The organism is Xenorhabdus mauleonii, assembly GCF_900113945.1.
GTDB classification, from domain to species: Bacteria; Pseudomonadota; Gammaproteobacteria; order Enterobacterales; family Enterobacteriaceae; genus Xenorhabdus; species Xenorhabdus mauleonii.
The window spans coordinates 115,344-173,014 of sequence record NZ_FORG01000007.1 but is presented as its reverse complement, the minus strand read 5'-3'; the positions used below and the strand labels follow the sequence as shown (position 1 = coordinate 173,014).

Below are 57,671 nucleotides of genomic sequence, written 5' to 3'. Positions count from 1 at the left end.
TCCAGAATGGCTTTCAGCTCAGCTTCGTCCATCAGATCATAACCCGCAGGCAAGTTACCGGAACGTACCCACTCGGTTAAAGTCAGCTCAATCGGATCGGTGAATGCGACAGGAACGACGGGTAATGATCCCAACGTTTTCCTTAGCAGAGCCAAATTATCTTCAGCCCGTTTTGCACTGGCGGCATCGACAATGATCAGACTATTGACGGTATCGATCCAGATATAAGTTTGACTGAAACGGCTAAATGCCCTTGGCAACAGAGTATGTATCACTTCATCTTTCAGTGAATCTTTTTCTGTTTTTTTCAGTTTGCGATGTTGTTCACCTTCCAGACGGGCTATTTTGGCCTGTAATTCTTGCTTAATTACAGGTGAAGGCAGCATTTTTTCTTCTTTGCGCGCACAGATCAGAATTTGGTTGCCTGACGCATGGGTCAGCGCGTCGCTGTGAGAACCCATCGGAGAAACCCAGCCAGTTTTCATCATATCTTGACTGCCACACGGGGTGAATGCCAATGGGCTTAATTGTTTTTCCAGTTCATCCGCAGAAAGAGATATTTCTCGGTTTAAACGGTAAATCATTAAATTTTTGAACCATAACATGCAGTTACCCCATATTGTTGCGCACGGTGACAAAGGTCATATTAAAACATAAGGACGCATGATAACGAATGATGTGACGAAGCCCTAGAACTTAATCCGTTTCATCTATCTCCTTCATCTTTCAAGTTACCTTGCCGCCGCGATGCAACTTGAAATTCATTGGGTATAATAACTTTGCCATTTTCATAAAATAAAAAATTATTCTCCTGACTGTAAAAAAACAAAATAAAAAAGGTAAGTTATGCGCATAGGTGTTGATCTCGGCGGAACTAAGATTGAAGTGATTGCATTGGGCGATCTGGGTGAAGAGTTATTTCGTAAACGGATAGATACTCCCCGTAATGACTATCAGCAGACATTGGCTGCCATTGTTGGGTTGATTACCGATGCAGAGCTGGCAACAGGGCAACAAGGCACGGTGGGTATCGGAATACCCGGCGCGATTTCACCTTTTAATGGAAAAGTGAAAAATGCGAATTCTGTTTGGATAAATGGCCAAGTATTGGATAAAGATATTGCGGCGTTACTGGGGCGCGAAGTCCGGATCGCCAATGATGCCAATTGCCTGGCTGTGTCTGAAGCTACCGATGGCGCCGGTGCCGGGCGGCCGATGGTATTTGCTGTCATTATTGGGACTGGTTGTGGTTCCGGCATTGCCTTTAATGGCAGGGTTCATTCAGGAGGAAATGGGTTGGCTGGGGAATTTGGGCATAACCCGTTGCCGTGGATGGATGAAGAAGACAGGCAATATCAGGCTGAAGTCCCTTGTTATTGCGGTAAACCGGGATGCACGGAAATCTTTGTCTCAGGAACCGGCTTCATGACAGATTATTTCCGTTTAAGCGGGGAGCGTAAAAAAGGTCATGAAATTGTGGAGGCCTTGAATCAAGGAGAGGAATTCGCAGAATTGGCTATGCGCCGCTATGAAAGACGTCTGGCAAGGGCTTTGGCACAGGTAATTAATCTACTCGATCCGGATGTGATTGTTCTGGGCGGTGGGATGAGTAATGTTGATCGTCTTTACCACACATTGCCGGATTTAGTTAATGAATGGGTTTTTGGCGGTGAGTGTGCCACTCCTATCAGAAAAGCTGTACATGGTGATTCCAGCGGTGTGCGTGGCGCTGCGTGGTTGTGGCCACAGCAATAAACAAGAATCATTTTTATCCGATAAATTTCAAGTTGTGTGCAATATACGCTTCGTCTTTCAAACTGCCTCTTTGTTGGCTGGTTCGCTCACCCCGGTCACATAGTTAGCTATGCTCCCGGGGATGCTCTCTCTTGCCGCCGCGATGCAATTTGAAATCCATTGCGTATAGATATCCATTGGATTTCAAAACATAGCCAATGAAGCGGCCATTTGGAAGGCGATAGGTATAGAACCGTTGACGCGGTGCGTTAAGTCATCAGTAAGGTCACAACTTGAAATATGAATAATCATGATAAAAACCGGCCGCTATAACTTGTTATAACTGCAGATAATTTGGGCAGAATTTCCATTTCTCTCTATCAACAATCGATTTTCATATTTATGAATTATTGACTTAAGTTAAATTTACAATTTTATCCTTTAATTTCACATTCATGTTACGCGTAATAATAGAAACAATAAATTAACTCATTCGTGATATTTATATTGAGTTTATTTTCCCCAATCAAGAGTGATGTTTATTTATTAATGATTAAAATATCGCAGCTAACTTTAAATTTATTTATTTTTCAGGTGAAAAAAAGAGATTCCATTAAATAAATAAAAGAAGGAGGTGAAATAAATATTCTCAATGAATGTATTTTTAATCGTGCAATAAATAATATATTTTGCGTTTTTCGCTAAATGTGTATGTAACCTAAAAACCACTCGGAACGAGTTTTTGTGATATTTATCACGTAGTATTGTAATGAATCGTCTACTTATTTCTGTTAATGTGCATTTCTTCACGAAAAATAAAGTTATTTTAGGTTATTATTAGTAAATGCAATGAACTAAATGCAGAAGAATAGAGGAATTTAGCCTAATTCTTCCGGCATCCCCTTGGTCTAAAAATAAAACAGAATATTGTCACACCTCATTTTGATTTTTACACCTTATTGGTGTTGATAAAACTCTCAACGGGAAGCGGTAATAGAAAAAAGATAATTTTAAATAGCATTCTAAATTTGTCATTTTTGTGAACGATTTTCTTTTGGCAAAAATCGTGATGGGTATTTATTGCCCTCAATATATTGCAGCGAATTCTGTGATAGAGAGATTTTTTTGCCTGAAAGAAAATCAAATTTTTAAATTTAATATTTGATGGTGCATTTATTATGGTGAAAAATATGAAGCCGTTGGCTGTTTTAATTGGATTATTGGTCATGTCCGGCACTGCAAATGCAGTAACCGTGTACAACGATAATGGCGCCAAGGTGGATCTGACGGGGCAATTTCGTATGAAAACAACCGTCACCAGTGAAGATAAGGATATCCGAATTAAAGATGACGGCAGCCGTATTGGCGTCGGCGCGAGTTATAAATTGACCCCGGACATGAAAGTTTTCGGCAAAATGGAGTGGGGATCTGATACACAAAAGTCCAATAGCGAAAATGACAGAACGAACTTTGAAATGTATAACCGTGTCGGTTATATCGGCGCTTCTTATGATGGCATTGGTGAAATGCGGGTAGGCCGCACTTATATTCCCATCGATTGGGTGAAAAAATCCAGCTACGGCTATGGCAACACCGGCGTCTTTTATTTCGGTGATGTACTGAACCGCTCGACAGGCTATGACGGCAAAGGAGTGGGTAAAAATAACTTTTTGACCCGCTTGCCACAAACCATCTTTGTACAAACCCATAGTTATAACGGTTTCCACCTTGCTGCAACTTACAGCGGCAAATCCGGTGATGATAAAGAACGCACTCATGGTGACATCCGTCACGCATACTCAATCGTTGGTTTCTATAAATCTGACTTTGGCCTGTCTGCCAGTGCCGGTTATTCGCAGGCAACAGGGGAGAGCAGAAAACAGCTCAAAACAGAAACGGTACGCGAAGACAGCAAAGAAAAGAGCGTCCGAGATGCAGGGCTGAATTCACCACAAGATAGCTTGCTGGCTGTTGGGGTGGAATATTACTTCCCGGGCCGTGAATTCTCCGTTGGTGTGGATTATGGCATGGCACGCTCTAATAATTCGAGTTTAGCGTACAACGAAGAGAGTGGTGAGAAGCTGCAAAGCAAATCTGTCAAAGGTGACTGGAAAGCCAATTTATACGGTTTAGGCATGAAATGGCATTGGGATCAGAAAGGAAGTGGCATGTATGCGGGATATTACCTGCGTGACGGTGATGCCAATACATTCAACTATAGAAAACAAACTTATACGGTTGGTTTAGATAAACGTTTTGCAGTTTCCAAGTACAATACACTGCTCCTGTTTGTTGAAACGGCATATGATGATGCCCGCAGTGACAACCCAGCGTACAAAGACAAAAAACAGTCCATTCTGGGAACAGGAGCACGTTTGACTTTTTAAGCAAAATATAAATACCCACTGGATTTCAAGCTGCCGCCAATCAGGCGGTAACTTGGAAAACGAAAAGTATAAGGCGTAAAAGGGGATAGCATGATGAAGAATGTATTGAAAGTATCGACATTGGCGATGTTGGTGGCATTCAATGTGAATGCGGCGACAGTTGATTTGCGGGTAATGGAGACATCAGATATTCACAGCAATCTGATTGATTTTGATTACTTTAAAGATAAATCCACTGAACAGTTTGGCTTGGTTCGTACTGCTAATTTGATTAAGGCAGCGAAGGACGAAGCAACCAACGCAATTCTGGTTGATAATGGCGACCTGATCCAAGGCAGTCCGCTGGCGGATTATATGGCAGCGAAGGGGCTGAAAAAAGGGGATGTTCACCCAGCCCACCAATTGATGAATACGATGGGTTACACGGTAGGTAACTTTGGCAACCATGAATTCAACTTTGGGCTGGAATACCTGAAAAAAGCCATTGCAGGAGCTAAATTCCCTTATATCAATGCCAATATCATGGATGCCAAAACGGGCAAGAACTACTTCACACCTTATATTATCGTTGATACCCCAGTAAAAGATCGGGATGGTAAAGAACACACCATCAAGATTGGCTATATCGGTTTTGTTCCGCCACAAATCAGCATCTGGGACAAAGCAAATCTGGATGGCAAAGTGGTCGTTAATGACATTACCGAAACCGCCAAAAAATTCGTTCCTCAGATGAAAAAAGAGGGCGCAGACCTGATTATTGCCATTCCGCATTCTGGTTTTTCCCAAGAGCCTTATAAGGCGATGGCAGAAAACTCCGTTTACTATCTGAGCGAAGTCCCGGGCATTAATGCCATCATGTTTGGTCATGCGCATGGGGTATTCCCAAGCAAAGAGTATGCTGATGTAAAAGGCGTTGATGTTGCCAATGGTACAGTCAATGGCGTTCCTGCCGTGATGCCGGGGCAATGGGGCGATCATCTGGGCGTGGTTGATATGGTCATCAACAACGACAGCGGTACATGGAAAGTCGAATCAGCCAAGGCAGAAGCCCGTCCTATTTACGATAAAGCCCATAAAAAGGCCTTGGTTGAGCGTGACAGCAAGCTGGCGAACATTATCGAAAAAGATCATCAGGGAACCCGCGATTTCGTCGGCAAATTTATCGGTAAAGCCTCTGCCAACATGTACAGCTATCTGGCGTTGATCCAAAGTGATCCAACCGTCCAAATCGTCAATGATGCGCAGGCCGATTACACCAAACGCTTTATTCAGGGTGATCCAAATCTGGAAGGGATCCCGGTTCTGGCTGCGGCAGCGCCTTTCAAAGCGGGTGGGCGCAAAAACGCACCAGCTGATTTTGTGGAAGTCGAAAAAGGCGATCTGACTTTCCGTAACGCGGCGGATCTGTATCTCTACCCGAACACGCTGGTTGTCGTGAAAGCTACAGGGGCTGATGTTGTTGAATGGCTGGAATGTTCTGCGGGCATGTTTAACCAGATCGATCCCAACTCCACTAAACCACAGGAGTTGCTGAACTGGGATGGTTTCCGCACCTATAATTTCGACACTATCAGCGGGGTTAACTATAAGGTAGATCTTACCCAGCCGGCAAAATATGACACCGATTGCCAGCTTGTCCATAAAGATGCCAACCGCATCAAAGACGTGGCCTATCAGGGCAAACCGATTGATCCAAAAGCCACTTTCTTGATCGCGACTAATAACTACCGTGGTTACGGCGGGAAATTCGCAGGAACGGGTGAAGATCACATCGCATTCGCTTCACCGGATGAAAACCGCACCATTCTGGCTTCTTATATTTCCAGAGTGACTAAAGAAAAAGGCGTCGTATCAACTCAGGCTGCAAACAATTGGTCATTCCTGCCAATCAAGACAGACAAAAAGCTGGATATTCGTTTCGAAACTTCGCCATCAGAAAAAGCGGCGAAATTTATTAAAGAACACGCTCAATATCCTGTGAAGTACTTGAAGAATGATGACATCGGTTTTGCTATCTATCAGGTAGACCTGGCAGAGAAAAAATAAACCTTAATCCTCCGTATTAATTTAATGCCTGTCCTTATGGGGCAGGCAACTGATTGAACTGATAATGGATTTATTTTATGCATTTCTTAAAACTCAGGCATTTCCTAAAATTATTACTTTTTGTTCCGGCATTCATGGCGGTGGGATGCGCTTCTCCCCCGGAAACCAACGTCACTTCGCGGGAACATGCCAAGTTGGTGCAAAGCGGTTCTTGTGATGTGCCGGAGCATCCGGCTGCGAATTACGATTACGATGCTAAAACGGATCTTTTCGGCCAGAATGACAAGGCATCGACCGATTACTTCAAGCTGGCAATCAACTATTCACCTGCATTTTGCGCCCACAAAAAGAAAGAGATAAAACGCCTTGAGGATGAGGGGCACGGAGAACAAGCCCAACGCGAACATGACAAATTCGCCTTCCAATGTTTTTCCGACAATAAATTTAGTTGGATCTTGCATGGACTGTGGGCGGAAACCTGTGATGGAAAATCCATGCAAGAGTGCCGCGACTGGTCAGAAATTCGTAAACACCCTCGCTTGTGCAAAGGCGACTTGCCTGCGTTAAATTACCAGATCATCAAACCTTACCTGTGCACGTCTCCCGGCATAGATTTACTGCAAGCAGAGTGGGAAAAACACGGTGCTTGTGCCTTCAATACTGCCGAAAATTTTTTCAGCAAACAGCAGGAACTTTTCAGCCGGTTAGTGTTGCCGGAAGACAGGCCATCGAATAAGAAGCTGCTTCAATTCCTCAAAAAGCATAACCCTGCATTGAAAGATAAACATATTCAGATTAGCCGTGACGAATTCTATATCTGCTATAGCAAGAATTTTGAAGTTATTGATTGTCCGAAACCCGAGCACTGAGAGATAACAAAATGAATTATAAAAATAACGTTCTGAGTAAATATAAAGTCATTTCGATTGCGATTGGCGCAGCATTATTGGCAGGATGTGCCACCAAACCTGCATCTGATTCGACAACTGCATTTGATCCAGCAAATGTGGTGGAAGTCCGTGTGCTGGGATTGAATGATTTTCATGGCGCGTTGAAGGCTCCCGGCCCTAACCAGCCGGGCGGCATTGAATACATGTCGACTCTGATTAAGGAGTTGAAACAAGAGAACCCAAACAACATCGTTGTGGCCGCAGGGGATCTCATCGGTGCCAGCCCGCTGCTTTCTTCCATGTTCCATGATGAGCCAAGTATTGAAGCATTGTCTCTGGCTGGATTGGATGCATCATCTGTTGGTAATCATGAGTTTGATAAAGGCAAAGATGAGCTATTGCGTAAGCAAAATGGCGGCTGTCATCCGGTGACGGGCTGTCAGGGGCCAAAACCGTTCAAGGGGGCTGACTTCCAATATCTGTCCGCCAACGTCACGGTGAATCAAACGGGTAAAACACTTTTCCCTGAATATGTCATCAAAGAGTTTGATGGGGTTCCGGTTGCTTTTATCGGATTGACGTTGGAAGGCACTCCCGCCATTGTTACGCCTCAAGGCACTGCCGGGCTGACTTTCTCCAACGAAGTTAAAACCATCAATGCATTGGTGCCGGAATTGCAGAAAAAGGGCGTAAAAGCGATAGGCGTTTTGATCCACGAAGGCGCGGCACAAAAACGTGATGGCGGAAAAATTGACGTCAACGCCTGTAATGACGTGACGGGCAAGGTATTGGATGTCGTCAATCATCTCGATAAAGAAGTGGATTTTGTTATCAGCGGTCATACCCATCAGGCTTATAACTGCGTGATTAATGGCAAATCCGTGACTTCCGCCCAATCTAATGGCGCGTTGCTGACTCAGTTGGATCTCAAACTGGATAAAACGACAAAAGATGTGGTGGGCTTCAAAGCCAAAAATATCTGGGTTGATAACCGTAAATACGCCAAAGATCCTAAAATCACTGAATTGCTCTCATCCTACGAAAAAATCGCGACTCCGCTGGCAAATCGCGTGATCGGCAAACTGGAAAGCAATCTGACCAAAGAAACCAATGCAGGTGGAGAATCCGCACTGGGTAAAGTGATCGCAGATGCTCATTTATATGCAACAACAGCTAAAGCAGATGGCGAAGCCCAGATTGCGTTTGTCAACAGCGGTGGGATCCGTGCGCCGATGGATGCAGGAAATGTTACCTATAACGCGATTTACACGGTTCAGCCCTTTTCCAACATAATGGTTACCAAAACCTTGACCGGAGAACAGATCAAACAGTTGCTGGAACAGCAATGGGATCGTACTCGTCCGCAAGTCTTGCAGGTGTCGCACAGCTTCCAGTATTCATGGGACAGTACCAAACCTGCGGGTAACCGCGTTATTGCCGGTTCAATGAAAATCAACGGGAAGCCTGTAGAGATGAGCGCGAAATATCGCGTGGCGGCCAATGAATATCTGGCAACAGGAGGCAGTAACTTCTCGGTATTTAAAGAGGGAACGGATCCGGTATATAGCGTGCCGGATGTAGATGCAGTGGTGAAATACTTCAAGGAAAAATCGCCGATTCGCTACCCGGAGCAAGACAGAATTATTGATCTCGGATCAAAATAATGTGACCTTGGTAAAAGATAACGTAGTCTACGGTAGCTAAAACAAATAGATCAAAGATACTGTAACAGGCGTTTTACCTCGATTTGCTGAATATATACACAATGGATTTCAAGTTGCATCGCGGCGGCAAGGGGGCATTCACCGGAGCATAGATAACCGTATGTTTATAAAAACGGTGATCGGGATGACCGAGCGCAGCCAACAAAGAGCAGCTTGAAAGACGAAGTGTATAGAGAATTAAGTGCAACGCTAATTAGATGCGTTGCACTTATTATTTAATAGTTCCATGAATTATTGAATAATTAAATTTATTCAATTGCTAGATGAATTAAATTTAATAAAAGGGATTACTCGTAATAGTAGTATTTGCATCAATGACAATTATATGGTGATAGTGAGATATGTAATTATTTTTAATAATAAAAACAGTTATGGAGATAACTTACATGAAAAAAATGTTGGTCGGGATAATAAAAAATAAAACTACCAAAATATTAACCTGTTCTATCAGTTTGATACTGGGAAATATGACATTATCTTATGCCGCAGTGGTTCCACCCAATGTTCAATTAGCTGATAAACAAGAAATCACCCGCAATAACTTTTCCGAACCCGGCTCCTTAGATCCTCAGAAATCTGACGGCAGCTCAGAATTTGATATTTTGCAGGACTTTTTTGAACGCTTGGTTGATATAGATAAAGACGAGAATATTATCCCGGCATTAGCCGAGAGTTGGGAAAATAAAGAAGGTAAAACATGGATTTTCCATTTAAGAAAAGAGGCTAAATGGTCTGACGGTACACCTGTTACGGCTCATGATGTGGTCTTTTCTTTCCGTCGGTTGGTCACACCTGACACTATTTCGCCTTATGGCAGTTATTTGAGCCAAGCTAAGATTATTAATGCAGATGAAGTTCTGTCAGGCAAGAAAAAGCCGGAAGAGCTGGGCGTAAGAGCACTGGATGATGCAACGGTAGAAATTACACTGGAAAGACCCAAAGCGGGTTTTCTGCAAATGATGGCGCATGCGGCCATGTCTCCGATCAATGAAAAAGTAATTAAAAAATACGGGATTAAATGGACGCAGCCCCAGCATTTTGTCAGTAATGGCCCTTTCAAACTCTCTGAATGGGTTGTGAATGAAAAAATTGTCGGCGTCAGAAACCCTCATTATTGGGATGACAAAAATACCGTCATTAATAAAGTCACTTATTTGCCCTTGTCGGATTATAAAGCGGATTTCAACCGTTATCTGACCGGAGAGATTGATATATCCAATGGAGGGCCTCCAGAGTTTCTGCCGCTGATTAAAGAAAAATATGGCGACCAGCTCCATATTAGACCTGTAACCACCGTTTATTATTACTTGTTCAATTTTGAAAAGCCGCCGTTTGATGATGTTCGGGTCAGGCAAGCGCTTGCATTAGCCGTAGACAGAAACATTATTACTGACAAGGTATTGGGCAATGGCCAAAAGCCAGCTTATGATGTGGTGACTCCCGGCATTGGTGGGATTTATTTAAAACATCCTGACTATGCGTCTTGGACACAAGAACAACGTACTGCAAAAGCGGAAGCGCTGCTGAATGAGGCCGGCTTTAATGAAAAGAACCCGCTTAAGCTTACCCTGCTGTATAACACAGCAGATACCCATAAAAAGATTGCCATTGCTGCCAGTTCGATATGGCGGAAAAATCTGGGTGTGAAAGTGACCTTACAAAATCAGGAAACTAAAACACAGACTGACAGTATGGCTCAAGGCAACTTCGAGATAACGAGATACGCATGGAGTGCAGATTATAATAATGCGACCAGCTTTCTTGATATCTTTATGTCAGGAAATACCAATAACCATATGAGATATCAAAATAAGGAATTTGATAAATGGGCGTTAAAAGCAGATGAAACTAACGACCCTGCTGATTATCAACGGGCCATTGATATTCTCAATCAGGATATGCCTGCCATTCCGGTTTATTACTATGTTCGGGTGAAATTAATTAAACCTTATGTGAAAGGGGTGAATATTGATTCGAAGGGAATTATCCGGACAAAAGATCTTTACGTTATAAAACATTAAGCCAATCAATAATAAGAGCTGGTGACATTAGGCTCTTATTACTTAATTAAGCTAATTAAACTAGTAAATTTAATAAATATGGTCGCGTAATGTAATAATAAAAACAGTAAATAATGGAGATTTAAAGCATGAATAAAACGATGGCGGGTTTGTTTAAAAACAAACTCACCCAAATTCTCACTTGCTCGTTGGGAATACTACTAACAAATATTGCCCCCTCTTATGCTGCCGTTGTTCCGCCGGGCACTCAATTGGCTGAAAAACAAGAGCTTGTGCGTAACAACGGGTCTTTTCCGGCTTCTTTGGATGTCCATAAAGTAGAAAGTAACGTTGAGCTGAACATTATCCATGATTTTTTTGATGGCCTGGTTTACACCGATAATAAAGGTAAAATTGTTCCCCGCCTGGCGGAACGTTGGGAAACCAGTGATAACCAAACCTGGGTATTCCATATAAGAAAAGGCGCTAAATGGTCTGATGGCACACCGATTACGGCCCATGATGTGGTATTCAGTTGGCGACGCCTGCTTGATCCGGAAATGGGGTCACCTTATGGCAGTTACCTTGCTACTGCCCATGTCGTCAATGCAAACGACATTGTGGCAGGCAAAAAGAAAGCGGAAGAACTGGGTGTTAAGGCACTGAATGATTCCACATTAGAAGTCAGACTCGATAAACCCGTTGCCTATTTCTTGCAGATGTTAACCCACCCGAATTTAGTGCCAATCAGTGAAAAGGTTGTGCGGAAATACGGCGATAAGTGGACGCATCCAAGTACTTTTGTAGGCAGTGGCGCATTCAAATTGTCCGAATGGCGAGTGAATGAATATGTGATAGGTGTGAGGAATACTCACTATTGGGATAATGCCAATACTGTACTCAATAAAGTCACTTACCTTTCTATCATCTCGGAAAAATCAGATTTAAACCGCTACCTCGCAGGGGAAATCGATATTACTCATTCCATTCCTCTGGATTCCTTTGCATCATTGAAGAAATCGTTGGGCAGTCAGGTTCATATCGATCCGATGTTAAGTACCTACTATTACGCCTTCAATACCCAAAAGCCGCCATTTAATGATGTCAGAGTCAGGAAGGCATTGAGCCTTGCCATAGACAGAGACGTGATTGCAAATAAAGTGTTGGGCATGGGGCAACTGCCTGCTTACGACATCCTTCCTCCCAATATCGGCGGGATAACATTAAACCAGCCAGAATTTGCCTCATGGACACAGGCACAGCGAGTACAAAAAGCCAAAGAGCTACTGAATGAAGCGGGATATAATGCGAAAAATCCGCTTAAATTTGACTTGCTTTACAACACGAAAGAAATGCATAAAAAGCTGGCTATTGCGGTCACGTCCATGTGGAAACAAAACCTCGGTGTTCAGGCTAACTTACAGAATCAAGAGTGGAAGGTACTGCTGGATAATATGCATCAGGGCAAATTTGAAGTAGTCAGGTACGCTTGGACGGCAGACTACAATAGTCCAATGTCTTTTCTGGACACTTTCCTGATCAGCAGCAGTCAGAATATACCGCAATATGCCAATCGTGATTTTGATCAGATGGTGATTAAAGCGGGTGAAACCAATGACACGGCTTATTACCAAAAAGCGATGGATATTTTCAATAATGATATGCCGGTAGTTCCTATGTATTATTATGTCATTAATCGTATAGTTAAACCGTATGTCGGTGGGTTTTATGTAAGCCCAATGGATTATATATCTACAAAAGATCTCTATATTATTAAGCACTAAAAAAACAGAGCCTGTTTTATCAGGCTCTGATGACTTGATGGGTTAATTTAATGAGAGCGCAATTAAGATAAATAGAAATAAACATAATTATGGGGTAATGAAATATGCGGAAAACAATAAGTAATAAAATGATCAGTGATAAAAAAATAAAATTATTATCTTGTGTCATTGCGTTAATGTGGGGAAATGTTTCATTATCCTATGCAGCAGTTGTGCCAGAAGGAACACAACTGTCTGCAAAACAAGAAATTGTAAGAAATAATGGCTCAGAGCCGGCTTCTTTGGATGTACATAAAGTTGAAAGTGATACTGAGCTTAATATTATCAGTGATTTCTTTGATGGTCTGGTCTATCTCGATCAAAAAAGTGAAATCAAGCCAAGGCTGGCAACCCGCTGGGAAACCAGTGACAACCAAAACTGGATTTTTCATTTAAGAAAAGACGCGAAATGGTCTGATGGTTCGCCGCTGACTGCCCATGACGTGGTATTTAGCTGGCGGCGTTTAATCGACCCGGCAACCGGCGCACCTTATGGAAATTACCTTGAGAATGCGTCAGTGGTTAATGCCAGTGATGTATTGCAAGGTAAGAAAAAACTGGAAGAGCTTGGGGTGAAGGCGCTGGATGATTTTACGCTGGAAGTAAAATTAGATAAGCCTGTCGGGGACTTTTTGCTAATGTTAACGCATCCCAGTACGGTGCCGGTAAGTGAAAAAACCGTAAAAAAATATGGCGATAAATGGATAAGACCGGAACACTTTGTTAGCAGTGGGGCATTTAAATTATCTGAATGGGTGGTGAATGAGAGAGTGGTCGGTGTTAGAAATCCACAGTATTGGGATGATAAAAATACCGTCATTAATAAAGTCACTTACCTGGCATTAGTATCTGATAAGGCAGATTTAAACCGTTATCTGGCAGGTGAAATTGATATTACATTGACCATTCCCTTGGATTCTTTTGCAGCATTAAAGAAAAAATACCCAGACCAAGTTAATATTTCTCCTAAACTCTCCACTTATTATTATGAAATTAACACGCAAAAACCGCCATTTAATGATGTCAGGGTTAGGCAGGCACTGAATTTAGCCATTGATCGGGATGTGATTGCCGATAAGGTGTTAGGGCAAGGCCAAAAAGCTGCTTATATCCTGCTTCCACCTACTATTGGTGGCTTTTCTTTTCAAGAACCGGAATATGCTTCTTGGACACAAGAACAGCGTATTGCAAAAGCCAAAGAATTGTTAAATGAAGCAGGGTTTAATCAAAATAATCCGCTTAAATTTAATTTGTTGTATAACACGATGGAATCCCATAAAAAACTGGCTATTGCAATCAGTTCCATGTGGAAAAAGAATTTGGATGTTGATGCCACGTTGCAAAATCAAGAGTGGAAAGTCTTGTTGGATAATAAATATCAAGGAAATTTTGAAGTGGCCAGATATGGCTGGATTGCAGACTATAATAGCCCGAAGACGTTTTTCAATATTTTCACGACAGGCCATACGCAAAATTCATCCCTTTATTCAAATAAAAAATTTGATGAGTTGGTAGCGGAAGCAGAGAAAACCAATAATAAATCCACTTACCAACAAGCATTGGATATCGTGACTCACGATGCACCAATTATTCCTATTTATTCTTATGTTAATGCCAAAATGGTCAAACCTTATATTGGTGGGTTTTATGTCGACCCAAGAGGATATATTTTCACAAAAGATCTGTATGTCATTAAACACTGAATATAACTATATCTTTAATACTAAAAATAATGATGGAGAGCATTAAAATGCAGAAAGTAATGGGAACAATCATCACGAGCAAAAAGATAAAAGGACTCTCTTGCGCTGTTGCGTTGATATTAGGGAATATCGCCGTATCCCATGCTGCCGTTGTTCCTCCCGGTACAAAACTCGCAGCAAAGCAGGAACTGGTGCGTAATAATGGTTCTGAGCCTGCTTCATTGGATACCCATAAAGTTTCTAGTGATATCGAATTCAATATTATCAGCGACTTTTTTGATGGCTTAATTAGTGTTAACCAACAAGGAGAAATTGAGCCAAGGTTAGCAGAACGCTGGGAAACCAATGATAATAAAACATGGGTATTTCATTTAAAAAAAGATATTAAATGGTCAGATGGTTCCCCCATTACAGCTCATGATGTGGTCTTCAGTTGGCGGCGATTGATTGAGCCAGACACGGTTTCACCTTACGGCAGTTATCTTGAAAACGCCGGAGTCGTGAATGCGGGTGATGTACTGACAGGTAAGAAAAAATCAGAAGAGCTTGGGGTAAAGGCGCTGGATGATTTTACGTTGGAAGTTAAATTAGATAAACCTGTTGGTGATTTCCTGCAAATGCTAGGCCATCCGGTTCTGGTGCCAATCAGTGAAAAAGCAGTAAAAAAATATGGTGATAGATGGACCCGAGTGGGATCGTTTGTGGGAAGCGGGCCTTACAAACTTTCTGAGTGGATTGTCAATGAGAAGTTGGTCGGCGTCAGAAATTCACAATATTGGGATGATAAAAATACCGTCATTAATAAAGTCACTTACCTTCCATTGTCTTCAGAAAAAGCCGATTTAAACCGCTACTTGGCGGGAGAAATTGATATTACTTTTACTATTCCCACCGACGAATACCCGTTATTAAAAAAATCATTGCCTGATGAAGTGAAGATTTCGCCTAAATCGACGGTATATTTCTATGAATTTAATAATAAAAAACCCCCGTTTGATGATGCTAGGGTCAGGAAGGCTCTGAGTTTAGCCATAGATAGAGAAATTATTGCCGATAAAGTGTTGGGAATGGGGCAATTACCGGCTTATTCGATGCTGACGCCAAATATTGGTGGATTGAAATTTGAGCAGCCTGATTATGCTTCTTGGACTCAGGAACAGCGTGTTGCTAAAGCAAAAGAGTTATTGAATGAAGCTGGATTTAATAAAGATAATCCTCTGACTTTTGACCTTCTTTATAATACTCAAGAGTCACATAAGAAAATGGCTATTGCCGTAAGTTCAATGTGGAAAAAAAATATTGGGGTGAATGCGGCTTTGCAGAATCAAGAATGGAAAGTGATGTTGGATAATATGCATCAAGGTAAATTTGATGTTATCCGGCGGGCATGGGTTGCTGATTATGACAGCCCAATGACATTTTTAGTTCTGTTTTCATCCGGTCAAGTTAAAAATACATCGCTGTATGAAAATAAAGAGTTTGATCTTATTGTGGAAAAAGCCAGTATTACTGGGGCTAAAGATTATTACCAAAAAGCCTCTGACATATTAGCAAAAGACCTTCCGGTTATGCCTGTTTATTATTACGTTAACCATAATATGGTTAAGCCTTATGTCGGTGGTTTTAATATTAACACAAGGGGCGAATACTTCACAAAAGACCTTTATATCATAGAGCATTAATTAATTTACTCTATAGAGCCTGTATCAGCAGGCTCTTATTATTGTGGATTGAAATTGTAGAGAAAAAAATGAAAAAAAATAAAATAGGACAAAATAAAATAAACGTCATGATAAAGAAACCCATCCAAGTATTATCGTGCTCAATTGCCATGATTTTGGGCAACATTGCGTTATCCCATGCGGCCGTGATTCCAGCAGGCACTCAGTTGGCGGACAAACAGGAAATTGTACGTGCCAATGGTGCAGAACCGGCATCATTGGATGCCCATAAAGTTGAAAGCGACGTTGAGTTCGCTATTATCCATGATTTTTTTGACGGATTGGTTTATACCAATAATCAAGGCAACATCACGCCTCGATTGGCGGAACGCTGGGAAACGAAAGATAATCAAACATGGGTTTTCCATTTAAGGAAGGGGAGCCAGTGGTCTGACGGCACACCAATCACAGCGCATGATGTGGTATTTAGCTGGCGGCGTTTGGTGAACCCTGATGTAATTTCACCTTATGGCAGCTATCTCGGTAACGCTTCTGTCATGAATGCAAACCAAGTGCTGGCAGGAAAGAAAAAAGCGGAAGAACTTGGCGTAAAAGCGTTGGATGATTTCACGGTAGAAGTGACCTTAGATAAACCGGTTGCTGATTTTTTACAGATAGTCGCACATCCGGTCATGGTGCCGCTCAGTGAAAAAGCAGTCACCAAATATGGTGATAAATGGACTCAGCCGAAAGTATTTGTCAGTAGTGGGCCATTTAAATTATCTGAATGGAAAGTGAATGAAAAAGTGGTCGGAGTCAGAAATTCTCATTATTGGGATGACAAAAACACCGCCATTAATAAAGTGACATATCTCACCCTCGTTTCAGAGAAAGCTGAACTTAATCGCTATCTGGCGGGGGAAATTGATATAACAAAAAATATTCCTGTGGATTCTTTTGACCATCTCAAGAAAACATTGGGCGATCAAGTCCATGTTACGCCAAAAGCCAGTATCTACTATTATGAATTCAATAATAAAAAGACCCCCTTTGATGACATTAGGGTAAGGCAGGCATTAAGTCTGTCTTTGGATAGAGATATTCTCACGGGCAAGGTATTGGGACAGGGACAAAAACCGGCTTATAACATTATTCCTCCGAATATAGGTGGCTTTAATTTACAGCAACCCGATTATGCTTCCTGGACACAGGAGCAACGTATTGATAAAGCGAAAGCATTGTTAAGTGAGGCGGGTTTTGGCGAAAGTAATCCGCTAAAATTTAACCTTCTTTATAATACGCAGGAAATGCATAAAAAAATGGCCATTGCTGCCAGCTCTATGTGGAAAAAGAACCTGGGTGTAGATGTTTCATTACAAAATCAGGAATGGAAAGTTGTTCTGGATAATATGCAACAAGGGAAATTCGATGTGGTAAGAAGTGGATGGGTTGGTGATTATAATAGCCCAATGGCATTTCTAGGCATTTTTATCTCAAATCACTCTAATAATTCCGGATTATACTCAAATAAAGATTTTGATAATTGGGTGAAAAAATCCGGTGAGACAAATAAACAAGAAGATTATCAGCAAGCACTTGAGATCATAACAAAAGATACCCCTATTATTCCCGTTTACTATTTTGTAAATACCAAAATGGTTAAGCCTTATATTGGTGGATTTTATGTAAACCCAAGAGGCTTTATTTCAACAAAAGATTTGTATGTTATCAAACATTAAAAAAAGCCACTTCTAATCAATTTCAAGCTGCACCTTAGAATGTTGCAGCTTGAAAGAGCTAAAATACAATGTATTAACTATCATTCAATCTGATACTGTTGCTAATCCTCAGCATTCTGTTCCTTTGCCCTGACAATGACATTGTTGGTGATTTCTCCCTGTCTACAGAAACTAAAAATGGGATTAAATATGCACACCTTTTCGCAATGCCCCATGTGACAGAGAAACTCATTAACCAATTAATAACAGCATTGCGCCAACCCGGTGCTTTTAAGAGAGTACTACCTATTTTAGATAATCAGCCACAACTTACTGCTATGAGTGCCTAATTATTAAAATCCGCAATAATGATAGCGAGGAGTTCATATTGTGTAGCCGCTGTCATTTGATGAAATCAGTTGTATCAATTGATAGGGCTTAAGGTTAGTGTACATATGGCTTCTGATAAAACAATTACGGAAGCCATATAAAGTAAGCATCAATGATGCACAATGCTTATGAGCACCAAGACAAAAAACTGAATAAAAAATCATGAATTAATTGAATGTTTTTCTGGCAAAACAAGTCATGAAATATATTCTTCATATGACTTTATTGTATGTATATCTTTATCAATAATGCTTTCTTATAAAAACAAACCTTCCCCATCTATTAAGTTAGATTGCTCATTAACTCATTCTTATGATAAATAAATCTATCTTACTAATTAGAACATATATGCAATTATATGTTTTTTCGTCTACTGTGTTAATTGGGGGGATGTTCATTTTTGTCATATAATGTAAAAATAAGGGATGTTTTTTTGCTTGAAAAAACACTCGGCTGGAATAATATGTTAGATATAAGGAGCCATATTGACGGGGGAGGTATACTAAACACTTATCACTCTTATACAAATATTATATTAGCTTTCAGGATTAAATAATAATGTAATTTTTTTATCTGTATTGTTAAATAGTCCATTTTATACTCATTATATAAAATATATCTCATGTTAAGCACAGGCAGTTATAAGCATGATAAATGGATAAGTATAAAAAATTGTAAACATAGAATTGCCTTTGTGCCTAAATGGTTACTTTCTTTATGTTATCTGCATCTTGCAGTTTATTCGGTATATTCGAAACTGGGTAGGCTTTCATTAATAACTTTATCTTAATAATATGCATTTGTAATTCTCAAGGATATTTTTATATATAAATTAACATTGGCTAATGAGTTGAATTGAAATAAAAGGGTCACGTATAAAAAAACTAAATATTAAAAGCACCAAATATAAAGAACACAGCACTATGTATAATGATGGGAGATTTAATATGTTCAATAATATTGGAATTAATACCCTGAAAACATTAACTTATTCTATAAGTATTATGTTGGGTTGTGTTACAGCATCTTATGCCGCTGTGGTTCCACCCGGAACGCAGTTGGCAGAAAAACAAGAAATAGTGCGTAATAATGGTGCAGAGCCTGCATCATTGGATGTTGATAAAGTGGAAGGTAATGTCGCACTCAACATCATCTATGATTTTTTTGACACATTAGTGAGTATTGATAATAAAGGAAATGTCGTGCCTAGGCTGGCTGAAAGCTGGGAAACGAAAGATAAAAAAACGTGGATTTTCCATTTAAGAAAAGGAATCAAGTGGTCTGATGGCACACCCATTACCGCTCATGATGTCGTGTTTAGTTGGCGACGCCTAACCGATCCCAAAACATTATCTCCCTATGGCAGCTATTTTGTTAATGCCTCTGTAGTGAATGCAAAAGAGATTTTAGCAGGGAAGAAAAAAGCGGAAGAATTGGGTGTTAAGGCATTGGATAATTCTACATTGGAAGTCACGTTAGAAAAACCGGTAGGGTATTTTTTACAGATGCTGGCTTTCGCTATTACCTCTCCGATTAGTGAAAAAGTTGTCGAAAAATACGGTGTTAAATGGACTCAACCTGAGTTTTTTGTTTCTAGTGGCGCATTCAAATTATCTCAATGGCAAGTCAATGAAAAAATCGTTGGCATCAGAAACCCTGATTATTGGGATAATAAAAATACGGTGATTAATAAAGTCACTTATCTGCCACTCTCCTCAGATATCTCAGATTTAAATCGCTATCTGGCCGGAGAAATAGATATGACATTTACTATTCCGCTGGAGAGTTTTGCATCATTAAAAAAACAAATGAGCTCACAGGTTCATATTACGCCCATTCTTAGTACATATTACTATGAATTTAATAACAAAAAGCCACCCTTTAATGATGCCAGGGTCAGGCAAGCATTGAGTTTGGCTCTGAATAGGGACATTATTGCCAATAGGGTTGTGGCCCAAGGCGAAATACCGGCTTATACCATTCTTCCTCCCAGAATTGGGGGTTTTAAATTTAAAAAACCTGATTATGAATCTTGGACACAAGCTCAACGGAATGAAAAAGCTAAACAATTATTGAATGAAGCCGGTTTTAATAAAACTCATCCTCTTACATTTAATCTAGTTTATAACTCGTCAGATCTGCATAAGAAAATTGCTATTGCGGCCACATCAATGTGGAAAAAAAATCTTGGCGTTATTGCCAAAATTCAAACTGAAGAATGGAAAGTTATGTTAGATAATGAGCATCAAGGGAAATTTGATGTTGTCAGGGGAGGATGGATTGCTGATTATGACAACCCAATGGCTTTTTTAGTTATTTTCGCAACGGATCAGACAAATAATACCTCATCTTATTCAAATAAAGATTTTGATAATTTGGTAAGAAAAGCAGGAGAAACCAATAATCAAGGGGATTTTCAACAGGCTGTTGATATTCTGACAAAAGATATGCCTATCATTCCTGTTTATTATTATGTCAATGCGATATTGGTGAAACCTTATATTGGGGGTTATTATTCTAACTCTTTGGGACAAGTAGCAACGAAAGATCTTTATGTTATTAAACATTAAACTCATTCATTGATGAAATTATTGAATGTGCCATTCCATTGAGAGCCTGTTGATGCAGGCTCCATTAAACGTAGTGGCAATGCAATATTAATACGCTCGATTTTGCCTTCAAATTGGCTCATATCGGCAGGAATTAAAATCCATTGCCCGTTTTGGTATTCTTTCAGGGTAACCCATTATTTATGGGCTAAACCCGAAATTCTGGTGCTAATTGGCTAAAGCCCAATCCATTCTTTTTTTCTACCTTGATTTGGACTGGAATACGCTCTTTTAATGCTTCAACATGACTTATGATACCGATGGTTTTTCCTGAGGCATTAAGGTGATCCAAGGCATCTAAGGCGATATCAAGGGTTTCAGGATCAAGTGTGCCAAAACCTTCATCAAGAAACAGGGATTCTATTTGTGTTTTGTTGCTTACTAGATCCGATAAAGCAAGTGCAAGTGCAAGGCTGACAAGAAAACTTTCCCCGCCTGAAAGGGTCTTGGTATCCCGAATGGCCTCGGCCTGCCAAGTATCAACCACTTGCAATTCCAAACTGCCATTATCTTTGCGCTGCAAGCAATAACGGTCATGGAGTTTTTCCAGACGGATATTTGCCAGATGTACGAGGTGATCCAGTGTTAATCCTTGGGCAAAACGACGGAATTTAGCGCCATCTGCGGAACCAATGAGATTATTGAGGTAACTCCAGTCATCATAGTTTTGTTGTGAAAGTGCAATTTGTGTCAGTAGTGTTTGCTGCTGCTGACGGCGGGCTGCATCGCTATTCAGTTGTGTCCTGATTTCGCCTTGGTGCTGGTTGTTACGTTTTAATTGAACTGTAGCATCGCCCAATATGGCAGATAATTGCGGCGCAGCATGTTGCTCAAGCAATGAGGGTTTGATTCCTTCATGTTTTTGTAGTGCTATTTCTGATTCATGATGTCTTGTTTTGGTTTGTAGTTGTTGATGTTCAAGCTTTTCTTGTAGCTGCTGTAATGTTTCCCGTTGTTCCGGCGCCAATAACGCGTGTTCAAAAGCGTGTTGATCCGGAAAACCTTGTTGTGACAATCCGTTACGGAAGTGCTCGGTGGCAAGTGTATATTCTGCTTCTGCCGTAGTATGGTTCTTTTCAATTTCACTGGCTGCGCCGGTTAATTGATTCATTTTATTTTGCAGTTGTTGCAGATGGGAGAGACTGTGCTTGTAAGCATTCTCCAGTTCATTGGTTTTTTGTTGTAAATTTTGGCGAATGTCTGAAATGGATTGATAACCAAATAAGCGCTGACGCTCTTGGCGTGTTTGTTCCAATATTTGCGTTTGTTTTTGCTGTTCTTCATTCAAGTTGTTGCAATGAGTGGTTAGCTTATTTTTTTGTTTTTCCAGTTCATCGAGTTTGCTTTGCAGCCCAGCCAGCTCTTTTTGCAGGAATTGCCATCTTTCACGTGAATTATGGTAGTTTTTTACTTCCTGCTCGCGTTGTTGCAGCCAGTTTTCAGTTTCTTGTTGAGAAGGCAAGGTAAAAGGTGTTAGCTGCAATTCACTGCTTAACTGCTGTGTTGTCGCTGAATAATCCGCTTCTATCTGCTGAATTTCGGTTGTTTTTTCTGCCAACAGTTTTTCTTCAGCTTCCAGCCTGACCTTTTCCAGCCTAATTTTTTGCTCATATTCCTGATATTGGCCGCGAGCCAATGCCAGTGCTTTTTCTGCTGCTTGGCAGGCTTTTTCTGCCTGTAATAGCGCTTCTTTTTGGTGCTGGTATTGTTGATAAGCAGATTGTCGTTGGCCGATAAAATCGTTGACCTGCTTCGCATCCATCGGCAATTCTGTGTGTTGCAAATACTGGCAATGACGCTCCCATTGTTTGATCAGATCGGCCAACTGAGCATTGTATTGCTCGATATTTTGTTGCAATTGTTCGCAATGTTGCTGCTGAATCTGCTGTTTCTGTTGCAATTCAGTGCGCTTCTCTTGCAGTTTTTCAATTTGCTGACGCAGATTCTTTAATCGTTCTTCTGATTCTGGCAGGGCAATAGTCTGATATTCATTGATTAAAGGATGGTGAGTCGAGCCACACAGCGGGCAGGATTCACCTTCTTTCAGTTGTGCCCGCTCTTGTTCCAGACTTACGATCCGCTGCTCCAGACGAATTCGATTGTTGAGATCATCATAATGTTGCTGCTTGTCTGCGAGTTGCTGATTGAAGGTTGTTATCTGCGTAGGCAAGGATTGCACTAACGCCTGAGATTGTGCCAGTTGCGTCTGCGAGGCTGAGATCGTCGTTTGAAGTTGTTGGATCTGAGGCAGTAATACCTCAAGTTTGTTTTGCGATGTCAGCTGTTGTTGATAAATTTCCAAGTATTTCTGTAACTGTTCTAATGGATGCTTTTGCTGCAAGTCAGTGAACAGTTTTTCAGTTGTATTTAGATCGTTATGTAAGGTTTGGTTTTGATCTTGTTGTTTTGCCAACTCAATATGTAATTTATTTAATTGATCGGTGGAATGAGTAATCTCTGCGGTAATGTGCTGGGTGTTTTGTGTGAGCTGGCTTATTTTTGCTTGTCGTTCATTTTGGCGGGCAAAGAGCTGCTTCCATTCAGGCAGCTTATTTTCCAAATCACGGTAATGGGGATTTGCTTCATAATGGGCTTCCAGTGATTTTTGTTCTTTATTCATCGTATCTGTTTGATTTTTTGTAGCTTGGTACTGGGATACGATGTCAGATAGCTCGCGCTTTTTCCCCGAAATTTCTTTCTCAAGTGTCAGCAAATCTTTTGATTGGATATCAATCTTATGATCGAGCGGCATAACTTGTTCTGAAATGAGCTTTTCCTGTTGATTCTGATACTGTTGATGCTCTGCCCGATGTTTTTCCAATAGGGTGAGTTGCTGTTCGGCAGGTTGTAGCTGAATCAGTTGGAGCTGACGTTCATTTTCTATCTTTACCCGTTGCTCGGTGAGCCGCTGTTTTTCATGCCGGATACGGTTTTGTGTATCCCATAATGGACGAATTTTCTCTGCTGGTTCACTGGCAGCAAGTTGCTGTAATTGAGGTTGCGCTTCCTGAATGGCGTGTTCTGATTGTTGTAAGAGCAGTGTATTTTTCGTCAGTGATTGCTGGAGCTCATCTCGTCTGAACAGCCATTGCTCGGCAATTTGCAGTGCCTTAATTTGCTGGCTGAGTTGTGTCTCTTCTGCAATTAATTGCTGTTGCTGCTCTTGGTACGATTGTTGTTGTTCTGGCGTCAGCAATTCAATGGAAGCAGCCCTGGCTTGCTGGATATTCAGCTCAGATTGAGCATCTTTATGGCGTTGATAAATTTCCTGAGACAAAATGCCGTAAATTTCAGTGCCTGTCAGTTCTTCCAATAGATCTGCCCGATCTTTATCTTGAGCATTTAAAAATGCGGCAAAATTCCCCTGCGACAACAAAATGGATTTGGTAAAACGGCTAAAATCCAGGCCTGTTATTTCTGCGATTTTTTCTTTTTTCTCTGGCAGTTTGTCAGCCAAGATTTTGCCGTCTTTTTTAAGTGCCAACTCACCTTTTGGTGACTGAAGTTTGCCATCTGCCTGATTGCGGGCGCGGCGCTGGCTCCAGAATGCCCGATAGCCGATGCCCTTAACTTCGAATTCCACTTCCGCAAGGCACTCTGAGGTATGGCGGGTCATTAATTCGTTTTGAGAAGCAGAGAGGGTGCCGAGCCGAGGTGTTTCATGGTACAGGGCGAGACAAATGGCATCCAGCAAAGAGGTTTTACCTGCTCCGGTTGGGCCGAGAATGGCAAACAACCCGTTGCTGGCAAAAGGCTCCGTGGTAAAGTCGATTTTCCATTCGCCTTGCAGGGAATTGATATTTTTCAGCCGTAAGCTAAGAATTTTCATGGCATATGCTCTTCGTGTTATTGCTGAGAGATATCATCCAGCGTTTGCTTAAACAGGGTAGTCAGGCGTTGTTTCTGGGAAAGGTCATCAATTTCAGCCTGTGCCAAACGTCGCTCAAAGACTTCGGTAACACTCAGTTCGGTCAAGGTTTCTTTATTTTGTTCAGACAGCGACTGTTGGCGGGTATTTTTACTGCGCCGCAGCAGGATAATCTCAACCGGTAAGCCTTCGCACAGTACCTGGATGCGTTTTTGAATGTCGTGCAGATAATCTTGAGTCGCGACTTCAATATCCAGCCAGACAGGAAGTGCTCCTTGATACTTTTTGAACGCCTGCAATTGTTCTTCTATCTGTTTCAGATTGCCACGGATAAGTTGCATTGGCTGATAAAGGGGGATCGGCAAAAGTGTGATGCTATCAAGTTTGCCCGTTTTAAAATCGACCAAGCAGACGCTTTTTTCCTGACCCACTTCATCGAAACTCAGAGGAATGGGAGAGCCGCTGTAACGTATGTGTTCCGATTTACCAACAACTTGCGGGCGGTGAATGTGCCCAAGCGCGATGTAATCAGCGGGTGGGAAAGCTTGTGCGGGGAAGGCTTCCAATGTGCCAATGTAAATGTCACGCACAGAATCCGTGGTAGAGGCTCCCACAGTGGTCAGATGGCCGGTGGCAATGATCGGCAAAGGCTTACCCAATTTTTCCCGTAATGTACAGGCTTGTTGGTAAAGCTGGTGGTAATGTTCAGTAATGGCATCCTGCAAGACTTGTTGCTTTTGTGTACCAGACTGCCCGGCTTGGCTGACCATGATATCCCGCGGGCGAAGATAGGGGATGCCACAGAGGATCGCTCCGGCCTGACCGCCTTTAGTGTTCAGGATCTTTATTTGCTGTTCTGTTTCTTCGCTGTCGGCATTGGCAATCACCGTTGTATTCAGATAAGAGAGCAAGGCTTTGGATTCATTGAGAGTGGCCACTGAATCATGATTTCCCCCAAGAATGACCAGCTGGCAGCCAGTCGCCTGTAGCGCCACAATAAATTTGTTATAAAGCTCCCGCGCATAACTGGGGGGAGAGCCGGTATCAAAAATATCCCCGGCAATAATTAGGGCATCGACGTCATGTTGTACAATTTGTTCAATAAGCCAGTGTAAAAAGTATTTATGCTCTGCGGCCCGATTCTTGGTAAAAAAATATTGGCCAAGATGCCAGTCCGATGTATGAATGATTCTCATGTTTTTTCGCCCGTGCCGGTTTTTCTCTTAGCCATAACCAGTTTCTTAGCCATAACCAGTTTCTTAGCCATAACAAGCGCTAATTATAATGGGGGGAGGGAGGATGTCTTGCCTAATTTATTTCCTGATATTAAATATTCGTGCTGATTCGCATTAAAAATGAAATATGACACAGCTGTAATATATTCCTTGCGAATGAGTTCGCAGCCCGGTAATAGAGAAATCATTGTTTTCATAAAATTGTCATAAAATTGACCCATAATAATATAGAGTTAATGTTGCTGGCTTTTATAATATTGACAGGATTAACCATGGTTAAACGTATTTTGGTAGTTGAAGATGAAGTACCGATCCGTGAAATGGTTTGTTTTGTGCTGGAGCAAAATGGGTATCAGGCCATTGAAGCTGAAGATTACGATATGGCGATAAAGCATCTGTCAGATCCTTATCCTGATTTGGTGCTATTGGACTGGATGCTTCCCGGAGGGTCAGGGATACAGCTTATTAAGCAAATGAAACGGGACAATAATACCAAAATGATTCCTGTCATTATGGTAACCGCCCGCGCAGAAGAAGAAGACAGAGTCCGTGGCCTCGATGTCGGGGCGGATGATTATATTACTAAGCCTTTTTCACCCAAGGAATTGATTGCCCGGGTAAAGGCGGTTATGCGCAGAATCTCACCGATGGAGTCGGAAGAGGTTATTGATATGGATGGACTAATTTTAGATCCGTCATCTCATCGCGTTTCCAGCCAAGGGCAAGATTTAGAAATGGGGCCAACTGAATTTAAACTTCTTCACTTTTTTATGACTCATCCAGAGCGTGTTTATAGCCGTGAACAGTTACTCAATTATGTATGGGGAACAAATGTTTATGTAGAAGATCGCACTGTTGATGTGCATATTCGACGCTTACGTAAGGCACTGGAAATCGGGCAGCACGATAAAATGGTGCAAACAGTTCGAGGTACGGGATATCGCTTTTCTACCCGCTATTGATGACTCTGAATTCTGTTGTCATTGGTGGGGAATGGTTGTCATTTCAGCTAACCTGATTAATGGCTATTCGTTCTGTAATAAAAGATCTGTAATAAAAAATCTGTGGTAAGGGATCAGCTGTCAGTAGATCGGATCTAGAGTCAGTGAATTATCGTTTTCTTATGCCGGGGAATATTACGTGCTTGAGCGTTTATCTTGGAAAAAATTGGTATTGGGTCTTGTGCTTTTTTGCCTGCCTGCCGTGATTTTGTCTCTGTTTATTGGGCATCTGGCATGGTTGCTGGTCATTTCGTTATTTTCGGCATTGGTATGGAATGGCTATAACTTGCTGAAATTATCTGATTGGCTGTGGCTGGATCGCAGTATGTTACCTCCGGCGGGTTACGGTGGGTGGGAACCTATTTTTTATGGTATCCATCAAATGCAGCAACGTAATCGTAAGCGGCGGCGAGAGCTGGCATTATTGATCAAACGTTTTCGCAGCGGCGCAGAATCCCTGCCAGATGCCATTGTCATAATGACCACTGAAGGCAATATCTTTTGGTGCAATCAATTGGCTCAACATTTGCTTGGGTTTCGCTGGCCGGAGGATAATGGTCAGCATATCTTCAACTTACTTCGTTACCCTGATTTCAGTCGCTATATCATGGCGAGAGATTTTTCCCGTCCTTTAACCATCGAATTGAATAATGGAAACATGGTGGAATTTCGAGTCATGCCTTATTCAGAAAAACAACTATTGATGGTTGCGCGTGATATTACCCAAAAAAGATTATTGGAAAATGCCAGACGGGATTTCTTTGCCAATGTCAGTCATGAATTAAAAACGCCATTGACAGTACTGCAAGGTTATCTGGAAATGATGCAAGATCAGGAGTTCGACAATAAATTGAACCAGAAAGCCATCGGCACAATGCAGGAGCAAACCCGGAGGATGGACAGCTTGGTGACACAGTTGTTGCATCTTTCAAAAATAGAAGCAGGGCCGCAAGTTGACATGAATGAAATAGTCAATGTCCCTTCTATATTGAAATTATTGCAGCAGGAAGCTTTGGCTTTGGGCAACAATCAATATGATATTGTGTTTAATGTTGATGAAAAGCTGCAAGTTTTTGGCAATGAAGAGCAACTTCGCAGTGCCATGTCAAATTTGGTCTATAACTCCATTAAACATACTCCCTTGGGAACACGGGTCGAGGTTAACTGGCGAAGAGTCACCCAAGGGGCGTTGTTTGAAGTGAAAGACAATGGAATCGGGATCAGTGCAGAACATATTCCACGTTTGACTGAGCGTTTTTATCGCATTGATCGCGCCCGCTCGCGGCAAACAGGAGGGAGCGGATTGGGGCTTGCGATAGTGAAACATGCGCTGCATCACTATAATAGCCATCTCAATATTTCAAGCGCTTTGGGCAAAGGGGCTGTGTTTAGTTTTATATTGGCGCCACGGCTTATTGTTTCTGATAAAAATAATTTTATTAAATAAGAAATAATTTAACGGGATTAAATGGTAACGAAGCGGGCAAAAAATTATTTATTAATCAATACGGACACAAAAAGTACAAATCATATAGTGTGTATTCAATGATAGATAACAATAATCACTGATTTTAAAATTTACTTTAGAATATTATTCTGGTTTGGGGTTTGACACTTGCCTTTTAACGCTATAAAAGTTTTACTTGAGCTCAGTTGTTGGCGATTCTAGCTGTAATTACCATTATCATTCTGTATCTTGCGACTATCAGTGAATGTTATCGTGCTCATTGACTGTTAAATCAAAGCGCAGTCTCGCCAGTGAAAATTCAAGTATTTGCGGTACTTACTATCGCATATGCAATTCTTTTGGCAATAAATACATTAATAATTATTATGGCATACCGTTTATCATCTAAGGATATTTTGGCATTAGGTTTTATGACCTTTGCCTTGTTCGTTGGTGCGGGAAATATCATTTTCCCACCTATGGTTGGCCTGCAAGCTGGTGAGCATGTTTGGACCGCAGCGTTAGGCTTCTTGTTAACAGCCGTTGGCCTGCCAGTGATTACCGTCGTTGCTTTGGCAAAAGTCGGTGGTGGCATTGAAGAACTTAGCTCGCCTATTGGTAAAACCGCCGGTTTGATTTTGGCAACGATTTGCTATCTGGCGGTTGGCCCTCTATTTGCAACGCCGAGAACAGCGACAGTTTCTTTTGAAGTGGGGATTGCGCCTATTAGTGGAGAGGGTGATCTTCCTTTGTTCATTTATAGCATCGCTTATTTTGCGCTCGTTATTTTGATTTCTCTGTATCCGGGTAAATTGCTGGATAACGTGGGGCATATATTGGCTCCAATCAAAATTCTGGCTTTGGCCGTTCTGGGCATTGCGGCTATATTATGGCCTGCGGGCAGTCCTATTCCGGCGGTTGCAACCTATAAAGACGTTCCATTCTCAAATGGCTTTGTTAATGGCTATTTGACTATGGACACGCTGGCAGCGATGGTCTTTGGCATTGTTATTGTCAATGCTGCCCGTTCCAGAGGCGTGAATGCTTCTTCTTTGTTGACCCGTTATGCGATATGGGCGGGCATCATTGCAGGTTTGGGCTTGGCTTTAGTGTATCTTTCCCTGTTCAAATTAGGCGAAAACAGTGGTTCACTCGTACCAACAGCCGAAAATGGCGCACAAATCCTGCATGCTTATGTTCAGAATGTGTTTGGCAATTACGGCAGTTTCTTTCTCGCAGTTCTGATTTTCGTTGCTTGTATGGTCACTGCGGTGGGCCTGACTTGTGCTTGCGCTGAGTTCTTCAGCCGTTATTTGTCGCTCTCTTACCGCTCTCTGGTACTGATTCTGGGCACTTTCTCCATGTTGGTATCTAATCTGGGACTGAACTACTTGATTAAGTTCTCAGCTCCAGTGCTGACAGCCATTTATCCACCATGTATCGTATTGGTATTGTTGAGCTTTACTATAAGCTGGTGGAAGAACTTTACACGCATTCTGGCTCCGGCAATGACTGTGAGTTTGTTGTTTGGAATTTTAGATGCAGTGAAATCTTCTGAATATCTGATTCACTTACTGCCAGACTGGGCAAAACACCTGCCTTTGGCTGATCAAGGCCTGGCATGGTTGCTGCCTACCCTGTTAACGGTTGCTGTATGTGGTTTCTACGACCGGGTTATAGGAGGAGCAAAGCAGCTCCCAAAGTGTGAAATGCAGCATGAAGAGAAGTAAGAATAAAACTTATAGCTAGTGGGGTTAAAACATTCGTAGATTTAAATCACTTGTAGATTCAAAACATGAATAAATTTAAAACACGAGTAAGTTTAAAATAGCTGTAGGTCGCTTCATGCGTTAATGGTGTAAAATCTGTTGCAAGCCCCGTCCAATGCGGCAGGGATGCAAGGATAATAGTAAGGGTGAGCATGTACAAACAGCTCACCCTTGTTTATTTACACGATGTACGTGTGTTTGGTATGTGTGTCTGAGGTGTGAAGTTGCATTGGATTAGTAACCAATGGCAGCACCAGCGGGTCTCCGTACATCATTGGAGCCGTAAATATAGCCTTCGCGAACAATGCCAGAAACGGCAGAATCATTACCGGAAGATTCAGGTTTCACTCCCGCAGCCCCCGGTAATCCAATCATGATCAACTCCGTCGCTCCCCATGGAGATTGCTCTACCATTTTATAACCCATTTTCTCCAGTAGATTCAGAGTGTCTGTAGACAAACCACGTTGCTCATAATAAACCTCATCAGGTAACCATTGATGGTGGATGCGCGGGCTGTTGACGGCTTCCTGAGGTGGCATCTTGAAGTCGATGATATTCAGGGCGCTTTGTAATGTGATGGAAATAATGCGAGAGCCTCCAGGAGAGCCTAAAACCAAAAATATCTTGCCATCCTTGGTCACGAGTGTGGGGCTCATTGATGATAGTGGGCGCTTACCGGGGGCAATTGAGTTCTTTGCGCCCTGTACCAGCCCATACATGTTTTTTTCCCCGACTTTAGTCGTAAAATCATCCATCTCATCGTTTAAGAAAAAGCCGGTGCCCGGAGCGATGACAACAGCACCAAAGCGCCCATTGATGGTGTAGGTAGTCGATACCGCATTGCCTTCTTTATCTACCACAGAATAATGTGTCGTTTCTGGTTTCTCATGGGGGCCAATGCCGGGCTGAACATTTGCTGATTGCGCAGCTTTATTCGGCTGGATCTCTTTTCTGATGGATTCGGCATAGCTTTTGCTCAGCAGCCTATCAAGCGGGTTATTAATGAACTCCGGATCGCCGAGATAGGTATTTCTGTCCATGTACGCGTGGCGCATCGCTTCTGTCAGGGTATGAATATAAGCGGCAGAATTGAATCCCATGGATTTCAGATCATAACCCTCAACAACATTCAATATTTCGCATAATGTAACACCGCCGGAGCTGGGAGGTGGAGAAGAGATAAATTTGTAACCGCGATAAGTACAGGTGACCGGTGCTGTTTCAGTAATCCGGAAATTGGCAAAATCGGCTGCGGTGATAATTCCTCCGGATTTTTTCGATGCCTCTTCAACGAGCTGGGGGATTTTTCCATGATAAAAGGCATCAGGCCCTTGTTTGGCAATCATTTCCAGCGTGTTTGCTAAATCGGTCTGGACGAGTCTGTCCCCCGGTTGCAATGGCGTGCCATCTTTACGCAAAAAGATACGCGCGGCTTCAGGATCTTGGGCGAAACGCTTGACCGTAGTATCCAGAATATCAGTATCACCGCGTGTCAGGATGTAGCCTTCGCGAGCCAGCTTGATAGCGGGCGCCATGACTTGTGCACGGGTTAATGTCCCGTATTTTTTCAAGGCTGTTTCAAATCCCATGACAGTGCCCGGAACGCCCGCCGCTTTATAGCCATACAGACTGGCACCTTTGATAACATTGCCGTCTTTGTCCAGATACATATCAGCGCTGGCTGAGGCGGGAGCCGTTTCGCGGAAGTTAATGAAGGTATCTTTACCATCGGCGAGATGGATGGTCATAAAACCACCGCCGCCGATGTTGCCACAACAGGGATTGACGACGGCTTGGGCATAGCCAACCGCAATTGCAGCATCAATGGCATTGCCACCCATTTTAAGGATATCAATGCCGGCTTGTGATGCGAGTTTTTGGGAACTGACAACCATACCTTGTTTGGCTTCAACAGCCGGTTCAGTCGCAGCGTATAGTGGGGACAAAATGAGCAGGGATACAACGATGAGCGGAATTTTCCATTTTTTTTGCATGTGAGCTCTCCTGTGTGAGTTTTTCGTACAGAAACCCAAGTGGTTGTAATGTTTTTGTTAATGGAATGTGATTAACCTTATCTAAAGCTCAAGATTTTGAAAAGGTGATTTTCTGCGTGTAAAGGTGATCTGACGGGGATTTCAAATAAAATAATTTCTTGAAACGGTTTTTATGAAGCAAAAAAAACCAGCCGATTGAGCGACTGGTTTTGAGATGATTGATAACAAATATTACTTGATTGTAATAGTAATTACAGTTTATCAGCGTTTTTAGTCAGGTATTTTGCTACGCCTTCAGGTGAAGCGCCCATACCTTCCTGACCTTTTGACCATTGTGCAGGGCAAACTTCGCCATGCTCTTCATGGAATTGCAGAGCGTCAACCATACGTACCATTTCATCAATGTTACGGCCCAGTGGCAGATCGTTGACGACTTGGTGACGGACAACACCGTTTTTGTCAATCAGGAAAGAACCACGCAGAGCAACGCCAGCTTCTGGATGCTCAATGCCGTAAGCTTTCATGATGTCACGTTTGATGTCAGCAACCATTGGGTATTTAACTTCGCCAATGCCGCCTTCGCTGATTGGAGTTTTGCGCCATGCGTTGTGAACGAACTCAGAGTCGAAAGAAACACCAATAACTTCAACACCGCGTTTTTGGAATTCTTCATAGCGGTGATCGAAAGCGATCAGCTCAGAAGGGCAAACAAAAGTGAAGTCCATTGGCCAGAAGAAGATAACCGCCGCGCGGCCATTCAGATGTTTTTTCAGGTTAAAGTTATCGACGATTTCACCGTTACCGAGAACTGCAGCAGCTGTAAAGTCAGGGGCTTGGCGGGTTACTAAAACCATAATTGACTCCTGTGATTTTAAAAGGTGTTATAAAGAAACGGGTTACAGCATAAGGAATTAAGGTATAGCAATAAAGGATAAATTACCAATTGCTATAATAGGTTTTACCTATCAATACGCTACTTTTAATTTCTTTTCGCCTACATAAGATAAAGCTATTTGGGAAAAGTGCAAGGCTCTGGAGAAATTTCCTGCTCAAGTAGGCGCTTGTTTGAGGCCAATTCCATCATCTGCGGATAAAATTGACAAAATAGCGCTTCAAATGCCGAGTAATGGTTTTCTATATCTTGATATGAACCTGCCAAGGCCGATAATTTGGGGCGTCTGCGTGCCATGCCTTGCAAGACGTTAGCAATGCAGTTCATATCCGCATAACGGATAAGCAAGTTTTGCGACCAGAGATATTTGTTGAGCTCTTGGAATTTTTCAGGCGTAGAAGCGAGATGTGGCTCAATATGACTGCGGGCATAATCGACAAATGCAGGCAGGGAATAATTTTTCTCGAATTTATCCCAATGCAGCGAAAGAAAATGATCCCAAATGATGTCCAAAGTAATTGGGGCAACGCGTCGATATTCGCTGCGAAACAAACTGCGCGCTTCTGATACCAATGGGTGTTCATCAGTCAGCCGGTCTACCCTGCGGTGCATACGGATACCTGCTACAATATCGGGGCTGAATAATCCGTCTGGCGATCCCCTGACGAAATCCGCCATCAAATTGCCCAATAAGGAACTTCCCGATAATGCGGCTAAATGAAGATGTGCGAGAAAATTCATAATGAAAGTATACCGTAATTAGTTAAACCAGATGCTTCTTTGTTGCACCATTGTGTTTGCAGCACTAGACTAGTCCGCCTGTTTTTTTGAATGATACAGATAAAAAATGCGTGTCGCTGATTTTACTTTTGAACTGCCAGAAGAGCTAATTGCTCACTATCCCCAGCCGCAACGAAGTGGTTGCCGCTTACTTTCCCTTGATGGCGAAACAGGGAAACTGACACATGGTATTTTTACTGATGTGTTGGATAAACTGGAGGCTGGTGACCTATTGGTTTTCAATAATACCCGTGTTATCCCTGCGCGTCTGTTTGGCCGCAAGGCAACGGGGGGGAAATTGGAAGTTTTAGTTGAAAGGATGCTGGATAATAAGCGAGTGCTCGCTCACGTTCGTGCGTCCAAGGCACCGAAAGAAGGCGCAGAGCTTATTCTTGGTGAAGATGTTATTGGTGAGGAGCAAAGCATTAAGGCAACAATGCTGGCACGCCACGACACTTTATTTGAAATTCGTTTTGATGATGAGCGTGATGTATTGACCATTTTGGAGCAAGTTGGTCATATGCCGTTGCCTCCCTATATCGCTCGCCCTGATGAAGATGCGGATCGTGAATTATATCAGACGGTTTACAGCGAACGTCCGGGAGCGGTTGCAGCACCGACAGCGGGATTACATTTTGATGAGCCACTTTTAGCCGCCTTGAAAGAAAAAGGCGTTGAAATGTCTTTTGTCACTTTGCATGTCGGCGCCGGTACTTTTCAACCTGTTAGGGTGGAAACCATCGAAGATCATGTAATGCATGCTGAATATGCTGAAGTGCCGCAGGATGTCGTGGACGCTGTGCTGGCATGCAAGGCACGTGGCAATAAAGTCGTTGCAGTTGGAACAACATCAGTCCGCTCCTTGGAAAGTGCTGCCAGAGCCTGTCAGGATGGCGTTATCGCCCCATTCTTTGATGACACCCAAATCTTTATCTATCCTGGGTTTGAATATCAGGTTGTTGATGCGTTGATCACTAATTTCCACCTGCCGGAATCCACCCTGATCATGCTGGTTTCTGCATTTGCGGGTTATAAAAATACCATGAATGCCTATAAAGAAGCTGTCGCAGAAAAATATCGTTTTTTCAGCTACGGTGATGCGATGTTCATTAATCGTAATGAAGCTGCGTCAAAAGAGATGATATCGAAATAAAAATATTGCAATAAAAGATTTTGAAATCAAAATGTTCTTCATATCAGCTCCGCTGATATGAACGGTGTCTAAACATAACATCAGACTGTTTTTCTGATGTATGGAGGTTAAGTGAAATTTGAGTTACAAAAGACGGATGGAAATGCCCGTCGTGGCCGCCTGGTTTTTGAACGTGGTGTCGTAGAAACTCCGGCATTCATGCCAGTGGGCACTTACGGTACGGTAAAAGGAATGACACCGGAAGAAGTGAAAGACACAGGTGCGCAAATTCTGTTGGGAAATACCTTCCACCTTTGGTTGCGTCCGGGGCAGGAAATCATGAAATTACATGGTGACTTGCACGATTTTATGCAGTGGCAAGGGCCGATCCTGACCGATTCTGGCGGTTTTCAGGTCTTCAGCCTCGGTGCAATGCGTAAAATCAAAGAGGAAGGGGTACATTTCCGTAACCCAATTAATGGAACGCCGGTGTTCCTCAGCCCTGAAAAATCCATGGAAATCCAATATGATTTGGGTTCTGACATCGTCATGATTTTTGACGAATGTACGCCATACCCGGCTGACTGGGATTATGCAAAGCGTTCCATGGAAATGTCTCTGCGCTGGGCTGCGCGCAGCCGTCAGCGTTTTGATGAGCTGAATAATAAGAATGCCTTGTTTGGCATTATTCAGGGCAGTGTTTATGAAGACTTGCGTGATGTTTCTGTAAAAGGTCTGGTGGAAATTGGTTTTGACGGCTACGCTGTGGGTGGTCTTGCTGTTGGTGAACCGAAAGAAGACATGCACCGTATTCTGGAGCATGTTTGCCCGCAAATTCCACAGGATAAACCACGCTATCTGATGGGTGTTGGCAAGCCGGAAGATTTAGTTGAAGGCGTTCGCCGTGGTATCGACATGTTTGACTGTGTGATGCCAACACGTAATGCCCGCAATGGCCACTTGTTTGTAACGGAAGGGGTTATAAAAATCCGAAATGCAAAACATAAGGAAGATACTTCTCCGTTAGATGAACATTGTGACTGCTATACTTGTCGGAATTATAGCCGTGCATACCTCCATCACCTTGATCGCTGTAACGAAATTCTTGGTGCAAGGCTGAATACAATACATAATTTAAGGTATTATCAGCGTTTGATGGCTGGAATTCGCAAAGCCATTGAAGAGGGCAAACTGGAACAGTTTGTTGAAGAGTTTTATCAGCAGATCGGTAAACCCGTTCCGCCGTTAAATATATAATTTGGCGTGACTAATCAGCCTTAATATGTGTAGCATATTGGGCTGGTTTTTGATCGAGCCATTATCGATTTTTAGATAGTAATACTTTTGATAAATAGTAATACTTTCGGTAACTAGTAATACTTTCGATAACAATGAGGGAAATTTGATGAGTTTTTTTATTTCTGAAGCTGCGGCAGCTGCTGGTGCTCCAGCACAAGCTCAGGGGAACCCATATTCTCTGATTATCATGCTGGTTGTTTTCGGTTTGATTTTCTATTTCATGATCTTGCGTCCACAACAAAAGCGTACCAAAGAACATAAAAAATTAATGGAATCCATCTCCAAAGGTGATGAAGTGCTGACTTCTGGTGGTCTGGTTGGTCGCGTCACTAAAGTGTCTGAAACGGGTTATATTGTTATTGCCCTGAATGACACCACAGAAATAACCGTCAAGCGTGACTTCGTCGCCGCCGTTTTGCCGAAAGGTACAATGAAGGCTATTTAATTTTCCGATTTTCCCGAAGGGAACTGCCGTGTTGAACCGTTATCCTTTGTGGAAGTATCTGATGCTGATCGCTGCGATCCTCATCGGTTTGCTTTATGCACTTCCCAACCTTTATGGTGAGGATCCGGCTGTACAAATCACTGGCGCGCGAGGCATCGCCGCCAGTGAAAAAACGCTGGACCAAGTCCGTAATGTTTTAGAAAAAGACCAAATCAAGAGTAAGTCCATTGTATTGGAAGATGGCGCTATTCTTGCCCGTTTCAATAATTCTGACGTTCAGCTCCGTGCTCGTGAAGCATTAGCTTCTGCATTAGGCGAGCAATATGTTGTGGCTCTGAACCTGGCTCCCTTAACACCTCTCTGGCTAAGAACCATTGGTGCCGAACCAATGAAGCTGGGGCTTGACCTGCGTGGTGGTGTTCACTTCTTGATGGAAGTGGATATGGAAACCGCACTGAGCAAGTTACAAGAGCAGAATGTTGATAGTTTGCGTTCTGAGCTGCGTGAGCAAGGCATTTCTTATTCCACTATTCGCAAAGTGGATAATTACGGTGTTGAAATGCGTTTCCGTGATAGCGAAACACGCTCTAAAGCGGAAAGCTATCTCGAGCCACGCCATCGCGACTTAGTATTTTCCAATAGTACCAATAACACGCTGAAAGTTGTTATGAGTGATGAACGTCTGCGTGAAGCCCGTTCTTACGCGGTACAACAAAACATCACTATTCTGCGCAATCGCGTTAACCAACTGGGCGTTGCTGAACCTTTGGTTCAACGTCAGGGGGCTGACCGCATTGTGGTTGAATTGCCCGGTATTCAGGATACTGCCCGCGCGAAAGAGATCCTCGGTGCGACTGCGACCCTGGAATTCCGTCTGGTCAATACCAACGTTGACCAAAATGCAGCTTTGTCCGGCCGTATTCCGGCTGACTCAGAACTACAGTATACCCGCGATGGTAACCCTGTAGTGTTGTACAAGCGCGTTATCCTGACTGGTGATCATATTACTGATTCCACTTCCAGCACCGATGAGAACGGTTATCCGCAGGTTAACATTTCTCTGGACAGCGCTGGCGGTACTGCGATGTCTAATTTCACCAAAGATAATCTGCAAAAACCAATGGCAACCCTGTTTGTAGAATATAAAGACAGCGGTAAGAAAGATGCCAGTGGTCGGGCTATTTTGGTCAAGAAAGAAGAAGTCATCAACATTGCTACCATTCAGTCACGTTTAGGCAATAGTTTCCGTATTACAGGCATCTCTAACCCAGCAGAAGCCCGTCAACTGTCTCTGTTGTTGCGTGCTGGTGCGTTGATTGCGCCAATCCAGATTGTGGAAGAGCGTACCATCGGGCCAACTCTGGGTACGCAAAACATTCAGCAAGGCCTTGAAGCGTGTCTGTGGGGTTTGATTGCGTCCATCTTGTTTATGGTCATTTACTACCGCAAATTTGGTTTGATTGCGAGCAGTGCACTGTTGGCTAACTTGGTATTGGTCGTTGGGATCATGTCTCTGTTGCCGGGAGCAACGCTGACAATGCCGGGGATTGCAGGTATCGTTCTGACACTTTCTGTCGCCGTGGATGCGAACGTGTTGATAAACGAGCGTATCAAAGAAGAATTGCGCAATGGCCGTACGGTACAGCAAGCAATTCATGAAGGTTACAAAGGCGCGTTCTCCAGTATTATCGATGCAAACCTGACTACGCTGATCACGGCTGTCATCCTGTATGCGGTAGGTACCGGCTCGATTAAGGGCTTTGCGATTACTACCAGTATTGGTGTGGCGACTTCCATGTTCACCGCTATTGTGGGAACACGTGCAATCGTGAACTTGCTATACGGTGGCAAGCGTATCAATAAGTTGTCAATTTAAGGAGCACGTTGTGGCACAGGATTATACTGTTGAACAATTAAACTATGGGCGTAAAGTTATCGACTTTATGCGCTGGGACAACGTTGCCTTTGGAATTTCGTTCCTGTTATTGGTCGCATCTATCGTGCTGATGGGAGTCCGCGGGTTTAACTGGGGGCTTGATTTTACCGGAGGTACGGTAATTGAAATCAACCTGAGCAAACCTGCTGATTTGGACAAGATGCGTGATAGCCTGGCAAAAAATGGCTTCTCGGACGCGCTGTTGCAAAACTTTGGCAGCAGCCGTGATATCATGGTTCGTATGCCTCCGGTTGCCGGCAATGAAGGGCAAGAACTGGGTAGTAAGGTTCTTTCGGTTATTAATCAGCATGTTGATAGTGGCGCTAAGGTCAACCGCGTTGAATTTGTTGGTCCGAGTGTAGGCTCTGAACTGGCACAAACCGGGGCTATGGCGTTATTGACTGCGCTAATCTGTATCCTGATTTATGTAGGCTTCCGCTTCGAGTGGCGTCTGGCATTGGGGGCGGTTATTGCGCTGGCGCATGACGTTATCATTACTCTCGGCATACTGTCGTTGTTCCATATTGAGATTGACCTGACTATTGTTGCATCATTGATGTCCGTTATCGGCTATTCATTGAACGATAGCATTGTTGTATCGGATCGTATTCGTGAAAACTTCCGTAAGATACGCCGTGGTACACCTTATGAAATCACGAACGTTTCCCTGACCCAGACTCTGAGCCGTACTATCATGACTTCAGCCACTACGTTGCTGGTTGTGATGATGCTGTACATTTTCGGTGGTGAAATGCTCAAGGGCTTTTCGCTGGCGATGTTGATCGGGGTTTCTATCGGTACAGTATCTTCTATCTATGTTGCTTCGGCACTGGCCCTGAAGTTGGGTATGAAACGTGAGCATATGATCCAACAGAAAGTTGAGAAAGAAGGGGCTGATCAGCCTTCCATTCTTCCTTAATATTTTAGTGTGATCTAGGTACGATATATCTTAAACGCCCTGTGAGTACTCACTGACAGGGTGTTTTTCACGATCACTTCAAGGTACACTATCATCCCTTCTGTTAACTGTCAGGAAACGATATGCATTGCCCATTTTGCGCAGCCGTTGATACAAAAGTTATTGATTCCCGTCTGGTAGGTGATGGTTCACAGGTACGCCGTCGCCGTCAGTGTCTGGAGTGTCATGAACGCTTCACTACGTTTGAAGTCGCAGAACTGGTGATGCCACGAGTGATTAAAAGTGATGATATCCGGGAGCCTTTTGACGAAGAAAAATTGCGGCGTGGCATGCAAAAAGCATTGGAAAAACGTCCTGTCAGCTCAGATGATGTAGAAACGGCGATCAGTCATATAAAGTCACAGGTACGGGCAACGGGAGAGCGTGAAATTCCATCCAAAATGATTGGCAACTTTGTCATGGATGCGTTGAAAAAACTTGATAAAGTGGCATATATTCGTTTTGCATCTGTTTACCGCAGTTTTGAAGATATTCGTGAATTCGGCGAAGAGATCGCCAGACTACAAGACTAAACACCATGACACTCGATGAAATTTATATGTCCCGGGCGCTGGAGTTAGCGTACCAAGGGCGTTTCACAACATCTCCAAATCCGAATGTAGGTTGTGTCATCGTCAAAGATGAGCAAATTGTAGGCGAAGGCTTCCACTTGCGTGCTGGTGAACCTCATGCAGAGGTGCATGCTCTTCGTATGGCCGGCGAAAAAGCGCAAGGCGCGACGGCTTATGTCACCCTTGAACCATGCAGCCATCATGGTAAGACCCCGCCTTGTGCAGATGCTCTGATTGCCGCTGGAATCAGCCGGGTTGTAGTTGCGATGCAAGATCCCAACCCACAAGTTGCCGGGCGTGGCTTGTATAAATTGCAACAGAATGGCATTGCTGTCGAGCATGGGTTGATGATGGATCAGGCAGAGTCCCTCAATAAAGGATTCCTCAAGCGGATGCGCACGGGTTTCCCTTATTTGCAATTGAAGTTGGGGGCATCATTGGATGGCCGTACGGCATTGGCATCGGGGGAAAGTAAGTGGATCACTTCACCAGAAGCGCGTCAGGATGTGCAGGCATTGCGGGCGCAGTGCAGTGCGATTTTAAGCTCCAGCGCAACTGTATTGGCTGACGATCCCTCTTTTACCGTCCGTTGGAATGAGCTGGATACTGATACACAATCGGTTTACCCTCAAGAAACTCTCCGCCAGCCAATCCGCATTATTACAGATAGCCAAAATCGTGTAACACCACAGCATCAGGTAATCCAGCAAGCTGGGAAATGTTTGTTAGCACGCACAAACAAAGACGAACAAGAGTGGCCTGATAATGTTGAGCAGATTTTACTGCCCGCACATGGTAATGGTGTTGATTTAGTTCTGTTGATGATGCAGCTTGGTAAGCGTAACGTAAATTCTGTATGGGCAGAATGTGGCCCCGCTCTGGCTGGCGCTTTGTTATCGCTGGGGCTGGTGGATGAATTAATCCTGTATATCGCGCCTAAAGTATTGGGGGATAGTGCCCGTGGGTTATTCTCCATCCCTGAATTGCAAAAATTATCAGATGCACCTGAATTCACCCTGTTTGATGTACAACAAATTGGGCCAGATGTGCGTCTTCGCCTACGACCGCGCTAGGTGTCTTGATTTAAGTTTGGACATAAACCAAGACGCAGAGAAAAATAATGTGATAAGATCCGCGCCCCTGCGGATATGAATAAGATATAAGGAAGGCTATGAACGTAATCAAAGGTGTTGTTGCAGCTCCTGAAGCTCGCATTGCAATTGCAATTGCCCGCTTTAACAACTTCATTAATGACAGCCTGCTGGAAGGGGCCGTGGATGCGTTGGAACGCATCGGTCAGGTTTCTTCAGATAATATCACCGTGGTATGGGTTCCGGGTGCTTATGAGCTGCCGCTGACAGTCAAGGCATTGGCTGAATCCAAACAATATGATGCGGTTATCGCTTTGGGTACAGTTATCCGTGGCGGTACAGCCCACTTTGAATATGTTGCTGGTGAGTGCAGCTCTGGTTTGTCCAGCGTGGCAATGTCCAGCAATATTCCTGTCACATTCGGTGTTCTGACGACTGAAAGTATTGAACAGGCGATTGAACGCGCTGGCACTAAAGCGGGTAATAAAGGTGCAGAAGCTGCCTTGACCGCATTGGAAATGATTAATGTAATTAAAGCCATTAAAGGCTGAATTTTTAGTTTTAATTAAGGGGAATTTTGTGAAACCTGCTGCTCGTCGTCGTGCTCGTGAGTGTGCTGTTCAGGCAATTTATTCATGGCAATTATCTAAAAATAGTATTGCTGATGTTGAATTCCAATTTTTGTCAGAGCAAGACGTAACCGGTGTTGATGTCACCTATTTCCGTGAATTACTCTCCGGGGTAGCGGTCAATGCCACAAAATTGGACGCTTTAATGGCGCCTTATCTTTCTCGCCAGCTCGAAGAGCTAGGTCAGGTGGAAAAAGCCATCTTGCGCGTTGCGATGTTTGAACTAAGCTTTCGTGATGATGTTCCCTACAAAGTGGCTATCAATGAAGGTATCGAACTGGCAAAAACGTTTGGTGCTGAAGATAGCCATAAATTCGTAAATGGGGTATTGGACAAAGCTGGCCCGGCAGTACGCAAGAAAAAGTGATTGCTTGCCAGGAGTTCCCCATTATAACTTGATGATTTTACACATAAGGCCGGCGTTCCGGCCTTATGTGCTAATCGTTAGTCACTTTTTTGGAATTCTACTATGGCATGTGGTGAATTTGACCTCATTGCACGTTATTTCAACCGCCATACCATTCGCCGCCGTGATGTAAATCTAGGGATTGGCGATGATTGCGCGCTGATGACCGTTGCAGATAAGCAAGAATTGGCGGTAACAACCGATACGTTGGTTGCCGGTATTCATTTTCTTCCTGATATCTCACCGGAAGATTTGGCCTATAAAGCATTGGCTGTCAATATCAGCGATTTGGCTGCTGTTGGTGCGGATCCGGCTTGGGCATCTTTGGCACTGACGTTGCCTGATGTTGATGAAAATTGGTTAAAGCGATTCAGTGACAGCTTGTTTGAGCAACTGAATTATTACGGTATGCAGTTAATTGGTGGGGATACCACAAAAGGCCCCATGAGTTTAACTCTGACCGTGCATGGTTTGGTTCCGGCTGGCAGGGCATTGCGCCGGGCGGGTGCGAGAAATGGCGACTGGATCTACGTAACCGGAACCTTGGGTGACAGTGCGGCGGGACTTGCATTGTTGCAAGACAACCTGACTATTGAAGATAGCGCAATCCACAATTGGTTGGTTAAACGCCATCTTCGCCCACAACCACGGGTTTTACAGGGGCAGGCGCTGCGCGATCTGGCTTCTTCTGCCATTGATTTGTCTGATGGTTTGATTTCGGATCTTAACCATATCCTGTCAGCCAGTCAGTGTGGCGCCCGTATTAACTTGGATGCACTGCCTTATTCGGAAGCTATGCAGCAATATGTTTCTCCCGAACAAGCGTTGAAATGGGCATTGAGTGGCGGGGAAGATTATGAATTGTGCTTCACGGTACCTGAGTTGAACCGTGGCGCATTAAATATGGCGTTGGCGCATTCTGGTGCCAGTTTCTGCTGTATTGGGCAAATCAGGCCGGAATCGGAAGGCATCCGTTATTTCAACAACAACGAAGAAATTGAGTTGGATCTGAACGGCTTTGATCACTTTAAAACCGATAAGAAACCGTTAGTACCGTGTTCAGCTGTTCGACAAGCAGAAAATGATCAAACGGAGGGAACACATGGATGACGCAAAACGCCACTTAAGGATGAGTAATCCTTGGCATTTGCTGGCAACGGGATTTGGCAGTGGCTTGTCACCTATCATGCCGGGAACTATGGGATCAGTGGCAGCCATTCCTTTTTGGCTTCTTATGACCCCGTTGCCGACATGGGGAATTTGGTTGGTCATTGTGTTGGGAACCCTCATTGGCTGCGTAATTTGCCAGAAAGCTGCTGATGCCATGAATGTGGAAGATCCGGGTTGTGTTGTCTGGGATGAATTCATCGGCATGTGGATCACGTTGATGGCTATTCCGGTACTCAACTGGCAATGGGTTCTGGTCGCTTTTATCGTATTCCGCATTTTTGATATGTGGAAACCATGGCCGATCCGCTGGTTTGACCGCTATGTAAAAGGCGGTATTGGCATTATGCTGGATGACATCATTGCAGCTATTTTTGCCGTTGTAGTTATCTGGTTGTTGAATTTCTACCAACTATTGCCTTTCTAACTCATGACGTTAATAAGATATTTTAAATCTATTCTTAGCGTTCATTTTTAGCATCATGGTTACAGCACATATTTTTGATTAGCCGCGTGTTCTGCGGCTGATCTATCTCTTGGTAAATACATCGATCGTTTTTCAAGTTACAGCGCTATTGGTTGCATCTTGAAATCCAATGGAGATATATACCTAATGCGTCGCCCCGCCTGTTACGCTAATATCCGATTTATTTTCCCATGCTGTTTCAATGGCTAATCTCAGCGCGGTTGTCATCAATTCTAACGTCATGCTTGGCATATCAGAGAAGTTAGCGGCCTGTTCGGGCAGATAAGGAATATGGATAAATCCTCCCCGTGTTGAAGGCGTATTTTGAGCTAAATAATGCAACAAGCCATACATTACATGGTTGCAAACAAAAGTACCGGCAGTTTGGGATACGGACGCAGGGATCCCCGCTTTTCTCAAGGCCCCAGCGATTGTTTTGATTGGCAGACTAGAGAAATGTGCAGCCGGTCCACCGGAAATAACAGAGGTGTCAATGGGTTGCTTCCCTGCATTATCAGGGATTCGGGCATCATTGACATTAATGGCGACACGCTCAATGCTGATACCTGTCCTTCCTCCTGCCTGTCCCACAGAAATAACCAATTCTGGTTGGAAGCTATCAATCGCTGCGTAAAGGTGTTGTAAAGCAACATCAAAAACACAGGGCAGCAGACACGTTTCTATTTTCGCATCTGCAACTTGGTATCCTTGCAATGATTTGATGGCTTCCCATGATGGATTTATTGCCTCTCCACCGAAAGGTTCAAACCCGGTGATCAAAATAGTTTTCATGGCGGCTCCTTATTATCTTTTTGTAAGCGTATCTTGGTTTATCAAAACATCAGAAAATAGAGCAAGAACACATTCGTAATCAGTAAAACACACCCGGTGGGAATTTGAGCTTTAATAACAGCATTGCGATCGGGCAGCTCCAACAAAGCGGCGGGGACAATATTGAAATTTGCCGCCATGGGCGTCATCAATGTACCGCAATAGCCTGAGAACATACCAATGGCAGCCATCACTGCTGGATTGCCGCCATGCTGCAAGATCAAAATGGGAATACCAATTCCGGCAGTGATGATAGGAAAGGCGGCGAAAGCATTACCCATAATCATGGTTAACAGAGCCATGCCAAAAACATAAGTGACTACGGCAATAAACCGGTTATCGACGGCCAAATAATTTTCCGTCAGATAGGAAACTATGGTGCCCACACCTGCAACGGTAAACAGCAAGCCAAGTGTTGCCAGAATTTGCGGCAGGATAAATACACAACCAATTGCATCCAGCAGACGCCGGGTTTCTTGTATTGGCTGAGTGATAGCATCACGGCTCAAGTGTAAAGCAAGAATTAATCCAATCAAACAACCCAGCGTAATGGAAAAGAGTGTAATTAAAGTAGAATGATTTCCCGCGCCAAAAACGGCTTCCTGCAAACCGGGAATATGATTAAATGCCAGTACACCCAACATCGTAATGACAGGAATGATCAAGACGGGCAAAAATAGCCGATAACCAAGACGTTCAGCACTTTCTTGTTGTTGTTTTTGTGTTCTTTGATGATAATTTCCCAGACGAACACCGCCAAATCCAGCCAGCAAAGCCATGAAAGCCACTAATGCGCCGACAGAAATATGCGCGAGTCTCTGGGCATGATTTTCGTCATTGATCCAGAGTGACATCAGGTCAGTACTCCATTTTCCTACCAGAAAGATCAAACCATAAAGCCCCCAAAACAAGCCTGTTGTGAAACGGCGAGGGTTGGCTTTATCACGCCATGACATAATTGCAATCGAGATTAAAATTAGCCCGGCCAACACATAGAGGTACTGTAATTGAAACATTATTTTTCCCCTTTATTGCTTAACTTGGCGTGATTCAGCGAATTCAGTTCATTGGCAAGGTAAAAATCCAGGCGATATAGCCGCACTGAGTGGATCAGAAAAGCACAAATTGCGGTAGGGATACCCCAAAGAGCGATATGCAATGGCTCAGTTTGGATATTGGCTGATTCCAGCATGAAATTATGCATAAAGATAATTGCGCCAAAAGCAACAAAGATATCCTCACCGAAGAACAGGCCGGTATTGTCCGTAGCAGCGGACATGGCTCGGATACGGTACTTAACTGAATCCGGCAATTCACCGTATTGATTTTCGGCCGCCCCCTCAGCCATGGGCGACAGCAAGGGGCGAACCATTTGCGGATGCCCGCCTAAACTGGTTAACCCCAGTGCTGCTGAGATTTCACGTATAAACAGATAGAGTATCAGTAAACGACCCGTTGTTGCGGCCTTGATATGAGCAATGGACTTTTGGGCTTGTTCTTTCAGCCCATGCCTTTCCAGCAGGCCAACAATAACCAGAGGGAACAGAATGGTCAGGGATAAGTTCAAGGTATTAATAAAGCCGGAACCGAGTTTTTCCAGAATATCCAGAATTGGCATTTGGGCGGCTATTCCTGTGACGAAGCCTGCGGCTGTGACGACTAAAACAGGGTTAAATCTGATGATAAAACCGATGATAATGACCGCTATCCCGATTAGGGGCCAGAAGTTGACGGCTTGCTGCATATTTTATTCCCCCAGCTAAACTAGTTTGCGTAATGTTGTTGGTTGAAACTGTATCTGTTGTTAAATTATTGTTTTAATATTGTTGAACAATAAATAGGATGCTATCTATAAATAGGCAAATAAAATCTGCATGGAATTTTAAAAATGGTATATAGATCACTTATGGGTTTATGACTTTGTCATAGCGTGATGGTCTTAGAACCATTGCATATATGGAAAAGAAATATTCTGAAAAGGAGAGATAAAACAAGAATATTAATCTGTGATCATGTAAATAAATAGTTATATTTACGCATTTTATTTTTTGTCCTTTCAGATATTTCTATTAGATGGTTTTTATATGGTTAATTAATCATCTTATTATAATCTTATATATATAATTGATTAACATTTATTAAGTTATTGGATTTTTAATTTCCCATATGTTTTTTATTTCATATTCTTGCCTAATTACCTGTAATGTGATCATTATCTCACTTTGTGTATTTGTTGATAATTGATTTAAATTCAATTTGTTATGATTTGGTTGTGTTTTTTTCTAGGCAAATATTTCATCTATCGCTTTTAAAGTGGCTTATTATGACGATTAAATAATGATTTTGGTTTTATAATAAAATTATTATTGGTTGTTACTTGTTATTTCGGTAGGTTTTTTTAACATATTTTTATTAGCATTTAGGGTTTAATCCAGATTTTTGATTGGTAAATAATGATGGGAATTAGTTATCTTCATTAATCCTGTTTTGTTCTAAATATGATGAGTCTAAAATGAACCTTATCTTAAATTAAAAAATAATCATTCTATAAAGAGAGTGATTATTTTTTCTATTGTGTATTTAATTTTCTTTGGACAAGAGGCGAACACTCATGCTGTGTATGTCTTTACTTTAAGTAAGGGAGTAAGTGGTGAATCAGTTTGAATATTATTATCAGCGGGAACTTAATTATTTGAGGCAATTGGCAAAAACGGTTAGCGAAGATAGCCCACATCTCAGGGATACATTCAGTGGTCGTGATCCTGATGTAGAAAGACTGAATGAAGGTTTTGCTGCTTTGATGGGTCGTTTGAGCCAGAAAGTTGATGATGCACTTCCTGAGTTAACCCAACCATTATTGCAAAGGCTGCGTGCACAGCCGATCAAAGGCATTCCAGCTACCAGCATTATTCAGTTTGAGAGCGAGGGACAAGGTGATTTTGATTTTTCCATTCCGGCAGGAACGGAAGTTTATACCCAAGATCGGCAGACTTATGTCACTTGTCGTGAATGTGCTATTACTCCACTGACTCTGATATCGCGAGAAATCACGCACTAAGTGCAAACAACCAAAATCATTTTGAAGTTTCGTTATATTGGCAAAGAAGAGGAGTGGTTGGCCCGGCCAATTAATCTGTTTTTGAGCAGCGACGAACAGGTCGCGGATACTTTGATGCTGGGTTTGAGTCAGCATTATTGTGGTGCGGAATTACACCACAATGACCAAGTTTATAAAGCTCATGGAGAGCGGTTTGAACCTCTTTCTGGTGCCTCTCGCTTGGTTTTGTCTTCTGCGGTGGGAGATAACTGGGCACCACAATTATTGATGGAATCACTCTATCTGCCGCATGTTAATCAATTTCTGAATTTACCTTTACCAACTATGGCAAATCGATTGGAATTGTCAAAGCATCGTGAATTCAGTGTCATATTAACATTGGATACTATATTACCTTTATCTGCTGAACAAATATCGTCAGCATTTCAACTTTATTGTACGCCAGTCGTGAATATGGAACGGGACAGTCAGGTTGCCCTGTCTTTTGAAGCGGAAACCGCGCGTTATTGTTTACCATTGATGCCGACACAAGGTGTTTTGCATATCGCAGGTATTGAATTAAAAAATGAACCTAATACCGAAGAAGAAAGTCGCGGAGATGAATATCAGTTCTATCCGGTCAGTCTTCTTACTGGGATGGAGCGCTATCATCCTGAATACGATAAGGCTTGGTTCTATGCTCTTGAAGTAACAAATGATGCGTTGGGTAAGATCCGCTATCAACTGGTGTTCTACGATAGTAAAGCGGAGTTAATGCAAAAACCGCCTGAACGTGAATTCATTTGCCATTTTTATGGCTTTGAGCTGAATCATCCCCCACTTGCGTTGGGAGATATCTGTTTCAGTGGGGAAAACGTTCCAGAAACTTTCCGGTTGAAGAATATCACACGAACCTCGCGCAGTTATCCCCCAATTATCAATAGCCCTCGCCATTGGGATTTACTCTCCCATTATTCAGTGGGTAGCTACCTACTGGATGTGGTGATTGCGGTCAAAAAACTCTTAAAGGATTTCGATCTGTATGCAGATATTGATCGTCCCGGCAGCCGGAAAATTCGTTACATGATTGAGGGGATCGCAAATATCAATGCGAAATGGGGCGACAGAATAATTAGGGGCAGACCCGTTCGTTGCTTATTGATCACTCTAACACTGAATGAAGAGACCTATTCTCATGAAGGTGAAATGTATCGCTTTGCCAATTCTCTATACCAATTTTTCCCATTTTGTCTCACACAAGGTACGTGGTTAAGAATGCGTGTCATCAGCCATCCATCGGGAACTGAATGGTATTTGGCACCTTCAATGATTCAAGGTTATCGCTCAATTATGTAAGGAGTTTGACTATGGATGGATTAGTTTTTAGCTGTCAGATAGGTGTATTACCCAAAACCACATTTCAGGTGGTGAATTTCAATTTGCAGGAAGGGCTTTCACAGCTTTTCCATTTAACCATGACTGTAGTCAGCGCTCTTGACAACGTGGCTCTCAATGAACAATTGGGAACCAATGCTTCACTGACCGTCACGCGTAATGGTGTGATTGAGCGTACCCTCAATGGTGTTGTGGCGGGAGCTGAACAAGGCAATACAGATGGGCGACAAACATATTACACCTTCATTATCCGTCCGGAAATGTGGTTGATGACGCTGAATCAGGATAGCAGAATTTTCCATCATCAATCCGTGCTTGATATTCTGGAACAGTTGCTGAAGGAGCATCGGGTCAAGGCCGACAAGAAGTTTTACAAAGATCACCAACAGCACTCAATACGAGAATACACAACTCAAAAACGTGAATCAGCCTATGATTTTTGGTGCCGGCTGGCGGCTGAAGAAGGCATCATGTTCTGGTTCGAAGAGGACAAACTCTTTTACAGTAATTCCCACCTTGGCATGTTGGCGGCGCTTACGCTGACCTATAATGCACAACCGGACACGGATGATAGTGACTCTACGGCATGGCAGTGGAATTACGGCGAATATCTGCGCCCGAATGAAACGATCAACAAAGATAATAACTTCTTGCGGCCTTCCTATCCTCTGCAACATCTTGCAGCGTCGCAAGGGGGAGGAAATCATTCAGTCTTTGAAAGCTACGGGCGCTTTCAAATGGATGCCGAAGGTCGTCCTTTTACTCAATTGCGTCTGGAACAGTTACAGAACCAGAGCAAAGTTGGTAATGCGAGTACCAACTGTATCAAATTACGCCCGGGCAGGATTTTCTCCCTGCAATCTCACCCGATTGCGGCCATGAATGATCGCTGGCAGGTTGTGACCGTTAATCATCATGGGCAGCAACCACAGGCATCGGGAGATGCCGGGGAAGGTACGACATTAACCAACAATGTTTCTTTCATTCCGGGTCGGCAGGATTGGCGTCCGCCATTCCATTACAAGCCATTGGCGGACGGAGATGAAGTGGCAACGGTAGTCGGGCCGGAAGGTGAAGAGATCTACGTTGATAAACACGGCGCAATTAAAGTCCATTTCCATTGGAACCGTTATGACGAAGCGGATGACCGAGCTTCATGCTGGATACGTGTTGCCCAGGGATGGAACGGTGATGGCTATGGATTTATGGCAATTCCGCGCATTGGCCAGGAAGTCATTATTTCCTACCTCAATGGCGACATTGATCGTCCGATAGTGACCGGATGCACCTACAACGGTCGCAATCGCCCGCCACTGGATCTGCCTGCAGAAAAAACACGCACAACCTTTAAAACAAAGACTCATAAAGGTGAAGGGTTTAACGAACTGCGTTTTGAAGATGCCAAAGGCAGCGAGGAAATTTACATCCATGCCCAAAAAGATCAGCTGATTCAGATAAACAACGATAAAACGCAACGTGTCGGACACGATGAGAGTCATCATGTTCTGAATAACCGCAAGCATGAAATTGGTAATGATGAATTTATTCGGATCATGCATGAACAGCATATTCAAATCGACGCAAACCAATTTGAAACCATCACCAAAGACCGTAAAACAAACATCAATAACAGTTGGCAGGAAAAGATCTTTGCTGATCATTTGCAGGAAATTGGAAGGGACAAAACTGCAAAAGTTAATAATAACTATACGTTGCACGTTGTTAATAACATTCAGACATTGACTAAAATGCATTCGATGCAGGCCAGTGAGTCGGTGCTAATCAAAGGAAAAGCTGGCTCTATTTTACTGGATGGGCAAGGCGTCACGATCACCGGAAATATTAATTTGTTAGGGCCGGTATCCGTTTCAGGTGGTAGTCCCGGTTCAGTGCCTTCTCTGAGCGGAGCCGCAAATGAAGGCTTGGTAATGGCGGAAGATTGCAGGGAAAAAGCCAAAAAGCGCAAGGAGTCTTCTGAATAATGTCTTGGTTACCAGATTGTTCTGAGTATTGGGTGGTGGATTACTCATTTAGCAAAAAAGAGGGTGAACAATTTTCTGCACAGGCCATTATTCATGCGAAGAGTGAGCGTCAGGCGTTGTCTATGTTGGTGGAATATCTGCTTGATGGTGGATACTCACCGGGGCAGTATCATGCTATTCAGCCATTGTTGGATTATCTCACTACCAGTTCCCGGCAAGAGCTGCCGCTTTTGCGGCATTTCCGGCAAGGGCAGGAACAAGGAAAACAGGTTATCGCGCTGAACGAACGTAACATAAGTTCACCGCTTCCCGTAGAACGTGGTGCATTGCAATTCACCGTGACAGAGAAAATGCCGGAAAATGGAGCAGCTAAATATCGTTACGCTGTGCTTGATGCTGCGGTTTACCGCCAGGTTATGGGCAGCTTTCTTATTTCTGACTTGATGGTTTCTAACCTGCAATGGGAAAGTCTGTTTCAAGGAGAAACACAAGTCACTCTGGAAGATAGCGCCCCTTATTTAGTGGAGTTAACGGAGAGTGAAAATGTGTATTCTCGTTTCCAGCAGACAATTACCCAGCCAGCAACATCGTCTTTAGGGATCTTTATCGAAAGTGACCAGCCTTTTACTGTGTTACGCAATCACTTGCGTAAATTCACTTACCTGAAAAATGAGCAGCAGCAAACGTGGATGTTTTATCGTTTCTATGTTCCTCAGGGATTGATACCACTACTGAAAAGTTTGCCTGATGCGCAATTGCTGCACTTTATGCAACCTATGCAGAAAGTCGGATATTTCGATCAACAGACTGCGCTGTATTATTCTTTGTCTCTGGTTGAGGATGCACTGGATAAAAATAGAACCGCACCAGTTACCATTAATCCGGTTTTGACAAACAGCCTCGCGGAACAAACCCAGCAACGTGCACTTACACAAATGGTGAAATTTATCGAAGAGACACAACCTGAACTTTCACCTCAGCAAAAAGCACAACTTCCTGCTTTTGTCCTGCAACAGAGCAATCTGGCTTGTTTGGCCGGATTCGCTCATCAGCGTTCTATTCTGTATTTGGTAGCCGCCAGAAGTCTGGTTCGTGATGATGAAGCACGGTGGCAGAGGGCATGGGAATATGCGTGTAGGGAATCTCAGGCGCAAGAGTTACGGGCGTTGGCTTGTTATGAGTATTGTTTTAAGAATCGAGCACTAAGTTAACACAAGGAAATAAGAAAAATGGAAAAATCGATATTGACGAGTGCGAATGACGCTCTTGAGACAGCCGCGAAAAAAGTCGAAAAAGCGTTTGAAAAAATTGTCGATGAAGCAAAGGCACACCTGCCTCATCAGTTGGATATGGATACCGTTGTCAGACCCTGTGACGCCAATATCCGGCCTATTTATCCTGTCAGATATGCTTATATGAATTTTTTTGGTGACAACTGGGTAGATGCCCAATTACCACCGCCAATCAGTAATTTTATTGATCATTATGATAATTCATTAAGCGCAAGCGTTCTGGGTGGTTATAGCATTCGCATGCCTAGACCGGGTTGGATCTATGTCAAAGAAGAAGGGTCGATTAAAAGCCGGGGTTCCGAAAAGGATGGGAAATTATTAATTTTCAAATTCAGCCCTGAAATTGTCACATTAGAAGGCAAAAGGGGGATGGTCACGAAATACACCAAATATGAACAAAAAGCCGGAAGTTCATCGTGGGAAGAAATTCATCCTGTCAGCGGTACAGCGGGACTAGGCTATCCTTTTCTAGCGATTGATAAAGATGTGACCAAAATCAGCATTGTTTACAGTGAAGTTGAGTTGGCTAAATCTGTCCTGAATAAGATGGATAAGGATAAAAACTTCCGTAAAAATGCGATGCAATTCGTGGACTTAGACAGTGAGACATCAGAGTATGCCATTGATGCCAAACAAGAACATTTCGACGGGTTAGTGGAAGATTTTAAAGATCCTGAAAAACAATTTCAGGCATACAAAAACCAACTATCCGATCCACTTTTACAATCTTCTGATTTGGGAGAGATCACGACTGAAGGCAGTTTTGCCATGGATGCAGATATGGAAATGCGTTACATAGACAGCCTTATCTGCCCTTATTACAAAGATAAAGCGAAGATTGTGGTATTGCATGATCCTGTGGGGTATCAGCGTGATATTTTGATGGCGTATATGTTACTCACGGCTTGGCAAATAAATTATACGGCGACCTACATGTATCCTATTTCTATAGGACAATTTGTCAAACAAATGGAGTTTTCAAAGGATGAGAAAATCAAAAAATACTTTAATGATTGCATCCATCAGGAGCACTGGAAAACGTGGTGGCCTAAATTAAATGCTCCGATTGAAGAGACAACTACAAAATTAAAAGAAATAGTCAGTCTATACAAATCTTTTTTTGAGAAAAATTCTATTGCGGGTCAGAAAGGTGGATTAGCACATTACTTTAAGCATTTCTTCTTTGCAACTAGTGAAAAAGATATCCTGACTGAAAAAGATGCCGAAGAATTTAGAGTAGTTTGTGCTTTATTTGCTGAATTAGTAGAACCATTACTCAGCACTGAGATAGGAATACGGGAAATAGAAAAATTATTGGGAGGAGACCAGGAGTCTGAATCAAGTACATGGATTTCTGTTGGTAATGGGCTTGTGAATACATTAGGGCATGCTGGTGCAGACAAGGAATTGATCGCTAAAAATCTCGCATTAGGGGTGGATGTATTACTGGGAGCAATTGGCACGATACTGGGAAAATTTGCTGTGTTTATTGCTGAAGAAGCATATAAAAAAGCGCTAGGTTTACATGTAAAAGGTGTTGAAAAGATAACCCAGATTTTTATATCTCGTTGTTTGTCTGTTTTTGGTATCCGGTTGCAAAGCGGTCAATATGCAAAATTGACAGAGAAAGAATATTATAATTTTTTTAAAAAGGTAGAGCCACAGGCCCAGCCCAGCAAGATAAAAAATGCTCTAGAAAAAGTGAAATCTGATGTGAAAACAAGGGGGATAAAAAAAGTATTTAACTGGTCGCAACGTATTGATAACTATACGGGGCGTTTGAAAATAAAAATACCTATTATTCAATTTGAAAAGCCAAAATTTAATACAAAAATAAAAGTATTTCAACACGGTAATACCCCTATTAGCCTTTTATTGGATTGTAGTTTTGCTGGTCTTGAATCTACTTATGAAGGCTTATACGTTGCATTCGTTATTGTCCCAGTCGAGTTTTGATAAGAATTCTCCCTTTAGTACAAATCGGCTTCCTTTGTATTTTGCTGGGTCATTTATGAATACTATATTAGGAGGGCTTATTGCCATAAGGGGGGGAACTAATCTTTTCGGCAGAGCGGTGGCACAAACGGGTGTAATAGCATTGAAATTGAATAGCCCAGCGATGGGTGCATTATTAGATAATATATCAAACAAAATGTTGCTTAACAGCAAATCGATGGTTACCTTTACAAGGTTTGGAATCGGAATTTCTGGGGTGGCGAGCACAGTTCTGTCATATATTGATGCGACCAATGCTTTTGAATTAGGTAATAATGGAGAAGGATATTCTCATATTGCTATTGGTTCAGGTACATTACTAATGACACTTGCGTATGGTTATGCGGCGGTGACCACGACGACAGCAGCAGGAGCCGCTGCCGCAGATGCAGCTGCAATTGTTCTGACTGGAGCAGCTTTAACGTTTTTCTGGGCGGGAGTATTAATTGCTATTTTAGGGACAGCGTATATCCTTATGTTCAGTAAGGACGAGTTCGAAAATTTATTACAGAATTGCTTTTGGGGAAACGGGAAAAAATATTCTTTTTGGAGTCGAGATGATATACGGCCAAAAAGAATTGAAGACCAATTTAGGAAAGTTGAAGTAATAAATGATGAAATTAGAAATGCTTTTTTAGTTGAATACCAAGAGTTTGCTAACCTTTTCACGGGGGCAACTTTAAAAAGGGAATTTAAGGATAAAAAAACAATATATCGTTTTACATTGCCTAATTTTCAATGGGGTAAGTCAGAGATTTTTTATCAGGTAATATCATTTTCTTATGCCGCACTATCTGCCGGCTCTCCATACGTGCCTGTATCGCCAAGTATTGTTTCATCAAATATTAGTACACAGCAATCAGCTTCAGATAATTTTGCAGAACTGATGGAGGCTGATTATAAAAAATTATCCGATGAAGGTGGCCTAACAACGTTGACTGTTGAAATGGATTCTTTTGAATCAAAACATATTACAATATTTTGGTATTATATGCCTACTGAGGATGTTATATCTCCTCTTCGTTATAAATGGAACGAGGAGCCAATATTAGAAAATGCCATTTATGGTTATGATGATGAAGTGATGCGGAATTAATATCATAGATGAAAATAAAAAGGATTATCTTATGAATAGAACATATTATATCAAAAAAAATATTATTGAAACGGATGCTTTTTCAGAAGTGTGTCCTAATGTTATTAACGAAAAATTAGAAAAAATAAATAAAAGAGATGCAAAGAAAATAGCATGTTTAGAAATAATTAATGACACTGAGTGTCACTTTTTTAATAGTTTAAATACGATGAGGAAATTTTATTTATATTTATATTTCATCGCTTCAGTGATTGCTCTTGGATTATTTTTAAATCATTATGTGAAAACATGGCGTGCGGTTGAAAAATCTTCTCTTGAAGGGGTTTTTTATGCAAAAAAAGATCATGGTGAATATTTTTACTTAAATCCAAAGTTGCCAGAATATCAAAAAAAATATGAGTACATTGCTCACGATAATAGTATTTCACTTTTAAAATATTGGCATATACGTTATTCTAAGGATGGTTTTTATGGAGAAGAATGGGCAAGGGAATTTTTATTAATAGATGGTGGTTTTTTTTCTCTTTATCTTTTTTTTATTATTGCTTCTCTTTACTTTTTGTGTAGAGTTCGTAGTATTCCGCCTTTTCTAATAGATAGAGAAAAACAGATTTTTTATACTTGGAGTAAAGGCAAGGTATATGCAGCGAATTATTCTCAATTGGAAGTTTATAATTCCTCTGGTAATTTAGGATTAAAAACTTGTGGATACGATAAAGATAATAATCTTATCAACTATTTTTATTCCCTTAAATTTCCGGGAGTATTTGACAAAATGGTGGATAAAGACTATTTGTTGGTTTTTATAGCAAAATACTTTATGCAAGGAAAATATTCTGTTAGTTTGGTTGATTATAAACGTAGAAAGCCATTTTTCCGGCTACGTGAAGAGCCAAAACCTGAAGATTGGGAATTGCAAGTCGAGAAAATTTTGACTGAAGTTGATCGACTTGGAGTCCCGTATGTTTCTGCATCTGATAAAAAATCTAAGGATAGAGTTTAATAAAAGATAGGTGGGGAAATTTAATACGGTGAGGTTATTTATTTTTCAATGGAGCGTTTAACAACGCTCTATAATTTTTTTTGAAATTTTTGAAATTTAACACAGGGGTAATTGATATTTTAGAATATAGATTATGGATATTATGATAAGGAATTACATTAAATGAGAAGAGCAATAAGAAAATGGTTATCCCAAAAGACAGAGAGTAAAGTCAATGCGAATGTTAAAATTAGTCGATTATCAACAGTGTGTGATCTGAACTTGGATGAAGACATTGGTATATTGGATAAAGAACAAATAAAATCAGAGAATTTTATTGGTTTAATCGGTAATAAAAAATGTGAAATACTATTTGGTAAAAGTAATCTCCATGAAATTGTTTTAATTTCTTCATTAACCGGTTTTTTATTGGGTTTTTGTTTTTTTATTGAAACTGTTGTTGATACATGGAAAGTCAATGGGGAATCTTATCTAAGCACAGTTAGTGATGCTAAAATAGATTATGGCGAAGAATTTTATTTAAACCCTAATCTTCCTAATTACCTTAAAAAATATAAGTATCTGGCTGATGCCAAGAGTGTATCTTGGTCTCAATATTTTCATATTCGTTATACGGATAGTGGTTTTTACAGTAAGTCTAGAGTACAAAAAAATTATTTTTAGATGGTGATTTTTTATATTTTTCTTTGCAATGATTTTAATTCATTTATGGATTTTATATGTAATTCGTAAAATACCTTCTCTTATTATTGATCGGGAAAGGCAATTATTTTACTCTTGGCGCAGAGGAAAAATGTATGTTGCGCGTTACTCTCAGGTTGATGTTGTGAATACATATAATACACTTTATTTAAGAATTTATGGGCTGGATAAAAATAACAAACTGAAGATTTATACTTTTGTCCCCCAGATCCCTAACTTACTCGACGGTGTAATAAGCAAGAGTTATTTGCTGGGTTTTATTGCAAAATATTTGATACAAGGAAAAGAATCTGTCAGCTCGGTAGATTTTAAACGTCATTCATCACTATTTTATACATCTAATAATCAAAAATCAGAAAATTGGGAAGCGCAGATTGAAGCTATTTTAGCTGAACTGGACAGGTTAGGCCCGCCGAAAGAGGCTACTGATCCAGAGTATATCGTTGGATAAAAAAATTAGATAAAATACCTAAATAATAAGTGCAGCATGATTAATTTAAAGATAAACATGTCTGCACTTGGTTAAGTAATTAATTGGTTCCATAAGGAGATTATTATAAAGAAA

42 protein-coding genes and 1 pseudogene (1 of these 43 only partly in view) are annotated in these 57,671 nt (G+C 42.2%); 33 read left to right on the top strand and 10 right to left on the bottom strand.

The window, feature by feature from the left end; translation table 11 throughout:
• Positions 1–605: the 5' portion of a recombination-associated protein RdgC gene (rdgC, locus tag BM100_RS09495; RefSeq protein WP_092510267.1), read on the bottom strand. 307 nt of this gene lie to the left of the window's left edge; only the first 605 of its 912 coding nucleotides appear in the window; it begins with the start codon at positions 603–605; its stop codon lies off the left edge, out of view.
• Between the two features lie 241 nt (positions 606–846).
• On the opposite strand from rdgC, the gene mak reads away from it, so the two are divergent.
• From mak to BM100_RS09440, 11 genes are all read left to right on the top strand, one after another.
• A complete protein-coding gene (gene mak, locus BM100_RS09490; protein ID WP_092510265.1) occupies positions 847–1,755 on the top strand; it encodes a fructokinase in 909 nt (302 codons plus the stop codon).
• A 1,157-nt stretch (positions 1,756–2,912) separates the two neighbouring features.
• Complete coding sequence (locus tag BM100_RS09485; protein ID WP_092510263.1) at positions 2,913–4,121, top strand: porin; 1,209 nt, start codon at positions 2,913–2,915, stop codon at positions 4,119–4,121.
• A gap of 90 nt (positions 4,122–4,211) precedes the next feature.
• Positions 4,212–6,167, top strand: a complete 1,956-nt coding sequence (locus BM100_RS09480) for a bifunctional 2',3'-cyclic-nucleotide 2'-phosphodiesterase/3'-nucleotidase (RefSeq protein ID WP_092510261.1) — start codon at positions 4,212–4,214, stop codon at positions 6,165–6,167.
• A gap of 77 nt (positions 6,168–6,244) precedes the next feature.
• On the top strand, positions 6,245–7,036 hold the full coding sequence (locus BM100_RS09475) for a ribonuclease T2 family protein (protein ID WP_092510259.1): 792 nt from the start codon (positions 6,245–6,247) through the stop codon (positions 7,034–7,036).
• Between the two features lie 11 nt (positions 7,037–7,047).
• Positions 7,048–8,721, top strand: coding sequence for a bifunctional metallophosphatase/5'-nucleotidase (locus BM100_RS09470; RefSeq protein ID WP_092510257.1), 1,674 nt, complete (start codon positions 7,048–7,050; stop codon positions 8,719–8,721).
• A gap of 446 nt (positions 8,722–9,167) precedes the next feature.
• Complete coding sequence (locus tag BM100_RS09465) at positions 9,168–10,802, top strand: ABC transporter substrate-binding protein (RefSeq protein WP_169924701.1); 1,635 nt, start codon at positions 9,168–9,170, stop codon at positions 10,800–10,802.
• 128 nt (positions 10,803–10,930) lie between these two features.
• Positions 10,931–12,565 (top strand): ABC transporter substrate-binding protein, encoded by a 1,635-nt coding sequence (locus BM100_RS09460; RefSeq protein WP_092510253.1) that lies wholly within the window; start codon positions 10,931–10,933, stop codon positions 12,563–12,565.
• Between the two features lie 104 nt (positions 12,566–12,669).
• On the top strand, positions 12,670–14,307 hold the full coding sequence (locus BM100_RS09455; protein WP_092510251.1) for an ABC transporter substrate-binding protein: 1,638 nt from the start codon (positions 12,670–12,672) through the stop codon (positions 14,305–14,307).
• 47 nt (positions 14,308–14,354) lie between these two features.
• On the top strand, positions 14,355–15,989 hold the full coding sequence (locus tag BM100_RS09450) for an ABC transporter substrate-binding protein (protein ID WP_092510249.1): 1,635 nt from the start codon (positions 14,355–14,357) through the stop codon (positions 15,987–15,989).
• A 68-nt stretch (positions 15,990–16,057) separates the two neighbouring features.
• Positions 16,058–17,707 carry an ABC transporter substrate-binding protein gene (locus tag BM100_RS09445; protein ID WP_244590622.1) on the top strand — a complete coding sequence of 550 codons (1,650 nt, stop codon included), beginning with the start codon at positions 16,058–16,060 and terminating at the stop codon, positions 17,705–17,707.
• Between the two features lie 1,316 nt (positions 17,708–19,023).
• On the top strand, positions 19,024–20,646 hold the full coding sequence (locus BM100_RS09440; protein ID WP_092510247.1) for an ABC transporter substrate-binding protein: 1,623 nt from the start codon (positions 19,024–19,026) through the stop codon (positions 20,644–20,646).
• Between the two features lie 2 nt (positions 20,647–20,648).
• Here the strand turns inward: BM100_RS09440 and BM100_RS09435 are convergent, their stop codons facing one another.
• From BM100_RS09435 to sbcD, 3 genes are read right to left on the bottom strand one after another with little or no spacing between them, the layout of a single operon-like run.
• A complete protein-coding gene (locus BM100_RS09435) occupies positions 20,649–20,813 on the bottom strand; it encodes a type II toxin-antitoxin system HicB family antitoxin (RefSeq protein WP_139216949.1) in 165 nt (54 codons plus the stop codon).
• 20 nt (positions 20,814–20,833) lie between these two features.
• On the bottom strand, positions 20,834–24,514 hold the full coding sequence (locus tag BM100_RS09430; RefSeq protein ID WP_092510243.1) for an SbcC/MukB-like Walker B domain-containing protein: 3,681 nt from the start codon (positions 24,512–24,514) through the stop codon (positions 20,834–20,836).
• A gap of 17 nt (positions 24,515–24,531) precedes the next feature.
• Positions 24,532–25,749, bottom strand: coding sequence for an exonuclease subunit SbcD (sbcD, locus tag BM100_RS09425; RefSeq protein WP_092510241.1), 1,218 nt, complete (start codon positions 25,747–25,749; stop codon positions 24,532–24,534).
• Between the two features lie 311 nt (positions 25,750–26,060).
• On the opposite strand from sbcD, the gene phoB reads away from it, so the two are divergent.
• From phoB to brnQ, 3 genes are all read left to right on the top strand, one after another.
• Positions 26,061–26,750, top strand: coding sequence for a phosphate regulon transcriptional regulator PhoB (gene phoB, locus BM100_RS09420; RefSeq protein WP_092510239.1), 690 nt, complete (start codon positions 26,061–26,063; stop codon positions 26,748–26,750).
• A 178-nt stretch (positions 26,751–26,928) separates the two neighbouring features.
• Positions 26,929–28,236, top strand: coding sequence for a phosphate regulon sensor histidine kinase PhoR (gene phoR / locus BM100_RS09415; RefSeq protein ID WP_092510237.1), 1,308 nt, complete (start codon positions 26,929–26,931; stop codon positions 28,234–28,236).
• A 386-nt stretch (positions 28,237–28,622) separates the two neighbouring features.
• Positions 28,623–29,966 carry a branched-chain amino acid transport system II carrier protein gene (gene brnQ / locus BM100_RS09405; protein WP_092510391.1) on the top strand — a complete coding sequence of 448 codons (1,344 nt, stop codon included), beginning with the start codon at positions 28,623–28,625 and terminating at the stop codon, positions 29,964–29,966.
• Between the two features lie 273 nt (positions 29,967–30,239).
• On the opposite strand, the gene ggt is transcribed toward brnQ, so the two are convergent.
• The 3 genes from ggt to BM100_RS09390 all read right to left on the bottom strand — a co-directional run bounded on the left by ggt (position 30,240) and on the right by BM100_RS09390 (position 33,633).
• A complete protein-coding gene (ggt, locus tag BM100_RS09400) occupies positions 30,240–32,000 on the bottom strand; it encodes a gamma-glutamyltransferase (protein WP_092510235.1) in 1,761 nt (586 codons plus the stop codon).
• 251 nt (positions 32,001–32,251) lie between these two features.
• Positions 32,252–32,854: a peroxiredoxin C gene (locus BM100_RS09395; RefSeq protein ID WP_092510233.1), complete on the bottom strand. Its 603-nt coding sequence runs from the start codon at positions 32,852–32,854 to the stop codon at positions 32,252–32,254.
• A 155-nt stretch (positions 32,855–33,009) separates the two neighbouring features.
• A complete protein-coding gene (locus tag BM100_RS09390) occupies positions 33,010–33,633 on the bottom strand; it encodes an acyl carrier protein phosphodiesterase (protein WP_092510231.1) in 624 nt (207 codons plus the stop codon).
• A gap of 106 nt (positions 33,634–33,739) precedes the next feature.
• Here BM100_RS09390 and queA point away from each other — a divergent pair, with 106 nt between their 5' ends.
• From queA to pgpA, 11 genes are all read left to right on the top strand, one after another.
• The gene (queA, locus tag BM100_RS09385) at positions 33,740–34,825 is read left to right on the top strand and encodes a tRNA preQ1(34) S-adenosylmethionine ribosyltransferase-isomerase QueA (protein ID WP_092510229.1); all 1,086 of its coding nucleotides are present in this window, start codon (positions 33,740–33,742) and stop codon (positions 34,823–34,825) included.
• 111 nt (positions 34,826–34,936) lie between these two features.
• The gene (tgt, locus tag BM100_RS09380) at positions 34,937–36,061 is read left to right on the top strand and encodes a tRNA guanosine(34) transglycosylase Tgt (protein WP_092510227.1); all 1,125 of its coding nucleotides are present in this window, start codon (positions 34,937–34,939) and stop codon (positions 36,059–36,061) included.
• A gap of 148 nt (positions 36,062–36,209) precedes the next feature.
• Positions 36,210–36,548 carry a preprotein translocase subunit YajC gene (yajC, locus tag BM100_RS09375; protein WP_092510225.1) on the top strand — a complete coding sequence of 113 codons (339 nt, stop codon included), beginning with the start codon at positions 36,210–36,212 and terminating at the stop codon, positions 36,546–36,548.
• Between the two features lie 28 nt (positions 36,549–36,576).
• On the top strand, positions 36,577–38,424 hold the full coding sequence (gene secD / locus BM100_RS09370; RefSeq protein WP_092510223.1) for a protein translocase subunit SecD: 1,848 nt from the start codon (positions 36,577–36,579) through the stop codon (positions 38,422–38,424).
• A gap of 10 nt (positions 38,425–38,434) precedes the next feature.
• Positions 38,435–39,403, top strand: coding sequence for a protein translocase subunit SecF (secF, locus tag BM100_RS09365; RefSeq protein ID WP_092510221.1), 969 nt, complete (start codon positions 38,435–38,437; stop codon positions 39,401–39,403).
• Positions 39,404–39,525: 122 nt separating this feature from the next.
• Entirely contained in the window at positions 39,526–39,975 is a 450-nt protein-coding gene (gene nrdR, locus BM100_RS09360) for a transcriptional regulator NrdR (RefSeq protein ID WP_092510219.1), read from the top strand.
• A 5-nt stretch (positions 39,976–39,980) separates the two neighbouring features.
• Positions 39,981–41,087 carry a bifunctional diaminohydroxyphosphoribosylaminopyrimidine deaminase/5-amino-6-(5-phosphoribosylamino)uracil reductase RibD gene (ribD, locus tag BM100_RS09355; RefSeq protein WP_092510216.1) on the top strand — a complete coding sequence of 369 codons (1,107 nt, stop codon included), beginning with the start codon at positions 39,981–39,983 and terminating at the stop codon, positions 41,085–41,087.
• Positions 41,088–41,185: 98 nt separating this feature from the next.
• Positions 41,186–41,656 (top strand): 6,7-dimethyl-8-ribityllumazine synthase, encoded by a 471-nt coding sequence (gene ribH, locus BM100_RS09350; RefSeq protein ID WP_092510214.1) that lies wholly within the window; start codon positions 41,186–41,188, stop codon positions 41,654–41,656.
• A gap of 28 nt (positions 41,657–41,684) precedes the next feature.
• The gene (gene nusB, locus BM100_RS09345) at positions 41,685–42,101 is read left to right on the top strand and encodes a transcription antitermination factor NusB (protein ID WP_092510212.1); all 417 of its coding nucleotides are present in this window, start codon (positions 41,685–41,687) and stop codon (positions 42,099–42,101) included.
• A gap of 102 nt (positions 42,102–42,203) precedes the next feature.
• The gene (gene thiL / locus BM100_RS09340) at positions 42,204–43,250 is read left to right on the top strand and encodes a thiamine-phosphate kinase (RefSeq protein WP_092510210.1); all 1,047 of its coding nucleotides are present in this window, start codon (positions 42,204–42,206) and stop codon (positions 43,248–43,250) included.
• On the top strand, positions 43,243–43,734 hold the full coding sequence (gene pgpA, locus BM100_RS09335; RefSeq protein WP_092510208.1) for a phosphatidylglycerophosphatase A: 492 nt from the start codon (positions 43,243–43,245) through the stop codon (positions 43,732–43,734). The genes thiL and pgpA overlap by 8 nt, the downstream gene beginning before the upstream one ends.
• 183 nt (positions 43,735–43,917) lie before the next feature.
• Here the strand turns inward: pgpA and pcp are convergent, their stop codons facing one another.
• Genes pcp through BM100_RS09320 form a run of 3 tightly spaced genes read right to left on the bottom strand, consistent with a single transcriptional unit; the run spans position 43,918 to position 46,348 of the window.
• Positions 43,918–44,565 (bottom strand): pyroglutamyl-peptidase I, encoded by a 648-nt coding sequence (pcp, locus tag BM100_RS09330; protein ID WP_092510206.1) that lies wholly within the window; start codon positions 44,563–44,565, stop codon positions 43,918–43,920.
• 41 nt (positions 44,566–44,606) lie between these two features.
• On the bottom strand, positions 44,607–45,620 hold the full coding sequence (locus BM100_RS09325) for a DUF979 domain-containing protein (RefSeq protein ID WP_092510204.1): 1,014 nt from the start codon (positions 45,618–45,620) through the stop codon (positions 44,607–44,609).
• Positions 45,620–46,348 (bottom strand): DUF969 domain-containing protein, encoded by a 729-nt coding sequence (locus tag BM100_RS09320; protein WP_092510202.1) that lies wholly within the window; start codon positions 46,346–46,348, stop codon positions 45,620–45,622. Before BM100_RS09320 ends, BM100_RS09325 begins: the two co-directional genes overlap by 1 nt.
• A 903-nt stretch (positions 46,349–47,251) precedes the next feature.
• On the opposite strand from BM100_RS09320, the pseudogene BM100_RS09310 reads away from it, so the two are divergent.
• The 8 genes and pseudogenes from BM100_RS09310 (at position 47,252) to BM100_RS09275 (ending at position 57,557) form a co-directional block, all read left to right on the top strand.
• Positions 47,252–48,997 (top strand): annotated as a pseudogene (locus BM100_RS09310) (type VI secretion system baseplate subunit TssF).
• Between the two features lie 11 nt (positions 48,998–49,008).
• Entirely contained in the window at positions 49,009–51,018 is a 2,010-nt protein-coding gene (gene tssI / locus BM100_RS09305; protein ID WP_092510196.1) for a type VI secretion system tip protein TssI/VgrG, read from the top strand.
• Positions 51,018–52,229 carry a DUF4123 domain-containing protein gene (locus BM100_RS09300; protein ID WP_092510194.1) on the top strand — a complete coding sequence of 404 codons (1,212 nt, stop codon included), beginning with the start codon at positions 51,018–51,020 and terminating at the stop codon, positions 52,227–52,229. The genes tssI and BM100_RS09300 overlap by 1 nt, the downstream gene beginning before the upstream one ends.
• Positions 52,230–52,247: 18 nt before the next feature.
• Positions 52,248–54,266 carry a toxin VasX gene (locus BM100_RS09295; RefSeq protein ID WP_092510192.1) on the top strand — a complete coding sequence of 673 codons (2,019 nt, stop codon included), beginning with the start codon at positions 52,248–52,250 and terminating at the stop codon, positions 54,264–54,266.
• A gap of 55 nt (positions 54,267–54,321) precedes the next feature.
• A complete protein-coding gene (locus BM100_RS09290) occupies positions 54,322–55,401 on the top strand; it encodes a hypothetical protein (RefSeq protein WP_099139527.1) in 1,080 nt (359 codons plus the stop codon).
• A 31-nt stretch (positions 55,402–55,432) separates the two neighbouring features.
• Positions 55,433–56,404: a hypothetical protein gene (locus BM100_RS09285; RefSeq protein WP_092510188.1), complete on the top strand. Its 972-nt coding sequence runs from the start codon at positions 55,433–55,435 to the stop codon at positions 56,402–56,404.
• A 162-nt stretch (positions 56,405–56,566) separates the two neighbouring features.
• A complete protein-coding gene (locus tag BM100_RS09280) occupies positions 56,567–57,067 on the top strand; it encodes a hypothetical protein (protein WP_092510186.1) in 501 nt (166 codons plus the stop codon).
• Positions 57,068–57,197: 130 nt separating this feature from the next.
• The gene (locus tag BM100_RS09275) at positions 57,198–57,557 is read left to right on the top strand and encodes a hypothetical protein (protein WP_099139528.1); all 360 of its coding nucleotides are present in this window, start codon (positions 57,198–57,200) and stop codon (positions 57,555–57,557) included.
• The last annotated feature ends 114 nt before the right edge of the window (positions 57,558–57,671 follow it).

Coding starts and splice junctions, on each gene's coding strand:
- mak (WP_092510265.1), top strand. CDS start 847: ATGCGCATAGGTGTTGATCTCGGCGGAACTAAGATTGAAGTGATTGCA.
- BM100_RS09485 (WP_092510263.1), top strand. CDS start 2,913: ATGGTGAAAAATATGAAGCCGTTGGCTGTTTTAATTGGATTATTGGTC.
- BM100_RS09480 (WP_092510261.1), top strand. CDS start 4,212: ATGATGAAGAATGTATTGAAAGTATCGACATTGGCGATGTTGGTGGCA.
- BM100_RS09475 (WP_092510259.1), top strand. CDS start 6,245: ATGCATTTCTTAAAACTCAGGCATTTCCTAAAATTATTACTTTTTGTT.
- BM100_RS09470 (WP_092510257.1), top strand. CDS start 7,048: ATGAATTATAAAAATAACGTTCTGAGTAAATATAAAGTCATTTCGATT.
- BM100_RS09465 (WP_169924701.1), top strand. CDS start 9,168: ATGAAAAAAATGTTGGTCGGGATAATAAAAAATAAAACTACCAAAATA.
- BM100_RS09460 (WP_092510253.1), top strand. CDS start 10,931: ATGAATAAAACGATGGCGGGTTTGTTTAAAAACAAACTCACCCAAATT.
- BM100_RS09455 (WP_092510251.1), top strand. CDS start 12,670: ATGCGGAAAACAATAAGTAATAAAATGATCAGTGATAAAAAAATAAAA.
- BM100_RS09450 (WP_092510249.1), top strand. CDS start 14,355: ATGCAGAAAGTAATGGGAACAATCATCACGAGCAAAAAGATAAAAGGA.
- BM100_RS09445 (WP_244590622.1), top strand. CDS start 16,058: ATGAAAAAAAATAAAATAGGACAAAATAAAATAAACGTCATGATAAAG.
- BM100_RS09440 (WP_092510247.1), top strand. CDS start 19,024: ATGTTCAATAATATTGGAATTAATACCCTGAAAACATTAACTTATTCT.
- BM100_RS09430 (WP_092510243.1), bottom strand. CDS start 24,514: ATGAAAATTCTTAGCTTACGGCTGAAAAATATCAATTCCCTGCAAGGC.
- sbcD (WP_092510241.1), bottom strand. CDS start 25,749: ATGAGAATCATTCATACATCGGACTGGCATCTTGGCCAATATTTTTTT.
- phoB (WP_092510239.1), top strand. CDS start 26,061: ATGGTTAAACGTATTTTGGTAGTTGAAGATGAAGTACCGATCCGTGAA.
- brnQ (WP_092510391.1), top strand. CDS start 28,623: ATGGCATACCGTTTATCATCTAAGGATATTTTGGCATTAGGTTTTATG.
- ggt (WP_092510235.1), bottom strand. CDS start 32,000: ATGCAAAAAAAATGGAAAATTCCGCTCATCGTTGTATCCCTGCTCATT.
- BM100_RS09395 (WP_092510233.1), bottom strand. CDS start 32,854: ATGGTTTTAGTAACCCGCCAAGCCCCTGACTTTACAGCTGCTGCAGTT.
- BM100_RS09390 (WP_092510231.1), bottom strand. CDS start 33,633: ATGAATTTTCTCGCACATCTTCATTTAGCCGCATTATCGGGAAGTTCC.
- queA (WP_092510229.1), top strand. CDS start 33,740: ATGCGTGTCGCTGATTTTACTTTTGAACTGCCAGAAGAGCTAATTGCT.
- yajC (WP_092510225.1), top strand. CDS start 36,210: ATGAGTTTTTTTATTTCTGAAGCTGCGGCAGCTGCTGGTGCTCCAGCA.
- nrdR (WP_092510219.1), top strand. CDS start 39,526: ATGCATTGCCCATTTTGCGCAGCCGTTGATACAAAAGTTATTGATTCC.
- ribD (WP_092510216.1), top strand. CDS start 39,981: ATGACACTCGATGAAATTTATATGTCCCGGGCGCTGGAGTTAGCGTAC.
- ribH (WP_092510214.1), top strand. CDS start 41,186: ATGAACGTAATCAAAGGTGTTGTTGCAGCTCCTGAAGCTCGCATTGCA.
- thiL (WP_092510210.1), top strand. CDS start 42,204: ATGGCATGTGGTGAATTTGACCTCATTGCACGTTATTTCAACCGCCAT.
- pgpA (WP_092510208.1), top strand. CDS start 43,243: ATGGATGACGCAAAACGCCACTTAAGGATGAGTAATCCTTGGCATTTG.
- pcp (WP_092510206.1), bottom strand. CDS start 44,565: ATGAAAACTATTTTGATCACCGGGTTTGAACCTTTCGGTGGAGAGGCA.
- BM100_RS09325 (WP_092510204.1), bottom strand. CDS start 45,620: ATGTTTCAATTACAGTACCTCTATGTGTTGGCCGGGCTAATTTTAATC.
- BM100_RS09320 (WP_092510202.1), bottom strand. CDS start 46,348: ATGCAGCAAGCCGTCAACTTCTGGCCCCTAATCGGGATAGCGGTCATT.
- tssI (WP_092510196.1), top strand. CDS start 49,009: ATGGATGGATTAGTTTTTAGCTGTCAGATAGGTGTATTACCCAAAACC.
- BM100_RS09300 (WP_092510194.1), top strand. CDS start 51,018: ATGTCTTGGTTACCAGATTGTTCTGAGTATTGGGTGGTGGATTACTCA.
- BM100_RS09295 (WP_092510192.1), top strand. CDS start 52,248: ATGGAAAAATCGATATTGACGAGTGCGAATGACGCTCTTGAGACAGCC.
- BM100_RS09290 (WP_099139527.1), top strand. CDS start 54,322: ATGAATACTATATTAGGAGGGCTTATTGCCATAAGGGGGGGAACTAAT.
- BM100_RS09285 (WP_092510188.1), top strand. CDS start 55,433: ATGAATAGAACATATTATATCAAAAAAAATATTATTGAAACGGATGCT.
- BM100_RS09280 (WP_092510186.1), top strand. CDS start 56,567: ATGAGAAGAGCAATAAGAAAATGGTTATCCCAAAAGACAGAGAGTAAA.
- BM100_RS09275 (WP_099139528.1), top strand. CDS start 57,198: ATGTATGTTGCGCGTTACTCTCAGGTTGATGTTGTGAATACATATAAT.